This window comes from Rhizobium sp. BK316, from assembly GCF_014193695.1.
Lineage (GTDB): Bacteria > Pseudomonadota > Alphaproteobacteria > Rhizobiales > Rhizobiaceae > Rhizobium.
The window spans coordinates 1-57,671 of the sequence record NZ_JACHZR010000002.1 but is presented as its reverse complement, the minus strand read 5'-3'; the positions used below and the strand labels follow the sequence as shown (position 1 = coordinate 57,671).

At 60.4% G+C, this 57,671-nt stretch carries 51 protein-coding genes and 1 tRNA gene (1 of these 52 running past the window's edge); 26 read left to right on the top strand and 26 right to left on the bottom strand.

The annotated features are described in order from the left end of the window. Positions 1–324, top strand: the end of a protein-coding gene (locus FHT87_RS08780) for a lytic murein transglycosylase (protein ID WP_183801163.1). The gene continues 948 nt to the left of window position 1, outside the view; 324 of the gene's 1,272 nt are visible here — the last part of the coding sequence; its start codon lies off the left edge, out of view; its stop codon occupies positions 322–324. Positions 325–346: 22 nt separating this feature from the next. Here the strand turns inward: FHT87_RS08780 and FHT87_RS08775 are convergent, their stop codons facing one another. After that, entirely contained in the window at positions 347–1,978 is a 1,632-nt protein-coding gene (locus tag FHT87_RS08775) for an MFS transporter (RefSeq protein ID WP_183727460.1), read from the bottom strand. 244 nt (positions 1,979–2,222) lie between these two features. Here FHT87_RS08775 and rimP point away from each other — a divergent pair, with 244 nt between their 5' ends. The 10 genes from rimP to FHT87_RS08725 all read left to right on the top strand — a co-directional run bounded on the left by rimP (position 2,223) and on the right by FHT87_RS08725 (position 14,463). Further along, positions 2,223–2,828, top strand: a complete 606-nt coding sequence (gene rimP / locus FHT87_RS08770; protein WP_183727458.1) for a ribosome maturation factor RimP — start codon at positions 2,223–2,225, stop codon at positions 2,826–2,828. Positions 2,829–2,888: 60 nt separating this feature from the next. Beyond that, entirely contained in the window at positions 2,889–4,496 is a 1,608-nt protein-coding gene (gene nusA / locus FHT87_RS08765) for a transcription termination factor NusA (protein WP_183727456.1), read from the top strand. Further along, positions 4,496–5,182 (top strand): RNA-binding protein, encoded by a 687-nt coding sequence (locus FHT87_RS08760; RefSeq protein WP_183727454.1) that lies wholly within the window; start codon positions 4,496–4,498, stop codon positions 5,180–5,182. The genes nusA and FHT87_RS08760 overlap by 1 nt, the downstream gene beginning before the upstream one ends. A gap of 102 nt (positions 5,183–5,284) precedes the next feature. Next, a complete protein-coding gene (infB, locus tag FHT87_RS08755; RefSeq protein ID WP_183727452.1) occupies positions 5,285–8,050 on the top strand; it encodes a translation initiation factor IF-2 in 2,766 nt (921 codons plus the stop codon). Positions 8,051–8,125: 75 nt separating this feature from the next. Next, complete coding sequence (gene rbfA, locus FHT87_RS08750; protein WP_183727450.1) at positions 8,126–8,527, top strand: 30S ribosome-binding factor RbfA; 402 nt, start codon at positions 8,126–8,128, stop codon at positions 8,525–8,527. 12 nt (positions 8,528–8,539) lie between these two features. After that, positions 8,540–9,472: a tRNA pseudouridine(55) synthase TruB gene (gene truB / locus FHT87_RS08745; RefSeq protein WP_183801160.1), complete on the top strand. Its 933-nt coding sequence runs from the start codon at positions 8,540–8,542 to the stop codon at positions 9,470–9,472. Positions 9,473–9,558: 86 nt separating this feature from the next. After that, positions 9,559–10,410: an alpha/beta hydrolase gene (locus FHT87_RS08740; protein ID WP_183801158.1), complete on the top strand. Its 852-nt coding sequence runs from the start codon at positions 9,559–9,561 to the stop codon at positions 10,408–10,410. Positions 10,411–10,560: 150 nt separating this feature from the next. Beyond that, positions 10,561–10,830, top strand: a complete 270-nt coding sequence (rpsO, locus tag FHT87_RS08735; RefSeq protein WP_113428004.1) for a 30S ribosomal protein S15 — start codon at positions 10,561–10,563, stop codon at positions 10,828–10,830. 332 nt (positions 10,831–11,162) lie between these two features. After that, a complete protein-coding gene (gene pnp, locus FHT87_RS08730; RefSeq protein WP_183727443.1) occupies positions 11,163–13,313 on the top strand; it encodes a polyribonucleotide nucleotidyltransferase in 2,151 nt (716 codons plus the stop codon). Between the two features lie 133 nt (positions 13,314–13,446). Then, positions 13,447–14,463 (top strand): class I SAM-dependent methyltransferase, encoded by a 1,017-nt coding sequence (locus FHT87_RS08725; protein ID WP_183801156.1) that lies wholly within the window; start codon positions 13,447–13,449, stop codon positions 14,461–14,463. Between the two features lie 48 nt (positions 14,464–14,511). Here the strand turns inward: FHT87_RS08725 and fabI are convergent, their stop codons facing one another. From fabI to fabA, 3 genes are read right to left on the bottom strand one after another with little or no spacing between them, the layout of a single operon-like run. Next, positions 14,512–15,318 (bottom strand): enoyl-ACP reductase FabI, encoded by an 807-nt coding sequence (gene fabI, locus FHT87_RS08720; RefSeq protein WP_183727439.1) that lies wholly within the window; start codon positions 15,316–15,318, stop codon positions 14,512–14,514. A gap of 5 nt (positions 15,319–15,323) precedes the next feature. Next, a complete protein-coding gene (gene fabB / locus FHT87_RS08715) occupies positions 15,324–16,556 on the bottom strand; it encodes a beta-ketoacyl-ACP synthase I (RefSeq protein WP_183801153.1) in 1,233 nt (410 codons plus the stop codon). A gap of 46 nt (positions 16,557–16,602) precedes the next feature. Then, a complete protein-coding gene (fabA, locus tag FHT87_RS08710; protein WP_007814145.1) occupies positions 16,603–17,118 on the bottom strand; it encodes a 3-hydroxyacyl-[acyl-carrier-protein] dehydratase FabA in 516 nt (171 codons plus the stop codon). Positions 17,119–17,421: 303 nt separating this feature from the next. Between fabA and irrA the strand changes: the two genes are divergently transcribed. Further along, positions 17,422–17,841, top strand: a complete 420-nt coding sequence (gene irrA / locus FHT87_RS08705) for an iron response transcriptional regulator IrrA (RefSeq protein ID WP_183727435.1) — start codon at positions 17,422–17,424, stop codon at positions 17,839–17,841. A 2-nt stretch (positions 17,842–17,843) separates the two neighbouring features. On the opposite strand, the gene FHT87_RS08700 is transcribed toward irrA, so the two are convergent. Continuing rightward, complete coding sequence (locus FHT87_RS08700; protein WP_183727433.1) at positions 17,844–18,479, bottom strand: trimeric intracellular cation channel family protein; 636 nt, start codon at positions 18,477–18,479, stop codon at positions 17,844–17,846. A 73-nt stretch (positions 18,480–18,552) separates the two neighbouring features. Here FHT87_RS08700 and FHT87_RS08695 point away from each other — a divergent pair, with 73 nt between their 5' ends. Continuing rightward, positions 18,553–19,062, top strand: coding sequence for a hypothetical protein (locus tag FHT87_RS08695; protein WP_183727431.1), 510 nt, complete (start codon positions 18,553–18,555; stop codon positions 19,060–19,062). Positions 19,063–19,209: 147 nt separating this feature from the next. Here FHT87_RS08695 and FHT87_RS08690 read toward each other — a convergent pair whose 3' ends face one another. The 3 genes from FHT87_RS08690 to FHT87_RS08680 form a co-directional block, all read right to left on the bottom strand. Further along, entirely contained in the window at positions 19,210–19,932 is a 723-nt protein-coding gene (locus FHT87_RS08690; protein ID WP_183727429.1) for a YoaK family protein, read from the bottom strand. Positions 19,933–20,083: 151 nt separating this feature from the next. Then, positions 20,084–20,159 (bottom strand) — tRNA-Ala (locus tag FHT87_RS08685). Between the two features lie 149 nt (positions 20,160–20,308). Continuing rightward, a complete protein-coding gene (locus FHT87_RS08680; RefSeq protein ID WP_183727427.1) occupies positions 20,309–20,689 on the bottom strand; it encodes a TIGR02300 family protein in 381 nt (126 codons plus the stop codon). 275 nt (positions 20,690–20,964) lie between these two features. On the opposite strand from FHT87_RS08680, the gene aroA reads away from it, so the two are divergent. The 4 genes from aroA (at position 20,965) to rpsA (ending at position 25,490) form a co-directional block, all read left to right on the top strand. Beyond that, positions 20,965–22,317, top strand: coding sequence for a 3-phosphoshikimate 1-carboxyvinyltransferase (gene aroA / locus FHT87_RS08675; protein WP_183801150.1), 1,353 nt, complete (start codon positions 20,965–20,967; stop codon positions 22,315–22,317). Position 22,318: 1 nt separating this feature from the next. Continuing rightward, the gene (locus tag FHT87_RS08670) at positions 22,319–22,960 is read left to right on the top strand and encodes an FMN-binding negative transcriptional regulator (RefSeq protein WP_183727423.1); all 642 of its coding nucleotides are present in this window, start codon (positions 22,319–22,321) and stop codon (positions 22,958–22,960) included. Positions 22,961–22,964: 4 nt separating this feature from the next. Then, positions 22,965–23,609, top strand: coding sequence for a (d)CMP kinase (cmk, locus tag FHT87_RS08665; protein WP_183727421.1), 645 nt, complete (start codon positions 22,965–22,967; stop codon positions 23,607–23,609). Positions 23,610–23,786: 177 nt separating this feature from the next. Continuing rightward, positions 23,787–25,490: a 30S ribosomal protein S1 gene (gene rpsA, locus FHT87_RS08660; protein WP_183727419.1), complete on the top strand. Its 1,704-nt coding sequence runs from the start codon at positions 23,787–23,789 to the stop codon at positions 25,488–25,490. A gap of 375 nt (positions 25,491–25,865) precedes the next feature. Here the strand turns inward: rpsA and FHT87_RS08655 are convergent, their stop codons facing one another. The 3 genes from FHT87_RS08655 to FHT87_RS08645 form a co-directional block, all read right to left on the bottom strand. Further along, entirely contained in the window at positions 25,866–27,389 is a 1,524-nt protein-coding gene (locus FHT87_RS08655; protein ID WP_183801147.1) for a hypothetical protein, read from the bottom strand. Positions 27,390–27,615: 226 nt separating this feature from the next. Continuing rightward, the gene (locus FHT87_RS08650) at positions 27,616–28,242 is read right to left on the bottom strand and encodes a ribonuclease D (RefSeq protein WP_183727415.1); all 627 of its coding nucleotides are present in this window, start codon (positions 28,240–28,242) and stop codon (positions 27,616–27,618) included. Between the two features lie 104 nt (positions 28,243–28,346). Next, positions 28,347–28,556: a SlyX family protein gene (locus FHT87_RS08645; protein WP_112542868.1), complete on the bottom strand. Its 210-nt coding sequence runs from the start codon at positions 28,554–28,556 to the stop codon at positions 28,347–28,349. Positions 28,557–28,725: 169 nt separating this feature from the next. Here FHT87_RS08645 and uxaC point away from each other — a divergent pair, with 169 nt between their 5' ends. Beyond that, positions 28,726–30,141 (top strand): glucuronate isomerase, encoded by a 1,416-nt coding sequence (gene uxaC, locus FHT87_RS08640; protein ID WP_183727413.1) that lies wholly within the window; start codon positions 28,726–28,728, stop codon positions 30,139–30,141. Continuing rightward, the gene (locus tag FHT87_RS08635; protein WP_183727411.1) at positions 30,138–31,595 is read left to right on the top strand and encodes a mannitol dehydrogenase family protein; all 1,458 of its coding nucleotides are present in this window, start codon (positions 30,138–30,140) and stop codon (positions 31,593–31,595) included. Before uxaC ends, FHT87_RS08635 begins: the two co-directional genes overlap by 4 nt. A 127-nt stretch (positions 31,596–31,722) precedes the next feature. Here the strand turns inward: FHT87_RS08635 and FHT87_RS08630 are convergent, their stop codons facing one another. The 7 genes from FHT87_RS08630 to FHT87_RS08600 all read right to left on the bottom strand — a co-directional run bounded on the left by FHT87_RS08630 (position 31,723) and on the right by FHT87_RS08600 (position 40,455). Beyond that, the gene (locus FHT87_RS08630) at positions 31,723–34,173 is read right to left on the bottom strand and encodes an FAD-dependent oxidoreductase (RefSeq protein WP_183727409.1); all 2,451 of its coding nucleotides are present in this window, start codon (positions 34,171–34,173) and stop codon (positions 31,723–31,725) included. Continuing rightward, positions 34,174–35,049 carry a choline kinase family protein gene (locus FHT87_RS08625; protein ID WP_183727407.1) on the bottom strand — a complete coding sequence of 292 codons (876 nt, stop codon included), beginning with the start codon at positions 35,047–35,049 and terminating at the stop codon, positions 34,174–34,176. A gap of 70 nt (positions 35,050–35,119) precedes the next feature. Then, entirely contained in the window at positions 35,120–36,196 is a 1,077-nt protein-coding gene (ugpC, locus tag FHT87_RS08620) for a sn-glycerol-3-phosphate ABC transporter ATP-binding protein UgpC (protein WP_183727405.1), read from the bottom strand. A 16-nt stretch (positions 36,197–36,212) separates the two neighbouring features. Beyond that, positions 36,213–37,286, bottom strand: a complete 1,074-nt coding sequence (locus FHT87_RS08615) for a Gfo/Idh/MocA family oxidoreductase (protein ID WP_183801143.1) — start codon at positions 37,284–37,286, stop codon at positions 36,213–36,215. Positions 37,287–37,322: 36 nt separating this feature from the next. Then, on the bottom strand, positions 37,323–38,201 hold the full coding sequence (locus tag FHT87_RS08610) for a carbohydrate ABC transporter permease (protein WP_183802630.1): 879 nt from the start codon (positions 38,199–38,201) through the stop codon (positions 37,323–37,325). 1 nt (position 38,202) lies between these two features. Beyond that, positions 38,203–39,162, bottom strand: a complete 960-nt coding sequence (locus FHT87_RS08605) for a sugar ABC transporter permease (protein WP_183727402.1) — start codon at positions 39,160–39,162, stop codon at positions 38,203–38,205. 6 nt (positions 39,163–39,168) lie between these two features. Continuing rightward, complete coding sequence (locus tag FHT87_RS08600) at positions 39,169–40,455, bottom strand: ABC transporter substrate-binding protein (RefSeq protein ID WP_183801140.1); 1,287 nt, start codon at positions 40,453–40,455, stop codon at positions 39,169–39,171. Between the two features lie 206 nt (positions 40,456–40,661). On the opposite strand from FHT87_RS08600, the gene FHT87_RS08595 reads away from it, so the two are divergent. The 5 genes from FHT87_RS08595 (at position 40,662) to FHT87_RS08575 (ending at position 45,966) form a co-directional block, all read left to right on the top strand. Continuing rightward, a complete protein-coding gene (locus FHT87_RS08595; RefSeq protein WP_183801137.1) occupies positions 40,662–41,336 on the top strand; it encodes a TetR/AcrR family transcriptional regulator in 675 nt (224 codons plus the stop codon). 133 nt (positions 41,337–41,469) lie between these two features. Then, the gene (locus FHT87_RS08590) at positions 41,470–42,618 is read left to right on the top strand and encodes a Gfo/Idh/MocA family oxidoreductase (protein WP_183727396.1); all 1,149 of its coding nucleotides are present in this window, start codon (positions 41,470–41,472) and stop codon (positions 42,616–42,618) included. A 3-nt stretch (positions 42,619–42,621) separates the two neighbouring features. Beyond that, positions 42,622–43,785 (top strand): dihydrodipicolinate synthase family protein, encoded by a 1,164-nt coding sequence (locus FHT87_RS08585; protein WP_183727394.1) that lies wholly within the window; start codon positions 42,622–42,624, stop codon positions 43,783–43,785. A 29-nt stretch (positions 43,786–43,814) separates the two neighbouring features. Beyond that, positions 43,815–44,645 (top strand): sugar phosphate isomerase/epimerase family protein, encoded by an 831-nt coding sequence (locus tag FHT87_RS08580; RefSeq protein WP_183727392.1) that lies wholly within the window; start codon positions 43,815–43,817, stop codon positions 44,643–44,645. A 46-nt stretch (positions 44,646–44,691) separates the two neighbouring features. Beyond that, positions 44,692–45,966, top strand: coding sequence for a Gfo/Idh/MocA family oxidoreductase (locus FHT87_RS08575; protein ID WP_183727391.1), 1,275 nt, complete (start codon positions 44,692–44,694; stop codon positions 45,964–45,966). A 6-nt stretch (positions 45,967–45,972) separates the two neighbouring features. Here FHT87_RS08575 and FHT87_RS08570 read toward each other — a convergent pair whose 3' ends face one another. From FHT87_RS08570 to FHT87_RS08560, 3 genes are read right to left on the bottom strand one after another with little or no spacing between them, the layout of a single operon-like run. Then, complete coding sequence (locus tag FHT87_RS08570; RefSeq protein WP_183727389.1) at positions 45,973–46,983, bottom strand: hydroxyacid dehydrogenase; 1,011 nt, start codon at positions 46,981–46,983, stop codon at positions 45,973–45,975. After that, positions 46,980–48,836: a DUF2264 domain-containing protein gene (locus tag FHT87_RS08565; protein ID WP_183727387.1), complete on the bottom strand. Its 1,857-nt coding sequence runs from the start codon at positions 48,834–48,836 to the stop codon at positions 46,980–46,982. The genes FHT87_RS08570 and FHT87_RS08565 overlap by 4 nt, the downstream gene beginning before the upstream one ends. Before the next feature lie 9 nt (positions 48,837–48,845). Beyond that, on the bottom strand, positions 48,846–49,889 hold the full coding sequence (locus FHT87_RS08560; protein WP_183727386.1) for a LacI family DNA-binding transcriptional regulator: 1,044 nt from the start codon (positions 49,887–49,889) through the stop codon (positions 48,846–48,848). Positions 49,890–50,034: 145 nt separating this feature from the next. Between FHT87_RS08560 and FHT87_RS08555 the strand changes: the two genes are divergently transcribed. After that, on the top strand, positions 50,035–51,321 hold the full coding sequence (locus FHT87_RS08555; protein WP_183727384.1) for an ABC transporter substrate-binding protein: 1,287 nt from the start codon (positions 50,035–50,037) through the stop codon (positions 51,319–51,321). A 65-nt stretch (positions 51,322–51,386) separates the two neighbouring features. On the opposite strand, the gene FHT87_RS08550 is transcribed toward FHT87_RS08555, so the two are convergent. Genes FHT87_RS08550 through FHT87_RS08530 form a run of 5 tightly spaced genes read right to left on the bottom strand, consistent with a single transcriptional unit; the run spans position 51,387 to position 56,774 of the window. Continuing rightward, the gene (locus tag FHT87_RS08550; protein WP_183801134.1) at positions 51,387–52,346 is read right to left on the bottom strand and encodes a glycosyl hydrolase; all 960 of its coding nucleotides are present in this window, start codon (positions 52,344–52,346) and stop codon (positions 51,387–51,389) included. 20 nt (positions 52,347–52,366) lie between these two features. After that, positions 52,367–52,876 (bottom strand): DUF995 domain-containing protein, encoded by a 510-nt coding sequence (locus FHT87_RS08545; protein WP_183801131.1) that lies wholly within the window; start codon positions 52,874–52,876, stop codon positions 52,367–52,369. Between the two features lie 10 nt (positions 52,877–52,886). Further along, positions 52,887–54,770 (bottom strand): glycosyltransferase family 2 protein, encoded by a 1,884-nt coding sequence (locus FHT87_RS08540; protein ID WP_183801128.1) that lies wholly within the window; start codon positions 54,768–54,770, stop codon positions 52,887–52,889. Next, positions 54,767–55,750 (bottom strand): UDP-glucose 4-epimerase GalE, encoded by a 984-nt coding sequence (gene galE / locus FHT87_RS08535; protein ID WP_183801125.1) that lies wholly within the window; start codon positions 55,748–55,750, stop codon positions 54,767–54,769. Before galE ends, FHT87_RS08540 begins: the two co-directional genes overlap by 4 nt. 1 nt (position 55,751) lies before the next feature. Next, on the bottom strand, positions 55,752–56,774 hold the full coding sequence (locus FHT87_RS08530; RefSeq protein ID WP_183801122.1) for a UDP-glucuronic acid decarboxylase family protein: 1,023 nt from the start codon (positions 56,772–56,774) through the stop codon (positions 55,752–55,754). Positions 56,775–57,239: 465 nt separating this feature from the next. Here FHT87_RS08530 and FHT87_RS08525 point away from each other — a divergent pair, with 465 nt between their 5' ends. Further along, positions 57,240–57,470, top strand: coding sequence for a hypothetical protein (locus FHT87_RS08525; RefSeq protein ID WP_246699598.1), 231 nt, complete (start codon positions 57,240–57,242; stop codon positions 57,468–57,470). The last annotated feature ends 201 nt before the right edge of the window (positions 57,471–57,671 follow it).

Below are 57,671 nucleotides of genomic sequence, written 5' to 3'. Positions count from 1 at the left end.
CCGGAATTCATCGTCACGCCAAACTTTTACATCATCAAGGAATATAACAACTCCGACCTCTATGCCCTCTATATCGGCAACCTTGCCGACCGCATCGCCTTCGGTTCCGGAGCCTTCCAGGGACAATGGGGCGATGTCGGCAAGATGCTGCGCTCGGATGTCGCCACGATGCAGAAGGCGCTGGAACGGCAGGGTTACGATGTCGGCGGTTCGGACGGATTGCCGGGCTACAAGACGCGACGCTCAATCGGCCAATGGCAGGAAAAGAACGGCATGAAGCCCACATGCTTTCCCGAGGCATCGATGAAAGGCAAGCTGAGGTGACAGCTGACGTGCATGCCTGACCTCAATGATGCAGATCGATCGGCGCCTTGTGAAAGACGTCATCGACCGGCGGTATGGCCTGTCGCTCGATCATGCGATGAACATGCGGCAGACCGTCGCCGCGGTGCAAGGCGCGAAGCCGGTCGGTATTTTCGGCATCGGCCTGTGTGCGGCGCTGATTGTGCCTGATATATTCGACCCAGGTCGGCGTGTGATAGGTTTCCGTCCAGAGGCCGGGATTTTCAAGATCGCGCATCAGCGCCCAGTTGCGGGCGCCGTCGCGGATACGGATGCGGCGGCGCTCTTCCATCAGCGTCATGAATTCGGCCAAGTCCTCATCGGCAATCTGGTAATATACTTGGATGACGATCGGGCCGCTGCGTGGCGTGATATCGAGGCCGAGAGCCGGCTCGATAAAGCGGTTCAGCGGATCGAGATTGAGCGAGGCGAAAGCCGGCATGGAAAAGCGTAGGCCGATCAGGACTCCAAACAGCAGGACCGCAGCCGACATCAGCAGGGCGTTCGAAAGACCATACCGGTCGGCGGCAATACCCCAGAGCCAGCTTCCGCCGGCAATGCCGCCGAAGGTGACGGTCTGGTAAAGCGACAAAGCGCGGCCGACCACCCAGCGCGGCGTCGAAAGCTGGACGATGATGTTGAAGAGCGAAAGTGCCGAAACCCAGCAGGCACCGGCTACGAGCAGCCCGGCCGAGGTGAGCACGGCACTTGGGCTGAGAGCTGCGATCACAGCGCTGAATGCAAAGCCTGAAAAGGCCAAGCGGATGATCGTCTCGCTGGAGAACATCTCGCGCAGCCTGGTGCTCAGGATGGCACCGCCGATCGCGCCAATGCCGAAGGCGCCGAGCATGAAACCATAGGTCAGCGGCCCGCCAGAGACGAGATCGAGCGCGACGACAGGCAGCAGCGCTTGGATAGAACTCGCGCCGATACCGAATACCAGTCCTCTCAGGAGGATCTTTTCGAGGTTGGGCGACATGGAGACATAGCGCATGCCGGCAAAAATGGCGCTGCCGAGTGTTTCGCGCGGCAGTGTCGAAGCAGGCGTGCTCGGCCGCCAGCGGAACAGCACGTAGAGGAGCGCAACGTAGCTCAAAGCGTTCACTGCAAAGGCCGCGGCCGCACCGGCGGCCGCCACGATGGCGCCGCCGATCGCCGGACCGACGCTGCGGGTTATATTGAAACCCATACTGTTCAGCGTGACCGCGTCCGGCAAATCGGCACGCGGCACCATGTCGCCAACCGAGGCCTGCCAGGAGGGATTGTTGAGCGCCGTACCGCAGCCGATGAGAAACGTGAAGAAGAGAAGCAATCCGGGTGTAACCCAGCCGAGGATAGCGCAGGCGGTCAACAGGATCGAGACCACGAGCATCGCGGATTGCGCCGTCAGCATGATCCGGCGCCGATCATAATTGTCGGCGAGAGCACCCGAGATCAACGAGAAGAGCATGATCGGCAGTGCCGTCGAGGTCTGGACCAGCGCAACCATATCCTCCGACGAAGTGATGACCGTCATCATCCAGGCGGCACCGACGGCCTGGATCAGGCCGCCGAAATTCGAGGCGAGGCTTGCAAACCAGATGGTGCGGTAGGTCTCATGCCGCAAAGGCGCAAATGTCGATGATGTATAGGCCACGTTCCCCCGCTTTTATCGTTATGCCTCAACAGCAATATATGCAGAAGACAAATGCTCGCCATAGGTTAGCTCGCACTTGCGAGAGCGGAAGAGGCGGAATCGCCTCCGACCTTGCAATTTCTAAAAAACGGGACTATATGGCACTCAAATTCTTGATCGTACGATGAAGAGTGGGCCGCAAGGACCCGCTCTTTTTTATTAGCGCGATCACCCCGAATGCCAGAAATCGCAGGGAGCGCACCGCTTGTCGGATCTGACAAACGCAGACAATCAACATGAGCCACGGCTGATCACCGAGACCGGGCTTGACCAGCGTCTTGCCGACATTATCGAACCAGTCCTCGTCGACATCGGTTTCCGCCTCATTCGCGTCCGCATGCTCAACCAGAATGGCATGACGATGCAGGTCATGGCCGAAAAGAACGATGGCACGATGACCGTCGAGGACTGCGAACAGGTCTCCATGGCGATTTCTCCGGTCCTCGATGTGGAAGATCCGATCGATAAAGAGTATCATCTCGAAGTGTCTTCGCCGGGCATCGACCGCCCTCTGGTGCGGAAGTCTGATTTCGTCCGCTGGCAAGGTCACCTCGTAAAGTGCGAAACGTCGATCATGATCGGCAATCGCAAACGCTTCCGCGGCAAGATCGTCGAAGCGGACGCCGATGGGTTCACGATCGAACGCGATCAGGTTGCCTACGGCGAAGAGCAGAAGGTCACCATCCCCTTCACGGCGCTCAGCGATGCCAAACTCATTCTGACCGACGATCTGATCCGCGATGCACTGCGCGCCGACAAGCTGGCAAAGGCACAGGCTGCGAACCAGAACGAAGCGGGCGACGAAGAATAACCGATCAACGTAAGCTCCAGGGACGGGAACCCGGGTAGTCAAGGACGGAGAAACAGAACAATGGCAGTCAGTGCAAACCGGCTCGAACTTCTGCAGATCGCAGATGCAGTGGCGCGCGAAAAGGTCATCGACCGCGAGATCGTGCTTGCCGCGATGGCCGATGCCATCCAGAAGGCGGCACGTTCCCGTTACGGTACCGAATCCAATATCCGCGCCGACATCAACCCGAAGACCGGCGAAATCCGTCTGCAGCGTCTGCTCGAAGTCGTCGAGAAGGCCGAGGACTACTCTACGCAGATCCCGCTGGAGCTCGCCCGCGACCGCAACCCGGACGCCGCCATCGGCGACTTCATCGCCGATCCGCTGCCGCCGATGGATTTCGGCCGTATCGCCGCACAGTCGGCCAAGCAGGTGATCGTGCAGAAGGTGCGCGAAGCCGAGCGTGACCGCCAGTTCGACGAATTCAAGGACCGCGTCGGCGAAATCGTCAACGGCACGGTTAAGCGCGTCGAATACGGCAACGTCATCGTCGACCTCGGTCGCGGCGAAGGCATCATCCGCCGTGACGAAATGATCCCGCGCGAGAATGTCCGCTATGGCGATCGCGTTCGTGCATACGTATATGATGTCCGCCGCGAGCAGCGCGGTCCGCAGATTTTCCTGTCGCGTACGCATCCGCAGTTCATGGTGAAGCTCTTCACCATGGAAGTGCCGGAAATTTACGACGGCATCATCCAGGTGAAGTCGGTTGCCCGCGATCCGGGTTCTCGCGCCAAGATCGCAGTGATCTCGAACGACTCGTCCATCGATCCGGTCGGCGCCTGCGTCGGTATGCGCGGTTCGCGCGTCCAGGCCGTCGTTGGAGAACTCCAGGGCGAGAAGATCGACATCATTCCCTGGTCGCAGGATCCGGCGACCTTTGTCGTCAACGCCCTGCAGCCGGCTGAAGTCGCCAAGGTCGTTCTCGATGAGGATGCAGAGCGCATCGAAGTGGTCGTTCCGGACGAGCAGCTTTCGCTCGCCATCGGCCGCCGCGGTCAGAATGTTCGCCTCGCCTCGCAGCTGACCGGCTGGGACATCGACATCATGACGGAAGCCGAAGAGTCCGAGCGCCGTCAGAAGGAATTCAACGAGCGCACCAATCTTTTCATGGACGCGCTCGACGTCGACGAGATGGTCGGCCAGGTCCTTGCTTCGGAAGGCTTCGCCGCCGTCGAAGAACTGGCCTATGTCGATCTGGACGAAATTTCCTCGATCGACGGTTTCGACGAAGACACCGCGCAGGAAATCCAGACCCGTGCCCGCGAGTTCCTGGAGAAGCTCGAAGCCGAGATGGACGAAAAGCGCAAGGCCCTCGGCGTTTCCGACGAGCTGCGCCAGATCGACGGCATAACCGCCCAGATGATGGTCGCGCTCGGCGAGGACGGCATCAAGACGATCGAAGACTTCGCAGGCTGCGCAGCCGACGACCTCGTGGGCTGGACCGAACGCAAGAATGGCGAGACGAAGAAGTTCGAGGGTCTATTCTCGAAGTTCGACATTTCGCGTGTCGAAGCCGAACAGATGGTCGTGCAGGCCCGCCTGCTCGCCGGCTGGATCACCGAGGAAGACCTTGCAAAGGACGCGGAGGCTGTTGAAGCCGATGCTGCTGCCGAGCAGGACGCATAATGACACCGACGCCGGACACATCTCCTGAGGACGATGATCTCGAAGGTTACGACGTGAACGGCCGCATGTGCATCGCAACACGCGAAAGCGGATCGCCGGACGAGCTGATCCGCTTCGTGGCCGCCCCTGACGGGACGGTGGTGCCCGACCTGAAGCGCGAGCTGCCGGGACGCGGTTGCTGGGTGAAGATCGACCGGTCGCTGGTCGAGAGAGCGGTGGCGAAGAAGCTCTTCGCCCGCGCGCTCAAGGCCGATGTGAAGGCCGCCGAGGACCTCGGCGAGCGTGTTGAGCGGCTGTTTTTGCAGCAGCTCCTGCAGATGATGAACATGGCGCGCAAGGCGGGCCAGCTCGTCACCGGCTCAGCCAAGGTGGATGCCGCAATCCGCAGCGGGGCTGCGCTTGCGGTGTTCCATTCGACGGATGCGGCCGCCGATGGCGTGAGAAAAATCGACCAGGCCCGCAAGGCCTGGCACCTCGGAATGGAAACCGAGGAAGAAATACCTTCTTTCCGTCTCTTCTCGGAGAGCGAAATGGAAGGGGTGATGGGCCAGAATGCTTTTATCCATGCCGCAGTGCTTGCAGGGCAGGCAGGTGAGGGTGTAGTGAAGCGCGCAAAGATGCTCGAACAGTACCGTAACGGCGGTCAGTCCCGGGCACCGGGCGGCGCTGGCCAGCAAAAACAATGATGCGGTCACCGGCGGAAGCCGGCCCCAATATCATTGACCGATTGTATGTGATTGACAGGGTGTGATGGTCTCATCGTTCCCTGTCCGAAGGAACGGGAACGAATGACCGACAGCAACGACGACAAGACACTCAGCGTAACGGGGAAGAAAACCCTCACCTTGAAACCATCAGGGATGAGCCAGGGTACCGTTCGCCAGGATATGGGTCGCGGTCGCACCAAGGCGGTCGTCGTCGAGACCCGCAAACGGCGCCCGATGCGCCCTGAAGACGAAAAGCCGATGACGCCTGCTCCCGCAGCTCCGGTGCGCGCGCCCGAACCGGCGCCGGCGCCCTTGCAGGCTCGCCCGCCGCAGCCGGCTCCGGCCCCGCGTATTCAACAACCCGGCGGCCAGAACAACCAGCGCCCGCAGCAGACCAACCAGCGTCCGCAGCAAGCCTACCAGACGCCGCGCCAGCAGGATCGTCCGCGCCCCGTGGTGCTGAACCATCTTTCGCCTGAGGAAATGGACGCCCGCCGCCGCGCGCTTGCCGAAGCGCAGGTCCGTGACGCACAGGACGCCATCCGTCGCGCCGAGGAAGAAGAGCGCCGTGCCGTCGAAGAGGCAGCACGTCAGGCTGCCGAAGCGGAAGAGGCCAAGCTGCGCGCTGCCGAAGAGGCAGCACGCCAGGCCGAGGCCGCAGCAACAGCCGTGGCCGAAGCACCGGTACCTGCCGCTCCTGCAGCGGAAGCGCGAGTTGAAACTCCGCGTCCGCAGCAACCCGCATCCGCACCGGCCGCTCGCCGTCCGGAAACCGCTCCGTCGCCCTCAACCGCCCGGCCTGCGCCAGGTGCACCGGCAGGCGTTCGTGGTCGCCGGAGTGACGGCGAAGACGAGGAACGCGGTGCTTCGCGCGGCGGTCCGGTCCGCGGCCGCCCGGTTCGTCCGGAGCCCGCAAAGCCCGTGACAACCCGCCCGAAGAGTGAGGAAGACCGCCGCCGCGGCAAGCTGACCGTGACGACTGCAGACGTCGACGACGACGGCAACGCACGCGGGCGTTCGCTTTCGGCCATGCGCCGCCGGCAGGAAAAATTCCGCCGCAGCCAGATGCAGGAAACGCGCGAGAAGATCTCCCGCGAAGTCGTTCTGCCCGAAACCATCACCATCCAGGAACTGTCGCAGCGCATGTCGGAACGTGCCGTTGACGTCATCAAGTACCTGATGAAGGAAGGCCAGATGATGAAGCCGGGCGACGTCATCGACGCCGACCTCGCTGAACTCATCGCCGGTGAATTCGGCCATACGGTCAGGCGTGTATCCGAATCCGACGTCGAACTCGGCATCTTCAACGTGTCCGACGAACAGGACGAACTGGTTTCGCGTCCGCCTGTCGTCACCATCATGGGCCACGTCGACCACGGCAAGACCTCGCTGCTCGACGCTATCCGCCATGCCAACGTGGTCGCCGGCGAAGCCGGTGGCATCACGCAGCATATCGGCGCCTATCAGGTGGAGCAGAACGGCCAGAAGATCACGTTCATCGACACTCCCGGCCACGCCGCCTTTACGGCGATGCGTGCCCGCGGGGCGCAGGCCACCGACATCGCGATCCTGGTGGTCGCGGCTGACGACAGCGTGATGCCGCAGACGATCGAATCGATCAACCACGCCAAGGCGGCCGGTGTTCCGATCATCGTGGCGATCAACAAGGTCGACAAGCACGAGGCCGATCCGCAGAAGGTTCGTAACCAACTTCTGCAGCACGAAGTCTTCGTGGAATCCATGGGTGGTGAAGTGCTCGACGTCGAAGTTTCGGCCAAGACCGGCAAGAACCTCGACAAGCTGCTCGAGGCAATCCTGCTGCAGGCCGAAATTCTCGACCTCAAGGCCAATCCGAACCGGACGGCTGAAGGCACGGTTATCGAAGCCCAGCTCGACCGCGGTCGCGGTGCGGTTGCGACGGTGCTTGTCCAGAAGGGCACGCTGCGTCCGGGCCAGATCATCGTTGCCGGCGACGTCTGGGGCCGCGTACGCGCCCTGGTGACCGACAAGGGCGACCATGTGAAGGAAGCCGGTCCGGCGACCCCGGTCGAAGTTCTCGGTCTTTCCGGCACGCCACAGGCAGGCGACAAGTTTGCCGTCGTCGAGAACGAAAGCCGCGCCCGCGAAATCTCGGAATATCGTCAGCGTCTTGCCCGCGACAAGGCGGCTGCCCGCCTGTCGGGACAGCGCGGTTCGCTGGAACAGATGATGACGCAGCTCCAGGCCACGGGCGTCAAGGAGTTCCCGCTGGTGATCAAGGGCGACGTGCAGGGCTCAATCGAAGCCATTGCCGGCGCGCTGGAAAAGCTCGGCACCGACGAGGTTCGTGCCCGCATCGTTCATTCGGGCGCAGGCGGCATCACCGAGTCCGACATCTCGCTTGCAGAAGCATCGAACGCTGCCATCATCGGCTTCAACGTTCGTGCAAATACGCAGGCACGCCAGTTCGCCGAGCGCGAGGGTATCGAGATCCGCTACTACAACATCATCTACGACCTCGTGGATGACGTGAAGGCAGCGATGTCGGGTCTTCTTTCGCCGGAGCGCCGCGAGACCTTCATCGGCAATGCCGAGATCCTGGAAGTGTTCAACATTACCAAGGTCGGCAAGGTCGCAGGTTGCCGCGTCGTCGAAGGCAAGGTCGAGCGTGGCGCGGGCGTCCGCCTCATCCGCGACAACGTCGTCGTGCACGAAGGCAAGCTCAAGACACTCAAGCGCTTCAAGGACGAAGTCGCCGAAGTGCCGATGGGTCAGGAGTGCGGCATGGCCTTCGAGAACTACGAAGATATGCGTGTCGGCGACGTCATCGAGTGCTTCCGCGTCGAGCACATCACGCGCACGCTCTGATCGGGCCACGATTGAAATCTTGGGCGGGCGCCGGATGATCCAGTCCGGCGCCCGATCCTTTTGGGATAAAGAACAATGGCAACAAGACCCACAACCTCGGCACCATCGCAGCGCATGCTGCGCGTCGGCGAGCAGGTTCGCGCAGCGATCACTCAGGTGCTGCAGCGTGGCGAAGTCCGCAACGACATCATCGAAGCGACCGTAATTTCGATCTCCGAAGTGCGCATGTCGCCCGACCTCAAGATCGCGACAGCCTATGTGACGCCGCTCGGCGTTTCCGACCACACGATCGTCATCGACGCGCTGAACCGCAACGCGAAGTTCATCCGTGGCCGGCTCGGCCCGCAGCTCCGGCAGATGAAATACATGCCGGAAGTTCGCTTCCGCGACGATACCAGCTTCGACAACTACAAGAAGATCGATGACCTGCTGCGCTCGCCCGAGGTGAGCCGCGATCTCGACAATGACGACGAATAACAGAAGACGCCGATGTCCAAACCACGCAAACCCAAGGGCCGCCCGATTTCCGGCTGGCTGATCCTCGACAAGCCGATGGATTTCGGCTCGACGGAAGCCGTTTCCAAGATCAAGTGGCTCTTCAAGGCGCAGAAATGCGGCCATGCCGGCACGCTCGACCCGCTTGCTTCGGGCATGCTGCCGATCGCGCTCGGCGATGCTACAAAGACCGTTCCCTACGTGATGGACGGCCGCAAGATCTACGAATTCACTGTCAGTTGGGGCGAGGAGCGGGCGACCGACGACCTCGAGGGCGAGGTTACGCAGAGCTCCGACAAGCGCCCGAGCGAGCAGCAGATCCGCGATATCCTGCCTGCCTATATCGGCACGATCAGCCAGGTTCCGCCGCAGTTTTCCGCCATCAAGATCGCAGGGGAACGCGCCTACGATCTGGCGCGCGACGGCGAGGCGGTCGAGATACCTTCGCGCGAAGTCGAGGTTCATCGTCTGACGCTTCTTGCCTGCCCGGATGCCGATACGGCGCATTTCGAGGTGGAATGCGGCAAGGGTACCTATGTGCGGGCGCTTGCCCGCGATTTCGGCCGCGAACTCGGCTGCTACGGTCATATTTCCGGCCTGCGCCGTACCTTCGTAGCACCTTTCGCCGAAGAGACGATGGTGCCGCTTGCAAAACTCACCGCGCTTGAAGAGATCGAGGACATGGATGAGCGCCTTGCCGCGCTCGACGCCCTGCTGATCGACACCTGCGAAGCGCTATCGGCCCTGCCGCACCTTGTTATCAGCGACGACCAGGCGCACCGTCTAAAGATGGGCAATCCGATCCTGGTGCGTGGCCGCGATGCACCGGTTGCCGAAAGCGAAGCCTATGCGACGGCACGCGGCAGGCTGATCGCGATCGGCGAGATCGGACAGGGCGAATTCCGGCCGAAGCGCGTTTTCGGCTGACCACCGAAAAACAGCGGCAATTGTCAGAAGGCAGAGATGCGATATGTTTCCCGACGGGCCACGACGGCCCGTCAAAGGGGAAGAATATGCGCAGAATTGCATTGGGAATACTGACGTTCTTTTCGCTGTTCCTCACGGTTACGATCGCTCAATCTGCCGAGCGCTGGGCCGAACTTCCGGCCTTTCCTCCCATGCCGGCGCCGAAAGCGAGCGGCATGGCCGATGTCAACGACATCAAAATGTATTACGCCGAATATGGCGAGGGCGACCCGATCCTCTTCATCCATGGCGGGCTTGGAAATGCCGATGTTTGGGGCCATCAGGTCGCCGATTTCGCTAGAGATCACCTCGTCATCGTTGCCGACAGCCGCGGGCACGGGCGTTCCACGCGCAGTCAGCAGCCCTTCGGCTATGACCTGATGACATCGGATTATGCAGCACTTCTCGACTATCTGAAAATCGGCAAGGTGACGCTGGTCGGCTGGTCGGACGGCGGCATCATCGGCATCGACATGGCGATGAAACATCCTGAAAAGCTGACGCGCGTCATCGCCCAGGCGGCAAACGTGACCACCGACGGCGTGAAGTCCGACGTCATGAGCAACAAGACCTTCAACGACTACATCAATGTCGCCGGCGAATATTACAGGAAGCTGTCGCCGACGCCGAACGAATACGACGCTTTCGTCACCCAGATCTCGCAGATGTGGGCGACACAGCCCGCCTGGACGACAGCCGACCTTGGAAAGATCACAGTGCCGGTCACGCTCGCGATCGGCGATCATGACGAGGCCGTAAAGCTCGACCACACGGAATTGATGGCGAAGGAAATTCCGGGCGCAAAGCTCATCATCCTGAAGGACGCCAGCCATTTCGCCATGCTGCAGGATCCCGAGGGATACGATGCAATGATCCGGGATGCCATGGCGGGCCGCTGAAACCGCTGCGGGAGACCCCTCTTTCCATCGCTGCTTATTTGGTTTATAGGCAGCGCCAGCATTGGGCTATCCCAATTGCATTCGCGGCCAAGGCTGGACGACATCCCGGCTTTTGGCGACTTAAACTCCTCTCAACGAAAGGATTGTCCGATGTCGATCACTGCTGAGCGCAAGGCTGCGCTGATCAAGGAATATGCGACCGCCGAAGGCGATACCGGTTCTCCGGAAGTACAGGTTGCGATCCTCACCGAGCGCATCAACAACCTGACCGAACACTTCAAGGACCACAAGAAGGATAACCATTCCCGCCGTGGTCTGCTGACGCTCGTTTCCAGCCGCCGCTCGCTTCTTGACTACCTCAAGAAGAAGGACGAAGGCCGCTACACCAAGCTGATTACCGGCCTGGGTATCCGCCGCTAATGATTTTCCGGCGGGCGAAGCTCTTTGCCCGCCGGATGCTTTTTCGGGAGTGCGTCTCCCGGTGACATTTTCCAGGCGCGCGCTATCTGCGTGATGGAAATACGGCAGACCCGGATGGGCCGGTTCTGCCAGACCAACCGTTGACCTGTCATGGGGCAGGATTGCCGGATGCTTTCGGCCAGAGTTTCGCAAGAGCTTTGGCCCGGTTTCCCAAAGGAAATCGTCCGCCCGAAGCTTCCCGTTGTCTTGCCCGTGATACGTCACACTGATTGCGGACGACCCTGCGCTGCTCCTGATGGAGAAGGCGCACTGGCCGCATTGAAGGACAAGACATGTTCGATACACATAAAGTAGAAATCGAGTGGGCAGGCCGCCCGCTCAAGCTCGAGACCGGCAAGATCGCCCGTCAGGCTGACGGTGCCGTACTCGCCACTTATGGCGAAACCGTTGTTCTCGCCACCGTCGTTTCCGCCAAGGCTCCGAAGCCCGGCCAGGACTTCTTCCCGTTGACGGTCAATTATCAGGAAAAGACCTATGCGGCCGGCAAGATCCCCGGCGGCTACTTCAAGCGCGAAGGACGCCCGAGCGAAAACGAAACCCTCGTTTCCCGCCTCATCGACCGTCCGATCCGCCCGCTCTTCCCGGAGGGCTACAAGAACGACACGCAGGTCGTCGTCACCGTCATCCAGCACGACCTCGAGAACAACCCGGACATCCTGTCCATGGTCGCGACCTCCGCTGCTCTGACGCTGTCAGGCGTTCCCTTCATGGGTCCGGTCGGCGGCGCACGCGTCGGCTACATCAATGGCGAATACGTTCTCAACCCGCATCTCGACGAGATGGATGAATCGAGCCTCGACCTCGTCGTTGCCGGTACCTACGATGCCGTCCTGATGGTCGAATCCGAAGCCAAGGAACTTCCGGAAGACGTCATGCTCGGCGCCGTCATGTTCGGCCACAAGGGCTTCCAGCCGGTTCTCGACGCAATCATCAAGCTCGCGGAAGTTGCCGCCAAGGAGCCGCGTGACTTCCAGCCGGAAGACTACTCCGCTCTCGAATCCGAAATGCTCGGCCTTGCCGAAGGTGAACTTCGCGAAGCCTACAAGATCACCCAGAAGGCCGACCGCTACGCAGCCGTCGACGCCGTGAAGGCCAAGGTGAAGGCGCACTTCCTCCCCGAAGAAGGCGAAGCCCGCTACACGGCCGAAGAAGTCGGCGCGATCTTCAAGCACCTGCAGGCCAAGATCGTCCGCTGGAACATTCTCGACACCAAGAGCCGCATCGACGGTCGCGACCTCGAAACCGTTCGTCCGATTGTTTCGGAAGTCGGTCTTCTGCCGCGCACGCATGGTTCGGCGCTCTTCACGCGCGGTGAAACGCAGGCGATCGTGGTTGCCACCCTCGGCACCGGCGAAGACGAGCAGTATGTCGATTCCCTGACGGGCATGTACAAAGAGCGCTTCCTGCTCCATTACAACTTCCCTCCCTACTCGGTTGGCGAAACCGGCCGTATGGGTTCCCCGGGTCGCCGTGAAATCGGCCATGGCAAGCTCGCATGGCGCGCCATCCGTCCGATGCTGCCGTCGGCCGAACAGTTCCCCTACACGCTGCGCGTCGTCTCCGAGATTACCGAGTCGAACGGCTCGTCCTCGATGGCTACTGTCTGCGGCACCTCGCTGGCGCTGATGGATGCAGGTGTACCGCTCGCCAAGCCGGTCGCCGGTATCGCCATGGGTCTGATCCTGGAAGGCGATCGCTTCGCCGTCCTCTCCGACATTCTCGGTGACGAAGATCACCTCGGCGACATGGACTTCAAGGTTGCAGGTACTGCCGATGGCATCACCTCGCTGCAGATGGACATCAAGATCGCCGGTATCACCGAAGAGATCATGAAGGTCGCCCTTGGCCAGGCCCAGGGTGGTCGCGCCCACATTCTCGGCGAAATGGCGAAGGCCATCACCGAAAGCCGTGGCCAGCTCGGCGAGTTCGCTCCGCGCATCGAAGTCATGAACATTCCGGTCGACAAGATCCGCGAAGTCATCGGCTCCGGCGGCAAGGTCATCCGCGAAATCGTCGAAAAGACCGGCGCGAAGATCAACATCGAGGACGACGGCACCGTCAAGATCGCCTCCTCCTCGGGCAAGGAAATCGAAGCGGCCCGCAAGTGGATCCACTCGATCGTCGCCGAGCCGGAAATCGGCCAGATCTACGAAGGCACTGTTGTCAAGACCGCTGACTTCGGCGCCTTCGTCAACTTCTTCGGCGCTCGCGACGGTCTCGTGCACATCTCGCAGCTTGCTTCCGAGCGCGTCGCCAAGACCCAGGATGTCGTCAAGGAAGGCGACAAGGTCTGGGTCAAGCTGCTCGGCTTCGACGAGCGCGGCAAGGTTCGCCTGTCCATGAAGGTTGTCGACCAGGCCACCGGCCAGGAAATCCCGGCTGCCGAAAAGGGCGACAAGAAGAAGGAAGAAGCGGCCGAATAAGCCGCGTCTCCTCCTCTGATATCCGGGCGCGGGACTATTTCCGCGCCCTTTTTGTATTCGACCTTTGCGCAATTGCGGACGGAGAACCGCTGCGCATTTTTCCTGGAATTGCTCCAGATGACGGGACCAGACCATGAGCCGCGAAACGCTTAAAACCCTCTTCCATCCCTTTGTCAGCGAAACGGTAGCATCGCCCGGCGAAGGCGAGCGCGTGCTTTTCCTTGGCGCAGAGGCAGGCTTTGCGCTGCCCGAGGGCTTTGCCGCATCCCTGGATGCCGTACAGGGCTTCAAGCCGCTCTACAGGCAGCTTCTGGCGCAGCGCATCGAGGCCAAGCCGGAGATCGAAGGTGAGGATTATGATGCGGCGCTGGTGCTCTGCACCAAACACAAGGGCGAGAACGAGGCGAATATCGCCACTGCTCTTTCCCGCGTGAAGGCCGGCGGCCTGATCCTTGTCGCCGGCGGCAAGGAAGATGGCATCCAGCCGCTGCGCAAGCGTGTGGAGAGCTTCGGCCTCGATACCGAACACATGCCGAAATATCATGGCGTCGCCTTCTGGTTCGGGCGGCCGGCCGATGTCAGCGAGATCGTCTCGAAGTTCGGAAAATCGCCGGTACGCGTCGAAGGCCGCTTCATCGCCTCGCCCGGCATGTTCTCGCATGATCGGCTCGATGCCGGTTCACAGCTTCTCGCCTCGCGCCTGCCGACCGATTTTACCGGCGATGCGGCCGATTTCGGCGCCGGCTGGGGCTATCTTTCCGTCGAGCTGGCACAGAAATCTCCGAACCTTGCCCGCCTCGACCTCTACGAAGCCAACTACGAGGCCCTGGAGGCCGCCAAGGCCAATCTGGCGGAGAACTGCCCGGACGCGCCTGTGCGCTTCTTCTGGCACGATCTGGCGGGCGAGCAGGTGCGGGACAAATACGATCTCGTCATCATGAACCCGCCCTTCCATGAGGGTCACGCGGCTGAGCCTTCGCTTGGCCAGGCAATGATCAAGACGGCGGCCTCTTCGCTGCGCGGCGGCGGGCGCCTGATGCTGGTCGCCAATCGCGGCTTGCCCTATGAACCGGTGCTTGCGGACCATTTCAAGGATAGCGGCGAGACCTGCCGTAACGCCCGCTTCAAGGTCTTGTGGGCACGGAAATGAAAAAGGCGGCCACGTGGCCGCCTTCTTCATTTGAAGCCTATCCAAGCCTTACTCGACGTCTGCCTTGCGCAGCGTCTCCAGCGTCGGCATGGAGGTGATGTTGTAACCGGCATCGACGAAGTGAATTTCGCCGGTCACGCCCGTCGAGAGATCCGAAAGCAGATACAGCGCGGAGCTGCCGACCTGATCGATGGTGACGGTCTTGCGCAGCGGGGCATTGCGCTGGTTCCACGACAGGATGGCGCGCGCATCCGAAATGCCGGCGCCGGCGAGCGTTCGGATCGGGCCTGCGGAAATGGCATTGACGCGGATGCCGCGCGGACCGTAATCGGCCGCCAGATAGCGCACGGAGGCTTCCAGAGCGGCCTTGGCGACGCCCATGACATTGTAGTTCGGGATGACGCGCGTGGAGCCGTTATAGGTCAGCGTCAGCATCGTGCCCCCATCTTCCATCAGCGGTGCACAGCGCTTGGCGATCTCCGTGAAGGAGAAACAGGAAATGACCATGGTGCGGCTGAAATTTTCGCGCGTGGTATCGGCGTAGAGACCCTTCAGCTCGTTCTTGTCGGAAAAGCCGATGGCGTGGACGATGAAATCGAGCTTGCCCCAGCGCTCCTTGATCGTGTCGATGACCGTATCGACCGAAGCGATATCTTCAACATCGCAGGGCAGCAGAAAATCAGAACCGAGTTCGGCTGCAAGCGGCTTGACGCGCTTTCCAAGGGCATCGCCCTGGAAGGTAAAAGCGAGTTCTGCGCCCTGTGCAGCGAGCGCCTTTGAAATCCCCCAGGCGATCGAATGGTTGTTTGCGACGCCCATGATGAGGCCGCGCTTACCCTGCATGATTCCGGTCATTGTTATTATCCGTTGTAGCGCTGGAATACGAGCGTGGCGTTGGTGCCGCCGAAGCCGAAAGAGTTGGAGAGAGCAATATCAATTTTGGCATTGTCGATGCGCTTGCGGACGATCGGCACGCCTTCAAATTCCGGGTCGAGTTCAGTGATGTGCGCGCTTTCGCCGATGAAACCTTCCTGCATCATCAGCAGCGAATAGATCGATTCCTGCACACCGGCAGCACCGAGCGAGTGGCCCGTCAGCGACTTGGTGGACTGGATATGCGGAATCTTGTCGCCAAAGACCTCGCGGATGGCGCCGATTTCCTTGCTGTCGCCGACCGGCGTCGAGGTGCCGTGCGTATTGATATAATCGACGTCGCCCTTCACGGTCGCCAGCGCCTGACGCATGCAGCGGATAGCACCTTCGCCCGAAGGAGCGACCATGTCATAGCCGTCCGAGGTCGCACCGTAGCCGATGATCTCGGCATAAATCTTGGCGCCACGTGCCTTGGCGTGTTCCAGCTCCTCGAGGACGAGGACGCCCGCACCGCCCGCGATAACGAAGCCGTCACGGCTGACGTCATAGGCGCGCGAGGCCGTGTCCGGCGTATCGTTGTACTTGGAAGACATGGCGCCCATCGCGTCGAAGAGGTTCGACATCGTCCAGTCGAGGTCTTCGTGGCCGCCTGCAAACATCATGTCCTGCTTGCCCCACTGGATCGTTTCCACGGCATTGCCAATGCAGTGCGCGGAGGTCGAGCAGGCAGACGAGATCGAATAGTTGACACCATGGATCTTGAACCAGGTGGCAAGCGTTGCGGAAGCGGTGGATGACATGGCCTTCGGTACGGCGAAGGGACCGATGCGCTTCGGGCTGTTGTTCTTGACGGTGATCTCGGCCGCCTCGATGAGCGTGCGCGTAGACGGACCGCCGGAGCCCATGATGATGCCGACGCGCTCGTTTTCGCTGTATTCCTTGTCTTCCAGACCGGAATCGGCGATCGCCTGCTTCATGGCGACGTGGTTCCAGGCGCCGCCCTGAGACAGGAAGCGCATGGCACGGCGATCGACCAGTTCGGCGAGCTTGTCGGCGCCGAGCTTGGGACTGCCCCAAACCTGGCACTTGAAGCCGTGTTCGGCGAAATCGCTGGAGAAGGAAATACCCGACTTTGCCTGCCGCAAGGATTCGGTGACTTCGGCCGCGTCGTTTCCGATCGAAGACACGACACCCAGACCCGTGACAACTACCCGTCTCATCTGATCAAACCCTTGTTGTTTTCGTGAGCCGCTCGAAATGTGGTTTTCAGGCCGTCTTGTCTTTCGAGAGACCGACGCGAAGATCGGTCGCCTGATAAATGGTTTCGCCATCCGCCTTCAGCCAGCCATCGGCAGTGCCGAGCACCAGACGGCCACGCATGACGCGCTTGAAGTCGATACCGTATTCAATCAGCTTCGTGTGCGGGCGGACCATGCCCTTGAACTTTACTTCGCCGGTCGAGAGCGCCATGCCGCGGCCCTGTTCACCGAGCCAACCCAGGTAGAAGCCGGTCAACTGCCACATGCCGTCAAGGCCGAGGCAGCCCGGCATGATCGGATTGCCTTCGAAATGGCAGGGGAAATACCAGTCGTCAGGGCGAACATCGTATTCGGCCCGCAGATAGCCCTTGTCGAAGGCGCCGCCCGTTTCAGAGATATCCGTGATCCGATGAACCATCAGCATGGGCGGCAAAGGCAGCTGCGCATTGCCAGGCCCGAACAACTCACCATGTGCGCAGGCGATAAGTTCTTCGTACGAGTAGCTGGACTGTCTGGTCGTCATAAATCTCTGTTTCCCCCCGCGTTCTTGGCGATGGATGTGTGTCTTTAGTCCAAGTTCACCAGAAAATGAAGCGCAAGCATGGCGGCTTCATTTCTTGGTTCCGGACCGGGCCTGAGCCAGTATTTGGTGGTCGCATACAGGAAGGCCAAGGCCGCGACCAGACCTAATTGCGTGAAAAGCCTGTTTTTGCGGCCTTTCGAAGGCTCTTGTCCCCATTGAACTATTGAAAGGCTTTTGCGCAAAAGTTATATCGCTTTGAACAAACATGATTGCTTTTCGCCAGAATAACCGGAGTTGGTGTCAATGACGGGTGAAGCCCCGATCGCCATTGAGGTAAGGCTGCGCAGCGCAGGCCTGCGTCCCACCCGCCAGCGCGTTGCGCTTGGCGATCTCCTGTTCGCCAAGGGAGACCGGCATTTGACCGTCGAGGAACTGCACGAGGAGGCTGTTGCTGCCGGCGTACCGGTTTCGCTGGCGACGGTTTACAATACGCTGCACCAGTTCACCGAAGCCGGCATGATCCGTGTCCTCGCCGTCGAGAGCGCCAAGACCTATTTCGACACCAATGTCTCCGACCACCATCACTTTTTCGTCGAAGGCGAAAACGAGGTGCTCGATATTCCGATCAGCAATCTGACCATCGACAATCTGCCGCCGCCGCCCGAAGGCATGGAAATTGCTCATGTCGACGTGGTGATCCGCCTGCGGCAGAAGCAGATCTGATATCACATTACATCATCGGGATGCCGGCCGGGTCGGTGCTTGTAGGTCGGGAATGTCCAGCCGAACCACAGGGCTCCGCCACGCACTGCAAAGGCCGCCAAGACACCGCAGGCCGACGCGATATATATCTCAGCGCCTAGCGCATTGACGCTGGTAAAGACACCGGATCCCACCAGAGCCGCCGTCACGTAGATTTCCGGGCGCAGCAGCACGGATGGTTCGTTTGCCAGGAGATCGCGCAGGATGCCGCCGAAAGTCGCCGTCAGGGCGCCGGTGACAATGGCGATCGTCGGCGAGCCGGTGGCGGCCAGCCCTTTGGCGGCGCCGAGCACACAATAGGCGGCAAGGCCGACCGCATCGAGCCAGATCAGCAGGCGATAGCGCGATTCCAGGAGATGGGCGGTAAAGAAGACGACGACACCGGCAATGCAGCAGATGACGATATAGAACGGGTTCAACACCCAGAAGACCGGCACGCGGCCGAGAATGATATCGCGCACCGTGCCGCCGCCCGTCCCCGTTACGATCGCGAAAAACAGGAAGCCTATCAGGTCGAGCTGCTTGCGCGAGGCGGCCAGCGCGCCGGTTGCGGCAAAGAGGGCAATGCCGGCGTAATCGAGATAGACGAGCAATGACATCGAAGCCTCCAAACCGGCGAACGAGGCACACTGAATCATCGCGGCAAGGGCGGCGCAAGGCGGCGCATAGAGAATGGAAGGCCAGAGAGCCTTTATCCAAAAGAGGAAAGCCGTGAAGCTGCTGCTCGTACTCCTGAACGTCGTTTTGCTACTGGTCATGCCGGTTGCGGCCTTCGCCCAGCAATCGCTGATCTCCGATCCAGAGATCTACGAGAAGAAGCATTTCCAGGAACAATGCACGGAAGCATCCTTCGGTGACGGCTTCCTCATCCGCCAGGATATCAACAATGACGGGCTGATGGACGCGGTCGTCAACGAGGGCGAACTTACCTGCGACGGCCAGAAGGGTCCGCAGTGCAATGAAGACGGCTGCACCTATAATTTCTATCTGCAGGTGGCCGAAGGCGGCTACTTCATGATCGCGACCGCACAGATCTTCGGCTACGACTTCGTGCAGCGCTTCGGCAATATGGTACTCGCCATGAAAATGAGCCCGCGCTTCTGCGACCGCACCGGCGGTGACCCCTGTGTCGTCACCACCCGCGTGCGCGGCACGAAATTCGTCACCATCTCCAAGAAATAGGTTTCAGTTCGGAAAGAGTGCCGAGGTGCGGCCGGCAAGGTACGGCCAAAGATCCAGACGAGCTTCGAAAATACGAACAGATTCAACTCCTCACCAGATAGCGTCTGGCCTTCCTACCCGATTCGAAAACGACCGCAATGATGGCCGTTACCTAGTGTGCACAGGATGTGGTTGGGGAGCTGCAATCTTTTGATTGAACCGCCGCTGCAGCGGACGGGGAATAAACAGGGCGACAATCGCCAGCGCCATCGCGAAGATGGAGACCAGCCACAGCGCCTGCGCGCCCACAAGACGGGTCATGAGGGCACCGCTGATGGCGCCGAGCACCATGCCGCCCCACGGCACGATCTGGATCGTCCAGTCGAGGCGTCGGTCGCCGATGATCCAGCGGCCTATGCCGCGGCCGAAGCGCGACAGTGCGCCGGTCACATAGGTCAGGCCGATCGGCAGTCCTTCTATATGCTCGACCGCCGCATTCACCATGCCCATTGTGAGAACGATCATATAGAAACGTGTCATCAACAGATCCTGCGGCGTCATCATCGAGGCCAGCGCCAGCATGAGGCTGACGCAGCAGAGCACGACGAAGATGCGCCGTTCGGCCCGGTGGGCGACGACGATGCCGGCGGCATTGCCAAGCACGAAGACGATGATGGCAGACAGCAGCACGGCGGCGTGCCTGACATCGCCACTGCTCAGCGCAAGAGCCGCCCGCGTCGTATTGCCGGTCATGAAGGATACGAAGTCGCCGGTCAGAAGCAGGCCGGTCGCATCCGTCATTCCTGCAAGGAAGGAAATCGAGCCAACCAGCGCAAGTCCGGTCGCGGTCCTACGGGTTCTGATGATGCGGCGGCGTCTTGCTCGTGTCATAGGTTCGGGTCCGGGAAATGTCGAATCGGTTGACTTCGACGGCCAATATAAAAACCCGCTTTCAGCCGCTGGCAAAGCGGCAACTGAGCAATCACCGAAAAATGTCAGTTATATTGACCTGACGTGTTTATTGAACCGCATTTGGAGGGTTTGGTGGAGCTAAGCGGGATCGAACCGCTGACCTCTTGCATGCCATGCAAGCGCTCTCCCAGCTGAGCTATAGCCCCATCAGGGTGGTCCGGCCTGCGCCGGTCCTGGGATGGTCCGGAGGGCGTTCCCTCTGGAGTGGCGGCTTATTACTTGCGGTTTTCGCAGATGGCAAGCCCAAAAGATCCGGCCCGGAAAATTTTTGTCATCCGGGCCGGTATTCGTTCGATCAGACGTCTTCTTCGTCGCCGGTGACGCCGATGATGTCGCTCATGTCGTCATCTTCGTCATCTTCGTCGGCTTCGAGGAAGGTATCGTCGTCATCGCCTTCGATTTCGACATCGTCGTCACCCATATCGGGGATATCGTCGCCGGAAGCGCCGTCTTCGGCATCTTCGAGCGAAACCAGTTCGACTTCGGTGTTTTCGGTATCGACTTCGGCAACCTCGTCCTCATCCTGAACTTCAGCGATTGCCGAGGTTTCTTCGAAGAAGGACAGGGGGTAGGATTTACCGGTGTAAGGGGAGACGATCGGGTCCCGGTTCAAGTCGTAGAACTTCTTGCCGGTTTCCGGATCGGTGCGCTTGGTTCCAAGTTCCGCTTTCGCCACTATAAGCCTCGTGAGAATGGCCGAATGCGAGATTCGGCAAATGCCGTCAAACCGGCGTTCTATTCGGAATTTATAAGCCGGTCCCCTTAATCGCTACGGCTTCCCGTGTCAAAGCTAAACTTCATGGGGCACTTCAGGCTTTTGCCCGGCATTCCGGATGACCGCTCGGCAAGTTTGTGCTAACCAGCCGCGATTGCCGCAAAGCCCGCCGGAAAAATATGCCGGTTCCGAGGTGTGAGCGGCCCGAAAATATTGCCTTTGCAAGGGATTAACCCATGTCGCAGGGTTCCGCATCGAAGCCGGCCATCGCCCGCAGATCCTCCGGGCTTTCCGGAACCGTTCGCATTCCCGGCGACAAATCGATCTCGCATCGCGCACTCATGCTCGGCGGGCTGGCATCGGGGGAAACGCGCATTGCCGGGCTCCTCGAAGGCGAGGATGTACTAAATACCGGGAAGGCGATGCAGGCCATGGGTGCCGTGATCCGCAAGGAAGGCGGCGTTTGGATCATCAACGGAACAGGCAACGGCGCATTGCTTGCGCCGGAGGTTCCGCTCGATTTCGGCAATTCCGGCACCGGCGCACGCCTGATCATGGGCCTTGCCGGCGTCTATGATTTCGACACCGTCCTTACCGGCGACGCCTCGCTCTCCCGGCGGCCGATGGGCCGCGTGCTCGATCCGTTGCGCCGCATGGGCGTGCAGGTGAAGACCGTGGAGGGCGACCGCCTGCCGGTCATGCTGCGCGGGCCGGAAACGCCAGCTCCGATCCGCTACACCCTGCCCGTCGCCTCGGCGCAGGTGAAATCGGCGGTGCTGCTGGCAGGCCTCAATATACCGGGTGTGACGACGGTTATCGAGCCGGCCATCACGCGTGACCATACGGAAAAGATGCTGGCAGGCTTCGGCGCGGAACTGTCGGTCGAGGCCGACAAGGGCGGCACGCGGACGGTCCGGCTGCAAGGCCGCGGCAGGCTGACCGGCCAGATCATCGACGTGCCCGGCGACCCCTCCTCCGCTGCTTTCCCGCTCGTGGCGGCTTTGCTGGTGCCGGGCTCGGACATCATCATTCCCAATGTGCTGATGAACCCGACGAGAACCGGGCTGGTCCTGACGCTGCGGGAGATGGGCGCCGATATCGAGATCCTCAACCCGCGCCTTGCAGGCGGCGAGGATGTGGCGGATCTGCGCGTGCGCCACTCCGAACTGACGGGCGTCAGCGTGCCGGCAGAACGTGTACCATCGATGATCGATGAATATCCGGTTCTTGCCGTCGCCGCCGCCTTCGCCAAGGGCCGGACTGTCATGAGCGGCCTGCAGGAGCTGCGGGTCAAGGAGTCAGACCGGCTCTCGACCGTCGCTGACGGGCTGAAGCTCAACGGCGTCGAATGCGAGGAAGGCAAGGACTGGCTTTCCGTTACCGGCCGGCCGGACGGAAAGGGGCTCGGCAATGCCGCAGTCAAGTGGGTCGCGACGCATCTCGACCATCGTATCGCCATGAGCTTCCTTGTCATGGGGCTGGCTTCGGAGCATCCTGTCGGCATCGATGACAGCAGCATGATTGCAACCAGCTTTCCGCAGTTCATGGATCTGATGAAAAGTCTCGGGGCAGGGATCGAGCAGGCCTGACATGTACCAGCCGCCACATTTCCGCGAAGACGATCTCAATGTGCAGCATGCGCTGATGCGCGCGCACCCGCTTGGCCTGCTGATTACGGCAGGCGCCTCCGGATTGATCGCTAACTCCGTGCCGTTCCATCTCGATGCCGGCGCATCGGAAAAAGGCACGCTCCGACTGCATCTGGCGCGGGCGAACGGGCAGTGGCGCGATATCGCCGCTGGTGCGCCGGTGCTTGCCGTCTTCCAAGGCGCTAATTCCTATGTCACGCCTTCCTGGTACAAGACCAAGGCCGAGACCGGCAAAGAGGTGCCGACCTGGAATTATGCGATCGTGCAGGCGCGCGGGCCGGCCCGGGTAATCGAGGATGCCGGCTGGCTGCTTTCGCAGATCAACGCAATCACTGGCGAACATGAGGGCCTGCGTGAGAAACCCTGGTCGATCGGTGACGCGCCAGAGGGCTTCATCCGTGCGCAGCTCAAGGGCATCATCGGCGTGGAAATCGAGATCGCCGAGATCGAGGGCAAATGGAAGGTGAGCCAGAACCGGCCGGTCGCCGACCGTGAGGGTGTTGCCAAGGGCCTCACCGAGATGGCAGAGCAGGCCGAAATGCAGGAACTGGTACGCCGCTACGGCGGCCTCGGCACGGAATGACTTCATGAGCGGCAGCTTCATCATCGCCATCGACGGCCCAGCCGCGGCAGGCAAAGGCACCCTTTCGCGAGGGATCGCCGAACAATACGGGTTCCACCACCTCGATACCGGCCTCACCTATCGGGCGGCCGCCAAGGCGCTCATCGATGCCGGCCTGCCGCTCGACGACGAGACGATCGCTGAAAAGATGGCGCGCGAGGTTGAACTGGCCGGGCTCGATCGCGATATATTGTCGAGACATGAGATCGGAGAAGCCGCCTCGAAGATTGCCGTGATGCCGGCAGTTCGCCGGGCGCTGGTCGAGGCGCAGCGGCGGTTTTCCGAGAAAGCGCCGGGGGCGGTTCTCGACGGGCGCGATATCGGTACCGTCGTTTGCCCCGACGCACCAGTGAAACTCTATGTGACGGCATCGCCGGAAGTCCGTGCGAAGCGCCGTTACGATGAGATCATCGGCAAGGGCGGATCAGCGGATTTCGACGCGATCTTCGAGGACGTGAAACGGCGCGACGATCGTGACATGAACAGGGCGGACAGCCCGATGAAACCGGCAGTCGATGCGCACTTGCTTGACACGTCGGAAATGAGTATAGAGGCCGCGTTTCAAGCTGCCAGGTCGATCATCGACGCTGCCTTGAGCCGAAATGCCTAAAAATAAGCGGCTTTCCGTGCTTCAAGCGCGGGACGCAATGCGAGAAAAGCCTGAAATTCCGTCCAAGCGCCGGATTGCCTTCGTGAAAGAAGGCGGACTGGGTTCAGGCCCGTTCAACACGAACCAACCGGCGCATACGTGAGCCTTGACGCTATCGAAGGCCACGCAGGAGATTTTATGTCAGTAGCTACTCCCTCTCGCGAGGATTTCGCGGCCCTTCTCGAAGAGTCCTTTGCCAAGAACGATCTGGCCGAAGGCTATGTTACCAAGGGTATCGTCACGGGCATCGAAAAGGATGTCGCCGTTGTTGACGTCGGCCTGAAGGTCGAAGGCCGCATCGCGCTCAAGGAATTCGGCGCACGTGCCAAGGACGGTTCGCTGAAGGTCGGCGACGAAGTCGAAGTTTACGTCGAGCGCATCGAAAACGCGCTGGGCGAAGCAGTTCTGTCGCGCGAGAAGGCTCGCCGCGAAGAAAGCTGGATCAAGCTCGAAGCCAAGTTCGAAGCCGGCGAGCGTGTCGAAGGCGTTATCTTCAACCAGGTCAAGGGCGGCTTCACGGTCGACCTCGACGGTGCGATCGCCTTCCTGCCGCGCTCTCAGGTCGATATCCGCCCGATCCGCGACGTCACCCCGCTGATGCACAACCCGCAGCCCTTCGAAATCCTCAAGATGGACAAGCGCCGCGGTAACATCGTGGTTTCGCGCCGTACGGTTCTGGAGGAATCCCGTGCCGAGCAGCGTTCTGAAATCGTTCAGAACCTCGAAGAAGGCCAGGTTGTTGACGGCGTCGTCAAGAACATCACCGATTACGGTGCGTTCGTTGACCTCGGCGGCATCGACGGCCTGCTGCACGTCACCGACATGGCATGGCGCCGTGTGAACCATCCGTCGGAAATCCTGAACATCGGCCAGCAGGTCAAGGTTCAGATCATCCGCATCAACCAGGAAACCCACCGTATCTCGCTCGGCATGAAGCAGCTCGAGTCCGATCCGTGGGATGGCATCCAGGCCAAGTATCCGGAAGGCAAGAAGATTTCCGGTACCGTCACGAACATCACCGACTACGGTGCGTTCGTCGAGCTGGAGCCGGGCATCGAAGGCCTGATCCACATCTCGGAAATGTCCTGGACCAAGAAGAACGTTCACCCCGGCAAGATCCTGTCCACGAGCCAGGAAGTCGAAGTCGTCGTTCTCGAAGTCGATCCGTCCAAGCGCCGTATCTCGCTCGGCCTCAAGCAGACGCTGGAAAACCCGTGGGCAGCATTCGCCCGCAGCCATCCGGCCGGCACTGAAGTCGAAGGCGAAGTCAAGAACAAGACCGAATTCGGCCTGTTCATCGGCCTCGATGGCGATGTCGACGGCATGGTCCACCTCTCCGACCTCGACTGGAACCGTCCGGGCGAACAGGTCATTGAAGAGTACAACAAGGGCGACGTCGTCAAGGCTGTCGTTCTCGACGTCGACGTCGAAAAGGAACGCATCTCGCTCGGCATCAAGCAGCTCGGCAAGGACGCAGTCGGCGAAGCCGCTGCTTCCGGCGACCTGCGCAAGAATGCAGTCGTTTCCTGCGAAGTCATCGCTGTTAACGACGGCGGCGTCGAAGTGAAGCTCGTCAACCACGAAGACATCACTTCGTTCATCCGTCGCGCCGACCTCGCCCGCGACCGCGACGAGCAGCGCCCTGAGCGCTTCTCGGTCGGCCAGGTCTTCGACGCCCGCGTCACCAACTTCTCCAAGAAGGACCGCAAGATCATGCTGTCCATCAAGGCTCTGGAAATCGCGGAAGAGAAGGAAGCCGTTGCTCAGTTCGGTTCGTCCGACTCGGGTGCCTCGCTCGGCGACATCCTCGGCGCGGCTCTCAAGAACCGCGGCGGCGAATAGTCCTTCGCTGGTCCATTAGACCGAAGAACCCGCCGGAGCGATCCGGCGGGTTCTTTCGTTTTGGGAGATTGTTAGAGCCTTTCCTGGTCAGATTGAAGCATTCTGCCGGAGCAGGTTTGTGTCAGGGCAAAGGCTGATGGAGAAGGGCATACCCAAGGTACGTCCGAGCCGATCGCCTTTGATCCTGGCGCAAAGATGCCCGGCCCTAGCTGGTTTGCAAGCAAACCACCGAGGTTGACTGAAACGGGCCGGCTGATCGACCGGCCATCCGACTCCGTTTGAGCCAACAGAATGCTTCAATCTGACCAGGAAAGGCTCTAAAGTTCTTTGTACCCACGCAATTCCGCTATGCGCACCCGCAGAAAGTGCTTCGGATTATTCCCAGCCCACCATGCGCTGATAGAGGGCATAGACCGGATCGGCGAAGGTTGCCGGCGTGGTAGAGGGATCGGGATCGAACATTTTCGGCTGCCGCCGCTCTTCACGCGGGGCATCCCCTTCGCCGGCCTGCTGCTCTTCGTCCTGACCGGATTGCGCCTGCTGCTGTTGCTGCTGATCCTGAGAGCCGCCATTTTCATGTTGGCGATGAGGCGGCTCATTGGCCTTGGTTGCCTTATATTCGTCGCGAGCGAACTGGTACGGCGTCTGGGCATAAGGCAGACCGTCCGGCATACGTGCCGCAAGCGGAACGTATGAGGGTGTCTCGACCACCGGGAGAGGAACCGGCTGCGGCTGAGCGGCAATGTCCCTGGCAGGACGAGCCGTCTGGGCGGCTGTCACGATCTCCGCCTGGGACGGGCGAGAAGCCTGGGTTGCCTGAGCAGATGCAGGCTCGACCACATCTTCCGGGGTGGTGCGAACCAGGCTCTCCGTCGCCTCGCTGATGACGGCCTCGTCCAGCATAGCATCGATTTCGACGGCGGCTTCGACGGGCGTATCCGTCAACAGGACAGTTGCCTCCTGCTCGCGGATGATCGTTGCGATCATTTGCGAAACCTGTTCGGTCATGGAGCTGGCGATGCCGGTCCAGCTGCGCGGGATAACCGGATCGGCCTTGGCGGAGATCGTCTGCTGCTCGAGAGCGGGGCCAGCCTGTTCCGGCTCGACCACTTCCCGCTCTGCCGATGCGACCTGGACTTCTTCTGTCTCTCTCGGCGTGGCTGCCTGCGATGAAGCTTCATGCGCCGCTGTGGCGGGCTGATTGCTGATCTGCTGGTCCTCGACGGTTTGATCGGCCGTCACGACAATAGCAGTTTCGGCCGGAACGATTTCTTCGGCAGCGGGCATCGCTGCACTTTCAACGGGTTTTGCTGCGAACTGACGTGCCGCAGACAGGTTTTCTCCCTGAAACTTGATTTCCGGCCGCAGCTCGGTGCGGGGCAGCGGCGCAGCATCGTTCTGGCGATAAGAGCGGACCACGGCGCGCGCTGCGAGATCCCTGTCTTTGTAATTGACAATCTCGAGATAGGCGATGACACGGGTGGCCTCCGGACCGGTTGGATCCTTGAGGGCAGCGGCGATTATTCTCAGCGGCAGGCTATGTCCGTCATCGGAAAGCTGGCGCTCGACCGCCTCAATCTCGGCGTCGGGCATGCGACGGATGGCATCAGCGACACGGATGGCAAAGGCCTGATCGGATTCGCCTTTGCCTCGCTGCAACGATATGGTGCGGCCCGTGGCATTGATGATGTCGAGAAGTGCTTCAATCATGCGCTGGCGCGCGGCGATGAGCAGGATATTGAGCTTGCCGGCAATCGCGGCGTTGAGGTGGGCAGCTTCAACTGCGTTCACCGGGGTGGGGGCGAGCACCGAACGGCCGAGGCCGCCGGCAACGATTGCCGCCGTCTGACCCTGAGAAGAAAGGCTTGCATTGGACGCTGAACGAATGGGAGACAACACAGGCACGCTCCTTTCGCAAAGTGGCTATGAAAGCAGGTTCTACAAAGAGACCGCGCTCATCCGGCCTCTTGCATCCCAGCAGATCCTCCTGTCCGCATCGGCGCTTTTTGCGCCGTCGAATGCATAAAAATTAATGATAATGTTACTGAAAATCTCTTAACGAATGACTAACGGCCGCAGACGTCCAGTCTACGGCCGTGCAGGCATATCCGATGAAAAGCCAATATCAGCTATGGGCGAAGATATCGGCCTCTTCCCAGCCGAGAAGATCGAGCTTGGCGCGCGTCGGCAGGAATTCGAAGCAGGCCGTCGCATGCTCCAGACGGCCGTCGCGGATCAGGCGTTCGTTGAGCTTGTCACGCAGCGCATGCAGATAGAGCACGTCGGAGGCAGCATATTCGAGCTGCGCCTGCGAGAGCGTTTCGGCGGCCCAGTCGGAGGATTGCTGCGTCTTGGAGATATCGATGTCGAGCATCTCCTTCAGATTATCCTTCAGGCCATGGCGATCCGTGTAGGTACGGATGAGGCGGGAGGCGATCTTCGTGCAGAAAACCGGTGTCGTGGTGACGCCGAATGTATGGAAGAGCACGGCGATATCGAAGCGGCCGTAGTGAAAGATCTTCTGGCGCGACGGATCGGCAAGCAGCGCGGTCAGGTTCGGCGCTTCCTTCTGACCGGCCGCGATGCGGATCACATCGGCCGAGCCGTCGCCCGGCGAAAGCTGTACGACACAGAGGCGGTCCCGGCGCGGCACGAGGCCCAGCGTTTCGGTATCGATCGCGATCGCGCCGGTGTAACGGGCGGCATCCGCCGCGGAAATATCGCCCTGATGATAACGGATGGTGGCCGCCATGGGATGTCTCTCGTTCAGCTTCGTCTTTTCGGGCTATATCGCAAAGGCCGAAAACGCGAAACCGCTTTCCTGCTGCAGACGGCCTTCAGGCGAGGCATAACCGCTCAATAGTGCGGCGGCTTGGTGATCGCCGGCGCTTCCAGCGATTGTTCCTCAAGGCTCAGGAACCGCTCGGTCAATCGATCGAGCTTGGCGCGCGTCTGCTCCATAACCTTCCATTGTTCGGCAAGCTGATCGGAAAGCTCATCGATCGTCTTTGCCTGATGGGCCAGCATTTCTTCCAGCTTCGTGATGCGGGCTGCCTCGTCGGACATCGGTTTTCTCCGGAGAAATCAGGTGGCATTCCAAAGCCCAAATAGGCCGAAGCGTCAATGGTTTCGAGGCCTCACGAAAACGATTCCGAAATGAACCGTTTGGTTACTAAAAACCCTTGCCGCATCCCGTCTTGTGGGGTAGGCCCTTATCCATCAGGGAGGATAACTGATGGATGTAGGCAACGGCTTTCTTCATCCGGACCGGCTCTTTCCCGCCGATCCGGCAACGCGGACAATAGCACGCGATCTCTACGAGACAGTACGTGCCCTTCCGATCGTCAGCCCTCACGGGCATACCGAACCGTCCTGGTTCGCAGACGACAAGGCCTTCGAAGACGCCGCTTCGCTACTCGTCATTCCCGACCACTATCTTTTCCGCATGCTGCACAGCACCGGCACCAAACTCGACGAGCTCGGTGTGCCACGGCTTGACGGCAAGCCGGTGGCGAGCGGCCGGGATATCTGGCGGGCTTTCGCTGCCAAATACCATCTTTTCCGCGGAACGCCGTCGAGCCTTTGGGTCGATCATGCCATGTCGGCCGTGCTCGGCTGCACCGAGCCGCTGACGACTGAGAATGCCGATGCGCTCTACGATCATATCAATGCGCAGCTGAAACTTCCGGAGTTCAGGCCGCGGGCGCTGCACCAGCGCTTCGGCATCGAGACGATCGCCACGACCGAAGGCGCGCTCGATCCGCTGCCGCACCATCAGAAGATGGCGGCCGACGGCTGGATCGGCAAAGTGCGCACCACCTACCGGCCGGACAGCGTCACCGATCCCGACGCCATCGGCTTCCGCGACAATCTCATCAAGTTCGGCGAGATCACTGGCTGCGACATCACCACGTGGGACGGGCTGATCGAGGCGCACCGCAAGCGGCGTGCCTATTTCCGCCAGTTCGGCGCGACGGCGACCGACCATGGCGTGCCGACGGCCTTTACCGCCGATCTGCCGCTTGCCGAAAAGCAGGCTCTGCTCGACAAGGCGCTGAAGGGACCCCTTTCGGCTGTAGATGCAGAGCTTTTCCGCGGCCAGATGATGACGGAAATGGCCGGCCTCTCCGCCGAAGACGGCATGGTGATGCAGATCCATGCCGGCTCGCGCCGCAACACCGACCGCGGGCTTTTCGAAACCCGCGGACCGAATATGGGCGCCGATATTCCGACGCGCACCGACTGGGTCGGCGGCCTCAATGCCCTGCTGTCGAAATACGGCCATGCGCCTGGCCTGCGCATCCTGCTCTTCACGCTCGACGAGACGACCTATGCCCGCGAGCTTGCGCCGATGGCCGGCCATTGGGCCTGCCTGATGATCGGGCCGCCCTGGTGGTTTCACGACAGCCCGCTTGGCATCCGCCGCTATCTCGACCAGATGGTGGAGACAGCCGGTTTCGCCAATCTCGCCGGCTTCAACGACGATACGCGCGCGCTCCTGTCGATCCCCGCCCGCCACGATGTCTGGCGCCGCGAGATTTGCCGCTTCCTGGCCCAGCTTGCGGCCGAGCATCGGATTTCCAAAAAGGAAGCCGAGATCGTGGCGCGCGAACTCTCCTATGACAATGCGAAGAAGGCCTACAAGCTGTGAGCGACAGATTACAGACCATAACCGGCCTTGCGCCGACAGCGAAGCTTCCTGCCTATGACCGGAATGCACTGAAGGCCGGCATCCTGCATCTTGGCCCCGGCGCCTTCTTCCGTGCGCATTTCGCGCCCTTCACGGATGGCGCGCTCGCAGCTGCAGGTGGCGACTGGGGCATTGAGGTGGCAAGCCTGCGCACGCCTGATGTTGCGGACAATCTGAGCGCTCAGAACGGGCTCTATACGGTGCTCATCCGCGACACGTCGGGGACAACGGCACAGGTCATCGGCTCGATCCTTGGGGCGCATGTGGCGCCACGCGATCCGGCCGGCCTGCTGGCACGGCTTGAAGACCCTGATATCCGCATCGTCAGCATGACCGTGACCGAAAAAGCTTACGGTTTCGATCCGGCAACCGGCGGGCTCGACCTCAAGCATCCCGATATCGTCGCCGACCTTGCCAACCGGCATGCGCCGCGCGGTGTCATCGGCTATCTGGTCGAAGGCCTTGCGCGGCGGCGCCAGAAGGGTATTGCACCCTTTACGCCGCTCAGCTGCGATAACCTGCCGAGCAACGGCGCAGTACTGAAGCGTCTCGTACTGGAATTCACCTCTCGCATCGATACCGACCTGCATGACTGGATTGAAGCGAACGTGCCCTTCCCGTCCACGATGGTCGACCGTATCACGCCGGCAAGCACCGATGCGACCTATGCCGATGCCAAGCGGCTGACGGGCCGCACCGATATGGCGGCGATCGAGACGGAGCCTTTTACCCAATGGGTGATCGAAGATCATTTCGCCAATGGGCGGCCGGCCTGGGAAAAGGTGCATGGTGCGCTGATGGTCGAGGAAGTCTCGGCCTATGAAAAGATGAAGCTGCGGATGCTGAATGGTGCGCATTCTCTGCTCGCCTATCTTGGCTATATAGCAGGCTATGAATTTATCCGCGACGTGATGGACGATGCCGGACTTGCCGCGCTGGCCCGCCGGCATATGAATGCGGCGGCGGCAACGCTCGACCCGGTTCCCGGTATCGATCTCGACGCCTATGCGGACGAGTTGATAGCGCGCTTTGCAAACAAGGCGATCGCCCACCGAACCTATCAGATCGCCATGGACGGCACACAGAAACTGCCGCAGCGCCTGCTGGAGCCGGCAACCGAAGCGCTCGCAAAGGGTGGCAAGGCGGAGACCTACGCGATCGCTGTCGCCGCCTGGATGCGTTACGCAATGGGCGTCGACCGCAACGGCGAACGCTACGAATTGCGCGACCCACGGGCGGGAGAGATTGCAGCACTGATCGCGGATGTGCCGCGCAATGGCGGGGCGATTTCAGCAGCGCTGTTCAGGCTTCCGGGGCTGTTTCCAAAGGCGCTGAGCGGGAATATCGCCTGGACTGAGGACGTGGCCAACAAGCTGGAAATCCTTATCCAGGATGACAGGCTGCCGCTGTTTTGATGCCTTCCTCATGATCCCCGTGCTTGTCGCGGGGTTCAGCAGGCCCAAGTCCCTGGGCCTGCAATTCCGGACGTAAAACCGCCGCACAGTTTCGTTGGACTTGATCCGTCCTTCGCTGCCGCGAGGCTCAGGCTTTCACCCGCTTCATCTCGGGATCGTAAAGCGGCTTGAGACTGACCTTGCAGGGCACACGCTCACGGGCAACATCGAGCTCATAGGTGCCGGAGAGAACGAAATCCTCCGTCACGCCGTCTGGGTTACGAACATAGCCATAGCCAATCGGCTTGCCGATGGTGTAGCCGAAGCCGCCGCTGGAGAGCCAGCCGACGCGCTTGCAGTCACGATAGATGGTCTCGCGACCGAGCAGCACAATATCGGGATCGTCAGGTACGAAGCAGGCGAGCATCTTCTTCACACCGCTTTCGAGCTGACGCTCGATCGCCTCGCGGCCCTTGAAGGGCGTGTTCTTTCGCGTCTTCACCGCCCAGCCGAGGCCGGCTTCAACAGGCGTGTGATCAGGGCCGATATCGGAACCCCAGGCGCGATAGCCCTTTTCCAGGCGGCAGCTTTCGATGGCGCGGTAACCGGCATTGATGAGGCCGAACTGGCCGTCCGCCGCCATCAGTGCGTCATAGACGGTCGTTGCGTATTCGATCGGCACGTGCAGCTCATAACCGAGCTCACCGACATAGGTGATGCGTAGCGCCCGGACAGGGCAGCCGGCGATACCGATCGTCTTGACGCGACCAAAGGGGAAAGCGGCATTGGAAACATCGCTGGTCGTGACCTTTTCGAGAATGGCACGAGCATTCGGTCCCATCAGTGAGAGCACAGTGTAAGCCGAGGTGACGTCGACGAGTTCGGCGTGGAGGCCATCGGGAATGCTACGCGAGATCCAGTCGAAATCGTGCGTGGCAAAACCGGTCCCGGTGACGATGTAATATTCGTTTTCGGCGATGCGTGCGCAGGTGACGTCGCATTCGATGCCACCCTTTTCGTTCAGCATCTGCGTGTAGATCAGCGATCCCTCGGGCTTTGCGACGTCATTGGCGGCAATCCATGACAAGGCAGTCTCGGCATCCCTACCCTTCAGCACGAATTTGGCAAAGGAGGTCTGGTCGAAGATGACGGCTGCCTCGCGCACCGCCTTGTGCTCGCGGCCGACGGCATCGAACCAGTTCTGGCGGCCGTAGGTATAGATGTCCCTCGGCTCTTCATTGGAGAAGAGATCGGCAAACCAGTTCGGCCGCTCCCAGCCGAGCTTTTCGCCGAAGCAGGCGCCCTGCGCCTTCAGCCGTTCATAGAGCGGCGACTTGCGGCAAGGGCGGCCGCTCGAGTATTCCTCGAAGGGGAAAGCCAGCGTGTAGTGTTTGCCGTAGGCCTCCAGCGTTCTCGTGCGAACCCAGTCCGTATCGAAATGCGGGCGGCCGAAGCGGCGGATATCGACCGGCCAGAGATCGTAGGGCGGCTCGCCCTTCGTCACCCATTCGGCAAGCGCCATGCCGGCGCCACCGGCAGACGCAATGCCGAAGGCGTTGAAGCCGGCGCCGACGAAGAAATTCTTCAGCTCAGGCGCTTCACCGAGAATGAAGTTGCCATCAGGGGTAAAGCTCTCCGGTCCGTTCAGAAGCTGTTTGATGCCGGCATTCTGTAGCGCCGGGACACGGCCGAGCGCCTGTTCCATGATCTGCTCGAAATGATCGAAATTGCTGTCGAGCAGCGTATAGTGGAAGCCCTCGGGAATGCCGTCCAGAGCCCAGCCGATGGGGTTCGGCTCGTAGCCGCCCATGACCATGCCGCCGACCTCCTCCTTGTAATAAGTGAGGCGATCGGGATCGCGTAGGGTCGGAAGATTGGAGGGCACACCGAAGGATTCAGTGATGATGTACTGATGTTCGACGGAGACGAGCGGCACGTTGACACCAAAGCGGGCAGCGAAGCTGCGGGTCCACTGTCCCGCGCAGACCACCACGCGCTCGCATTCGATACGGCCCTGCGCCGTGACGACGGCGCGAATCCTGCCCTTGTCGATTTCGAGATCGAGAACTTCCGTATCCTCGAAGATCGAGACGCCGGCCATACGGGCGCCTTTTGCCAGCGCTTGAGTGATATCAGAGGGATTGGCTTGGCCATCCGTCGGAAGGAAAGCAGCACCGACGAGATCGTCTGTGGTCATCAGAGGCCAGAGATCGAAGGCTTCCTGCGGGTTGAGCAGATGCATTTCAAGGCCGAAGGATTGAGCGGTGGTCGCCTGACGCTTGACCTCGGTCCAGCGCTCCTCATTGCAGGCAAGGCGCAAACCGCCATTCATCTTCCAGCCGGTGCCGAGACCGGTTTCGGCTTCGAGCTTCTTGTAGAGATCGACGGAATATCCCAGAAGCTGGGTGATGTTGGCGCTGGTGCGCAATTGGCCGACGAGGCCAGCGGCATGGAATGTGGTGCCCGACGTCAATTTCTTGCGCTCCAGGAGCACCGTATCTGTCCAGCCGAATTTCGCCAGATGATAGGCGGTCGAGCAGCCGATGATGCCGCCGCCGATGACCACGACCTTTGCCGTCTTCGGTAATTCCTTCGTCATTCAATGATCCTGTTCAAATGCCCGATAGGCGCGCTCGAAGCGGGCCAGGTTTTCGGCCGTGTAGGCGGCGTAGTTGAAATCGATGGTCGAATGGATCTCGGAAATCATGCTCCATAGGGTCTCGCGCAGCAACGAGGCGCATTTCATGGCCCGGTAGCGGCCGCTGAGATCATCCGTCAGAGGCTGGTCGAAATAGGTCTCCAGCATGAGGCGCTCCGCCTCCTCTGAAAACTCGTTGTTGGAGGCGAGGCCGCCAAGATCGAAGAGCGGCGTATTGAAGCCCGCATAATCCCAGTCGATCAGCCAGAGCCGCTGGCCGTCGTCGAGGAAATTGGCAGCGAGCAGATCGTTGTGGCCGAAGGCGATTTCGAAGGGACCGGCCGCTGCTTCGAGACGCTCGGCTTTCTCCAGGAGATCGTCCAGCAACGGTGTGTGCGGGCTGTTTGCGGCCTTCAGGTTTGCGATGTAGTCGCGGATTACATGGAAAACCCAGAAGATCATCGCCTGACCGCGGAAATGACGGGCCATATCGTGATGGCAGCGGCGGATCAGCGGAATGAGACGGACAAGCGTTTCCGGCTTTCTGACATCGCCAGGCGAAAGCGGCGCGGCGTCGATAAAATCCAGAACCAGCACGCCCGGTACGTGATGGATCACGGCAGGCGAAATCCCGGCGGCGTGGGCAGCGCGGCTTGCCGCGAGCTCATTCTGCCTGTTGATGTGATGAACCGGAATATCATCACCGAGGCGAACGACCCGCCTAAGCGCGCCATCCTTCACGAGATAATTGCGGTTGGTAATGCCGCCGGTGATCGGGGCTATGTCGATCGGGCCTTGCCAGATGCCAAGCGCATGAATCCTCTCTTCAGGCGTCACGCGTATCCCCCTCGTAGCCCTCAGGGAAATGATGGGCTTGAGAGGGATCGGCTGTCAAGTTGCGGCCTATTTAGATTGTCTTGCCAGCGGCATCAAAAACATGACAGCGGGCCGGATCGAAGGAGGCTTTCACGTTGGTGCCGCGCTCGACCTTCTGCTGACCATCAAGTGCGATGGTCAGCGTCTGGTTATCCGGCGTCGTGGTGTAAAGCATCGTGGCGCCGCCGAGGTTCTCGACGAGATCGACATTGACGGTCGAAAGCCCAGTGCCGCCTTCCGCCAGAGAGAGATGTTCGGGACGAATACCGAAAGTAACGTCCTGGCCCGCCTGACCAGCAAGCCGGCGGCCGAGCTGAACGGAATTGCCGCAGACATTGAGCGTCGAGCCGGTGTCGGTGACGCTCTCGATCTTGGCATTGAGGAAGTTCATCTTCGGGCTGCCGATAAAGCCGGCGACGAAGCGGTTGGCGGGATTGTTGTAGAGATCGAGCGGAGCACCGACCTGCTCGATGCGGCCCGAATTCAGCACGACGATCTTGTCGGCCATAGTCATGGCCTCCACCTGGTCGTGGGTCACGTAGATCATCGTGTTGCCGAGGCTGCGATGCAGGCGGGAAATCTCGACACGCATCTGCACGCGCAGTTCGGCATCGAGGTTGGACAGCGGCTCGTCGAAGAGGAAGATGCGCGGCTCGCGCACGATGGCGCGGCCGATCGCGACGCGCTGGCGCTGACCACCCGATAGTGCCTTCGGCTTGCGCTCGAGCAGCTTCTCGATCTGCAGGATCTGCGCGGCGCGACGCACTTTCGGTTCGATTTCCGCCCGTTTATAACCTGCGGTTTCGAGACCGAAGGCGAGGTTCTTGTAGACCGACATATGTGGATAGAGCGCGTAGGACTGGAAGACCATGGCGATGCCGCGCTTGGCCGGCGTCACCTCGTTCATGCGCTCATTGTCGAGCAGCAGCGCGCCGCCGGAGATTTCCTCAAGGCCGGCAATCATGCGCAGCAGCGTGGATTTACCGCAGCCAGACGGGCCGACGAAGACGGCGAATTCACCGGGATCGATCGTTAGGTCGATGCCGTGGATGACGTCGAGTTGGCCATAGCGCTTCTCGACCTTCTGAAGAACGACACTCGTTGCCATGTTCCGAAATCCCCTCTTATTTGGTTTTTGCACGCCAGTCGGCGTATTTCGGGCTGTCAGGACCGATCGGCAGAGCGACATCGGCGCCGCTATCGGAGGATTGATAGATGGCGGTCACCAGTTCCAGCGCGCGCCGTGCATCTGCGCTCGTCACCGGAAGCGATCCTTTGCCCATCAGATGATCGTGGAAGCGCAGCATCTGGGTGTTGAAGCGCAGCGGCACGGGCTGCCAGTCGGCGATAACGGTATCGATCTTCGCCTGGACTTCATCATCGGCTGCGATGATCTGCCAGGGATCCTGGCCGGGCGCATAGGCCTCATGATTGCTTTCGAAGGTGATGTTTTCGAAATGAAGCCTCAGCCGGCTGATTTCGTTCTGCGAACCGAGCGTGCAGGACAGCGAGACGAAGGCGCCGTTCTGCATCTGCAGGCTGACGGAGGCGCAGTCTTCGACCTCGATCTCGTTGACGCGGGTCGCCACGCGGCCGAAAACGCGGACGGCAGGACCGGCGAGATAAAAGAGCATGTCATGCAGATGGAGCGCGTGAGTGACGAGCACGCCGCCGAGTTCGGTTGCCCATTTGCCGCGCCAGGGAACGGCATAATATTCCGGCTTGCGGCGCCAGAAGGTTTCGACCGAACCCATGTAGAACCTACCGGCAAGACCGGCATCGATGATGCGCTTGGCCTTTTCGACGCCGTCGCCATACCGATACTGGAAGATCGGCATCAACGTGCCCTTGGCGGTCTCTTCGGCCGCGATGATTTCGTCCGCACCGGCAAGCGAGCCGGTCAGCGGCTTCTCGCAGACCACATGCTTGCCCGCAGCAAGTGCTGCGATCACCTGTTCCTTATGGATGCCGGGCGGCGTGCAGATATCGATGATGTCGATGCTGTCATCGGCAAGCAGCTCATCGAAGGAGGTCGTGCGCCGTTCGATGCCGAATTCGTCGCCGATCGTCTTCAGGCGCTCCTCGTTCAGGTCGCAAATCGCTGTGACCTTGAATTTGTCCGGATGCGGCAGATAACCCTCGACGATGTGGGAGCGGCCGATACCGCAGCCGATGATCGCGACTGTCTTGATGCTCATGTCATTCTTTCCTGTCTGGCTTTCCTGCCCGATCCATCAACGCTTCATGCCGGTCGTGGCGATGCCCTCGATCAGCAGGCGCTGGAAGAACAGGAAGAAGAAGAACACGGGCACGAGCGTGAGCGTCGACATGGCGAACAATCCGCCCCAGTCCGATGCGCTGGTGGAGTCCACGAAAGTGCGCAGGCCGAGCTGGATCGTGTAGGTGTTCATGTCGTTGAGGTAGATCAGCGGACCGAAGAAATCGTCCCAGGTCCAGATGAAGGAGAAGATCGCCGCTGTCGCCAGAACCGGCAGCGACAGCGGCAGCATGATCTTCCAATAGATGCGCCAGGCGCTGCAGCCGTCCATCATTGCGGCTTCATCGAGTTCGCGCGGTATGCCGCGGAAGAACTGCACCATCAAGAAGATGAAGAAGGCGTCGCTTGCCAGGAACTTCGGCACAACCAGCGGCAGGATGGTGTTGACCCAGCCGAGATCGAGGAAGAGCACATATTGCGGGATCAGCGTCACGTGATAGGGGATCATCAGCGTGCCGAGCATGATCGCGAACCAGAAGTTCCGGCCGGCAAAACGCAGCCGCGCGAAGGCAAAGGCGGTCAGCGAACAGGCGATGACATTGCCGGCCACGACAAGCAGCGAGATGACGAGCGAATTCCAGAAGAAACGGCCGAAGGTAATGTCGAGGCCGGTCCAGCCGCGCACATAGGACGAAAAATCGACCGACGACGGGATGAGCGAGGTCGAAGAGAAGATCTCGTTTTCCGGCCTGACCGAAGCGGACACCATCCACAAGAGCGGATAGAGCATCAGGAGCGAGGCGGCAATCAGCAGCGCGTGGATGATGATCGAAGCCGGCAGGCTGCGTTTGGTGATGTCCGATGGCGGCCGTGCCGCGGTGACGGAAGCGGTCATCTCAGTCATCGTAGTGCACCCAGTAGCGCGAGGTCAGGAAGGAGAAGGCCGTGAAGATCGCGATGATCACCACGAGGATCCAGGCGAGCGCCGAGGCATAGCCCATGCGGAAATTGCCGAAGGCTTCCTGATAGAGATAGAGCGTGTAGAAGAGCGTCGAGTTGATCGGGCCGCCCGTGCCGCCGGAGATGATGAAGGCCGGCGTAAAGGCCTTGAAGGCGTCGATCGTCTGAACGACGGCGTTGAAGAAAATCACCGGCGTCAGCAGCGGCAGGGTGATCTTGTAGAACTGGCGGAATTTCGACGCACCGTCGAGGCTTGCAGCCTCATACATATCCTGCGGGATCTGACGCAGGCCCGCCAGGAAAATGATCATCGGCGAACCGAACTGCCAGACGGAGAGCGCGACCAGCGTATAGATCGAATAGCTCGGATGCGAAATCCAGCTCGGGCCGACAATGCCGAAATGCGAGAGTGCGGCGTTGACGAGGCCATCGCTGGCGAAAAGCTGGCGCCACAGCACGGCGATCGCCACGCTGCCGCCGAGAAGCGACGGAAGGTAGAAGATCGCGCGGTAGATCGGCAGGCCGCGCAGGCCGCGGTTCAAGGCAAGTGCGACGAGCAGCGCGAAGGTTAGCTTGAAGGGAACCGATAGCACGACATAGGTCAGCGTGACGGACATGGCTGAAGCAAATTTCGGATCGGCTGTGGCGATGCGCACGTAATTTGCCGCTCCTACCCAACCCGGCGCCCTCAGCATGTCGAAGTCGGTGAAGGACAGGTAGAGCGAAATCAGGGCCGGGCCGAGTGTCAGGCCGAAGAAGCCTACCAGCCAGGGAAGCAGAAAGAGATAGCCGGGAGCATTGGCATTCCACAGGCGCCGGAAGCGTCCGTCAGCCCGTACTCCCTGATATCTTTCTACGGTTACCGTCCCTGCGGACGTGCGCATCGCATTTGTCATATAAGATCAACCCCGCGCGAGAATTCGCGTGATTTCATCCACGAGCTGCTTGCCGGCATCGGCAGGCTTGAGCTGGCCGAAAGCGACCTGTTCAGAGATGGTGCGCAGCACGACCTGGCCTTCGCCAGCGCCGGTCGGCGGCGGGGGCGGAAGCGGGCCGGCGAGATCGCCAAGGCCGCTGACATATTCGAGCGGGACTTTGCCGGTTTCGTCGAGCGTGCCGGCAACGACCTCACGCATCGCCTTCGATTCCGGAATGCCGCGTTCGACGTCGAGGATCTTGGCAGCATCGGGATTCTTGACGAAGAAGTTGACGTAATCGACAGCCTGATCGATTACCTTCGACTGGGCGGAGACCGAGAAGAACATCGAAGGCTTGCGGTAGTGGCCGCCCTTCGAGTCCGGCTTGATCCTCATGTAGTTGCTGAGCATCAGCTTGTCCTTGACCATCGCCTGATAGCCAACGAACTGGTTGGAGTGGGCGTAATCGCAGGCAGCCTTGCCGACGGTGAGCGGGCTGGTATCGATCGTATCCTTGTAGAGCGCCTGAATGTCGGGCGTTACGCAGGCGCCGGCTTCACGGAATTTGGCCCACATGTCGAACCATTCCGAAGCGTCCTCGGCAGTGAAAGCGATCTTCGAATCCGCCGTATACAGTGCCTTGCCGCGCTGGCGCAGATAGTTTTCGAAGAGCGGCTCGCCGCCGCTGCCATCGGCAAAGCCGAAATAGCCCTTGCGCTTGCCGGCTTTGGTGATTTCGGTGCCGATCTTGCCGAATTCTTCCCAGGTCGTCTTGTTCGTCGGCACGTCGATGCCGGCTTCCTTGAAGGCGACTGTGTTGATGACGGTCGCTGCCGAGTTTGCGCCGAGGCTGACACCATAGAAATGGCCGTCGACCTTGCCGCCTTCGATCTGCGCCGGATCGAAATCATCGAGCTGCAGCTTCGAGGGGATATAGGATTCCAGCGGAGCGAGAGCGCCACGCCGGGCATATTCGACGATGTAGCGATAATCCATCTGGATGACGTCGGGGGCATTGCGACCGGCCACCTGTGTGGCAAGGCGCGGCCAGTAATCGGCCCATCCGAGGAATTCGCCGGTGATCGCAACACCGCTGTTTTTCGCCTTGAAAAGATCGGAGACCTTGTTGGTGCGGTCAGCGCGCGGCTGGGAGCCCCACCAGATGAGGCGCAGGCGGTTTTCCTGCGCGAAAGCGCTGTTTCCGAGCGCCGAAAGCGAAAGGAGCGTTGCTCCGCCCGCCATGAAATTACGTCTGTTTACACGAAAAGTCATATTGGTTTTCCTCCTCCCAACAGGAAGCGCCTCCACACGCTTCCGAATTAGCCATCTTGCAACAAATAACTAATTGGTTACAAGTTATGTTCAAAGCCTCCAGGCTGTCAAGCGGTGTTGCTGGCCCGGTTGCTCTGACCAAATCGGCTTTTTACATTCTTCCGCTTAAGCCTTATGAGCGCAACATGGGAAGTAGGGGAAATCGCATGAACGACACTGGGGAGAGCGCAAAAAAGAAGACTAAGCGCCCGTCCGCTGAGCGAACCGCCCAACGCGATCCGGAGCGCACCCGCGCGGCCATTCTTGAGGCCGCCACACGAGAATTTGCCGAAAACGGCATGGGCGGCGCGCGAGTGGATTCCATCGCAGAGCGCGCCGGTACCAACAAACGCATGCTCTACCACTATTTCGGCGACAAGGAGCAGCTCTATCTGCGCGTGCTGGAGGAGGCCTATGTCAGCATCCGCACTGCAGAGCGCGCACTGAACATCGGTACTCGCAGCCCTGAGGAAGGCATTGGGGAACTTGCCCTCTTCACCTGGCGCTACTTCCTGCAGCATCCGGAGTTCCTCAGCCTGCTCGGTACGGAAAACCTGCACCGCGCCCGCTGGCTGCGCCAGTCCGTGCGGCTCAAGGAATTGCATTCGCATCTGATCGGCGAGCTTTCGCAGGTGCTGGAAGAAGGCAAGAAAGCGGGTGTCTTCATCGAGACCGCCGACCCGCTGTATGTCTATCTGACAATTGCCTCACTCGGCTATTTCTACCTGTCCAACCAGTACACGCTTTCGACGATCTTCGGCCGCGATCTCATCACGCCTGCCAATCTCGAGGCCTGGGAACGACATATCGTTCACGTCACGCTCGCTTCGATAAAGCGCTGATTTTCAAAAAACCGAATTGGCTATTGACAGCAATATTCCTCTTCTGCCATCAAGTAACTGTTTAGTTACCAGCTCGGGAGGGCCGGGCCTGACTGCCCGCTCCCGACGCATAAAAGCTTCCAGGGAGGAAAAAGTGGCACGTTTGGGGATCATTTTGCACGGCGTTACCGGCCGTATGGGTTACAACCAGCACCTCGTTCGCTCGATCCTCGCCTTTCGCGATCAAGGCGGCATTACGCTGAAATCAGGCGAGAAACTGGAAATCGATCCGATCATCGTCGGCCGCAACGGCGGAAAGATGGAGGAGCTTGCCCGCAAGCATAACATCAAGCGCTGGTCGACCGATCTCGATGCTGCGCTCGCCAATCCCGATGACACCATCTTCTTCGATGCCGGAACGACGCTGATGCGCGCCGAGTTGCTTTCCAAGGCGCTCGACGCCGGCAAACACGTCTATTGCGAAAAGCCGATTTCCGACGATCTGCAGGTGGCGATCGACCTGGCCCGTAAGGCGCGTGCCTCCGGCCTCAAGCACGGCGTGGTGCAGGACAAGCTCTTCCTGCCCGGCCTGCGCAAGCTGGCGCTGCTGCGTGATTCCGGCTTCTTCGGCAAAATCCTCTCGGTGCGCGGCGAATTCGGCTACTGGGTCTTCGAAGGCGACTGGGGCGTTCCGGCCCAGCGTCCGTCCTGGAACTACCGCAAGGCCGATGGCGGCGGCATTATCCTCGATATGCTGTGCCACTGGCGCTATGTGCTCGATAATCTCTTCGGTGAGGTGAAGGCCGTTTCCTGCCTGGGTGCAACCCATATTCCGAGCCGCATCGACGAACAGGGCAAGCCATACAACTGCGACACCGATGATGCAGCCTATGCGACCTTCGAGTTGGAAGGCGGCGTGATCGCGCAGGTCAATTCCTCCTGGGCCGTGCGTGTTCGCCGCGACGACCTCGTGACCTTCCAAGTGGACGGCACGCATGGCTCGGCCGTTGCCGGGCTGACGAAATGCTGGAGCCAGCATCGCGTCAATACGCCGAAGCCGGTCTGGAACCCCGACCAGCCGCAGACCATCGACTTCTACAAGACCTGGGACGAAGTGCCGGATACGCAGGCCTTCGACAACGGCTTCAAGGCGCAGTGGGAAATGTTCATTCGCCACGTCGTCGAAGATGCTCCATGGCCCTACGGCCTGGAAGCTGGCGCCAAGGGCGTGCAGCTTGCAGAACTCGGCCTGAAATCGTGGGCAGAACGCCGCTGGCTCGATGTCCCGACGCTGGAGTTCTAAGCCGTGACGACGATCAATCTTCCCCTCGACGGCAAGATCGCTCCTTACACGCTGACCGGCACGCCGATCGAACTCAAGAAGCGGGAAGCCAGGAGCTTCCCGCGCATCGCCTTTGCCGCCGCCCATGTCGTCGCTGATCCGCTGGCCGACAACGATCCCTGGCTGACGCCGGCGATCGACTGGGAGCGTACGCTCGCTTTCCGCCATCGCCTCTGGGATCTCGGTCTCGGCGTTGCCGAAGCGATGGATACGGCGCAGCGCGGCATGGGTCTCGGCTGGCCGGAAGCACGCGAGCTGATCCGCCGCGCGCTTGCCGAAGCCGCAGGCCGCAAGGACGCGCTGATTGCCTGCGGCGCCGGCACCGACCATCTGACGCCTGGCCCCGATGTGACGATCGACACGATCATCAGCGCTTACGAGGAACAGATCGAGACGGTGGAAGCCGCCGGTGGTCGCATCATCCTCATGGCAAGCCGTGCCCTAGCCGCGGCAGCCAAGGGGCCGGACGATTATATCAAGGTCTATGACCGCATTCTTCGCCAGGTGAAGGAACCCGTCGTCATCCACTGGCTCGGCGAAATGTTCGACCCGGCGCTGGCAGGCTATTGGGGCAATGGCGACCACCTGAAGGCGATGGAAACCTGCCTGCAGGTGATTGAGGCCAATGCCGCCAAAGTCGATGGCATCAAAATATCGCTTCTTTCCAAGGAGAAGGAAGTGACGATGCGCCGGCAGCTGCCGAAGGGCGTGCGCATGTATACTGGCGATGACTTCAACTACGCCGAACTGATCGCCGGCGATGAGCAGGGCCATTCGGACGCACTGCTCGGCATTTTCGACGCCATCGCGCCCGCAGCGTCTGCAGCGCTCGATGCGCTCGGCCGCAAGAGCAACCACGAATTCTTCGACCTGCTCGAGCCGACTGTCCCGCTGTCCCGCCACATCTTCAAGGCGCCGACCCGCTTTTACAAGACCGGTGTCGTCTTCCTCGCCTATCTCAATGGCCTGCAGGACCATTTCACGATGATCGGCGGCCAGCAGAGCACGCGCTCGCTCACGCATCTGGCGGAGCTTTTCCGCCTTGCCGACAAGGCCCGGGTTCTCGCCGATCCGGAAGTCGCGACTGATCGGATGAAGCAGGTGCTTGCCGTCCACGGCGTTCACTGAGCGCCGGCATGGCAATGGAGGGGAATGACATGCAGGTCGAAGGACTTTCGATCAACCTTGCGACGATCCGCGAGCAATGCGGCTTTGCCGAAGCCGTCGATATCTGCCTGAAGCACAGCATCACCTCGATCGCGCCCTGGCGCGATCAGGTCGCCAAGGCCGGTCTCGATGAGGCAGTGCGCATCGTCAAGTCGAACGGTATCAAGCTGACCGGGCTCTGCCGCGGCGGCTTCTTTCCGGCGGCAAGCGAGGGCGAGTGGCAAAAGAACCTCGACGACAACAGGCGGGCCATTGACGAGGCGGCGGCGTTTTCGGCCGATTGCCTCGTGCTCGTCGTTGGTGGCCTGCCCGGCAGTTCGAAGGATATCGTTGCGGCCCGGAAGATGGTGTTCGACGGCATCGCCGCCGTGCTGCCGCACGCGCAGGCTGCAGGTGTGAAGCTGGCGATCGAGCCGCTGCATCCGATGTATGCCGCAGACCGTGCCTGCGTGAACACGCTTGGCCAGGCTCTCGATATGTGTGAGCAGCTCGGTGAAGATGTCGGCGTTGCCGTCGATGTCTATCACGTCTGGTGGGATCCCGATCTTGCCAACCAGATTGCCCGGGCTGGACGCATGAAACGCATCTTTGCCCACCACATCTGCGACTGGCTGGTGCCGACCAAGGACATGCTGCTCGACCGCGGCATGATGGGCGATGGCGTCATCGATCTCAAAGGCATAAGACGGATGGTGGAAGCCGCCGGCTTCTTCGGCGCGCAGGAGGTCGAAATCTTCTCGGCTGAGAACTGGTGGAAGCGTCCGGCCGACGAGGTCATCGCCACCTGCGTCGAGCGCTTCAGGAGCTGCTGCCAAGTCTAGTTTTAAAATCCAATCGTTTCATCACGTATGAAGGAGGAATCATTCGATGGAGAAACGCCGTTTTGCCCTAATCGGCACCGGTAACCGCGGCACCACGATGTGGGGCAAGGATCTGCTTTCCGGCTGGCGCGAGCATGTCGACCTGACTGCGATCGTCGAGAAGAATTCGCTGCGCGGCGAGCGCGCCCGCACCATGATCGGCAGCAACGCGCCGCTCTATGAAAACATCGATTCAATGCTGACAGAGCAGAAGCCGGATCTGGTGATCGTCTGCACGCCCGACCATACGCATGACGATATCATCGTCAGGGCGCTGGAATCCGGCATCGACGTGATCACCGAAAAACCGATGACCACGTCAGTGGAGAAGATTCGCCGGATTCTGGATGCCGAAAAGCGCACCGGCCGCCGGGTCGACGTTTCCTTCAACTATCGCTATGCGCCAACGGCAGCGAAGATCAAGGAACTCCTGAATTCCGGCGAGATTGGCCGTGTCACCTCGGTCGATTTCCATTGGTACCTCAACACCAAGCACGGCGCCGATTATTTCCGCCGGTGGCATGCCTATACGGAAAATTCCGGTAGTTTGTTCGTTCACAAGGCGACACATCATTTCGACCTTTTGAACTGGTACCTCGATAGCGATCCTGACGCCGTGACCTCCTTCGCCGACTTGCAGAATTACGGCCGCAAGGGACCCTTCCGCGGCCCGCGCTGCAAGCTCTGTCCGCACACACAGGACTGCGACTACTATCTCGATCTCGAAAGGGATCCCTTCCTCGATTCGCTCTATGAAGATCCCTCGAAGATCGATGGCTATTTCCGCGACGGCTGCGTTTTCCGCGAAGACATCGACATTCCCGATACGATGGCCGTTTCCATCCGCTATCGCAACAATGTCCATGTTTCCTATTCTCTGAACACGTTCCAGCCAATCGAGGGACATCACCTCGCGTTCAACGGCACCAAGGGTCGCATCGAGATCCGCCAGTATGAGGCGCAGCCCTGGGAAGAGCCGAGGGAAGACACGATCCTGTTGATCCGCAACTTCCCGCATGGCAAGGAAGCGGTCGAACGCATCACGGTGCCGCATTCCTCCGGCGGTCACTACGGCGGTGACGACCGGATGCGCAACATGATCTTCAAGCCCGATATGCAAGACAGGCTTGCACAGCGGGCCGGTACGCGCGCCGGCGCAATGTCCGTGCTCTGCGGTATCGCCGCGCTGACGAGTTCGCGCACCGGCAAGGTCGTCAGCATCTCCGACCTCATGCCGGAGCTCGCCGATGACGGTTCGCCGAACTCGCTGAAGGCGTCGTAAGGCGCCTCAGGCGGTGTTTTCCAGGCTTTCGAGGGTAAGACCGTACAACAGGGGTTCGCCCCTGATGAAACGTTCAGCCTCATCGACTGCCATTTCGCCGAGGCGGCCGCGCTCCAGGCCGACTGCGCCGGCAATATGCGGTGTCAGGAAAACATTGGGCAAATCGTAGAAAGCCGATTCCGGCCCCGGTATCTCGGGGTCGGTCACATCGATGATGGCATCGATGCGGCCGGTTTTCAGCGTAGCCAGCAAAGCATCCTCATCGATCAGAGCGCCGCGCGCCGTGTTGATCAACGTCGCGCCGTCCTTCATCAATGCCAGCCTTGCGGCATCGATCATGTGCCGAGTAGATGGCAGTGATGGCGCGTGAATGGAGACGATATCCGAGCCGCGCATCAGGTCGTCGAGTTCAACTTTCTGTACGCCCATCCTGCGCGCCTGATCCGCATCGACGGTCGGATCTGACAGCAGCACCTGATAGGCGAAGGGTCGTAGCAAGTCGATGACCCGGCGGCCGATACGTGAAGCACCGATGATGCCAACCGTGCGGTGATAATTGCCGATGGCCTCGCGCTGCATCGGATAGGTGCGGTCGCGATGCCGGTCAGCAACATAGAAGTCGCGGAACCGGAAGACATGTTTGCCGGCGAAGATGATCGCGGCCAGCGTGAATTCGGCGACCGGTACGGCATTGGCTTCGGCCGCATGGCTGACGGCGATACCGGCTTCAAAAATGCCGGTATCGATGATGCCTTTCACTGTCCCTGCCGCATGCACGACGAGCTTCAGTTTCGGAGCAAGCGCCAGAACCTCGCGGCCGACGTAAGGTGCCCCCCAACCGGTGATCAGGATTTCCGCTTCGGACAGCAGGCGTTTCGCCCGCTCATCATCAAAGCGCTCGAGCGGTTCGGCATCGAGCAGGCACCCGAAACCATCCAGCCGGTGAAGGACCGCCTCGGGCAGGATATGCTCGGTGCGGGAGGACTGCATGGCAAGGACGACAGCGGGACGGTTCATGGCATCTGTCCTGGCGCTTCGATGGCACTGACGGTGACGCCTTTTTCGCTGACCAGTTTTTCGAGCGCGGCAATATCAGGCGCCTTTGGGGGCGTCACCCATGCGCCAGAAACGGCCGCCAGATCGTTCAGCGCTAGCGCGGCGGTTATCAGGATCGTTTCCCCAGCAGGGATTTCACCACGCAGTTGCGGCACGAGCGTCTTGGAAACGATCATGTTGGTATTCGGCAGCGCCTTCTGGGCAAGGCCCTGTCGCTTGACCGACGAGCCGAGGTCAACGATGCCGGAAAAATCCGCCTCGCCGATCGCGTAGGCCGAGCCCTGCGCGGCAGAAAGCGTATCGGCATCGAGATCGCGCCTGGCAATTGCGAAGCCGCCTTCGGCCGTCTGCAGCGGGCGCGGCGTGGTGATACGGTGAACGCGGATATGCCAGGGCGCCGACGGCACCAGCCAGCTTTCAACCTTCACGTCCTTGAACGCAGACCATTTGGAATAAAGGACGTCGCCGGCGACCTTCGCCTGTTCGTTCGTTTCGCGGACGCGGTAGTGCAGGCCGTCGTCGCTGAAGGCGAGTGCGGAGTCGAAAGCGGCGAGTGCGAAGGCGCGTTCATCAGCCTCCACGCTGAAGCCGTAACGGGCCGAATAGGCGAACTTGGCGTATTTCTCCGTGCCGAACCGCATCTGCAGGTTTTCCTGGCCGGAAGACAGCGCCACGACATCATTGCCGGCACGCATCATCACCATACCCGGATGGCGCTGCGGAACCACTTCCGGCGCCTGATCGGGCACCTTTTCTTCCGCGGTCCAGAAGGGGTGATCTTCCGGAATAGCGAGCGGCAAGAAGGCCTTGAAGGCCCAATAGGGCGAGCCGGCGGAATTGTAGCTTTCCGACATCAACAGGTTCGGATAGCCGAAGCCGATGGTCAGCACGCCATCATGGCCGGCGATCGGCTTGTCCCGCCACCAGCGCAGATGTTCGAGGCAGAGATGCTTGACCTCGCCCCACGGCAGCGCCTCGAGATCGGCAAAGGCAAGCGCCGACCAGAAGCCGGCGCAGGCGAAACGATAGGTCAGGCTGCGACCGAAGGGAATGGTCGCACCGTCAGGTGCAAACCAGTGGCGGAAATCTTTCGCGAACAGCACGGCGCGCTCGCGGTAGCGCTTGGCATAGTCGTCATCGACCAGCTTGGAATAGATCAGGCCGTAGAAATGCATCGCGAAGGGAATGTAATGGTCGATGCGGCGGATATCGCCGTCGCGATACCACCCATCGCCGATGTAGAAACCTTCCAGTTCTTCAAGATACTGCTCCGTCAGGCTGCGGTCGAAATCGGCACCGAGGCGATCGAGGGCGATATCGACGAAGATGCGGAAGAACTTCCAGTTGTTGTCGGCATAGTCGAACTGCCGGACATGCTTGAAATAGGCGACGATATTGTCGCGCGCGCGCTTGTCGAGCGGTTCCCAGATCTTTTCAGGCACCAGGGCTAGAGCAAAGCCGAGGGCGGCCAATTCCACCATGCGCTGGTCACGGGCATTGACCGTGCCCCAATATTCGGGATGGGCGGGATCGCAGCCATTCGCCAAGCCTTCGGCAAAGCGGTGCCAATGGGCGAAATCATTCTTGCCGGCGCCGAGCGGCGCAAGCCCCCAGAGCGGACGGGCGAAGCCTTCGAGGTCGGCTGCAGCCCGGTCGAAATGGGCGCCGGCGCCATCGAGGCGGACGCGGGCATTGCCGTCGGAGAAGAAGGGCAGCAGCGGATCGAAGAGATCGTTGACGGCCCGGATCATGTCGGTACGTGTCTTCAGCGGGTTGCCTGCAAGCGGGTTGGCGCTGGCGGGATCATAGGTCATCGGCATCACTCACAGCTTGTCGGTATCGGGAACGGTGCCTCCGGCAACGGGAACGACCGCCTGGCAGATATGGCGGGCCGGCGCGGTCCTGTCGCGGTAGCGGGAAATCATCAGGGACACGGCCTCACGGCCGAGGGCGGCGCGATCTACGCGCATGGTCGAGAGCTGCGGATTGGTCATCGCAGCGCAGGGAAGATCATCGAAGCCGACGATTGCGAAATCCTCGGGAACACGAAGCCCTGCTTCGGTGACGGCTTCAAGGACGCCGACAGCGATGAAATCATTCATGCAGAAAGCGGCCGTATAACCTGGATCTTCCGCAAGTATCGCGACAGTGCGTTCATGCGCCTCGCGGCTGGCACTACCCTGGAAGGTCAGCGGCACGAGCCGACCTTCGGCACCGGGCACCGCGGCAATCGCCGCTTCAAAGCCACGCACGCGTTCGCGGATCGTGTGACGATGCGAGCCGGTCAGATGCAGAATGCGACGATGACCGGCTTTCGTGAGCCGGCTTGTCGCCTCGAAAGCACCGAAGAAATTGGAGGGCGACACACCGTCGAGGCGCAGGCGCGGATCGGTGCCGTTGACGAGAACGGTTGGTGTTCCGGTCGCTTCCAGCCAGGCCCGCAGTGTATCACTGGGATCGATGCCGACGAGGAAAAGCCCTTCGGCTTCTGCCGTCTGCATATATTCGCCGACCATGTCAGGAGTCGTGCGGTCCTCCCGCACGAGACGCACCTCGAAGGGCATGCCGGCATCGGCAGCACCTGCACGGAGACCCTCGACGATCGACTCGTAGAAAACGCTGAGGCCGCCGGTCGCCCCATCGCTTGCAATCAGAGCAAGTCCGCCGGGAATACTTTCCGAAGTGGCTTTCAGCGGATAACCGTGCTCGGCAGCGACCTTCAATATGTGCCGCCGCACGCTTTCGCTGATGCCGGGCTCATTGGCGAGCACCCGCGATACCGTGGAAACGGAAACCCCGGCCAGGCTGGCAATATCGGCCTGGCGCGGCCGCCTGGTCTTGCTCTCGGTCGTTCTGATCTCAATCATAGCGGCAAAGATTATGCAAATTATGCAAATTTGCAAGATAATCATAATTTCTTGCAAAGAGAAATTTTTTGCGTACTCTACCTGCCGGAACGCTCGGACAGACCATTGGAGGATGGCACCCGGGCACGGACATTAGGAGGAAATCATGCAGGTCAATCGCCGTTCATTCTTGATGGGAACCGCAGGTGCCGCGGCCGGCCTCGCCTTCGGCGCCGGCAGCTCGATTCCCGCATTCGCCGAGGACGCTTCGCTTCGTGCCATGTGGTGGGGCTCCAACGACCGTGCCAAACGTACGCTCGATGTCGCCAAGCTCTACCAGTCGAAAACACCCGGCGTCACCATTGTCGGTGAATCGCTTTCGGGCGACGGCTACTGGACGAAGCTGGCTACGCAGATGGCCGGCCGCGCGATCGCCGACGTCTTCCAGCTCGAGCCAGGTACGATCTCCGACTATTCCAAGCGCGGCGCCTGCCTGCCGCTCGATGAATTCGTTCCCTCGACGCTGAAGGTCGACAGCTTCGGCGCCGACATGCTGAAACTGACCACCGTCGACGGCAAGCTCTATGGTGTCGGCCTCGGGCTCAACTCCTTCGCGATGTTCTTCGATACCGTCGAATTTGAAAAGGCGGGCATCCCCCTGCCGACGCCCGATCTCACCTGGGATGAGTATGCCAAGCTCGCCGTGGAACTCGCCAAAGCCTCCGGCAAGGGCGGCGGCCCCTATGCGGCGCGCTACAACTATGTCTTCGACGCCTGGCTGCGCCAGCGCGGTAAGAGCGTTTTCGCCAAGGAAGGTGTCGGCCTCGGCTTTACGGTCGACGATGCCAAGGAATGGTTCGACTACTGGGAAAAGCTGCGCAAGGCGGGCGGCACCGTTGCTGCCGACGTTCAAACGCTTGACCAGAACACCATCGACACCAATTGCCTCGGCCTCGGCAAATCGGTCATCGGCATGGCCTATTCCAACCAGATGATCGGCTATCAGCTCATCATCAAGAACAAGCTCGGCATTACCATGCTGCCGCGCGAGAAGAAAGGCGGTCCGTCAGGCCATTATTATCGCCCGGCTCTGATCTGGAGCGTGGGCGCCACGACCAAGCAGGGCGAAGCCGCCGCAAAGTTCATCAGCTTCTTCGTCAACGATCCCGAAGCCGGCAAGATCCTCGGCGTGGAACGCGGGGTGCCGATGTCGCCGGCGGTTCGCGAAGCCATCCTGCCGCAGCTCAACCCCACGGAGCAGGAAACGGTCAAGTACGTGAACCTGCTCAAGGACCAGGTCGGCGAATATCCGCCGCCGGTGCCGATGGGCGCAACTCAATTCGACCAGCGTGTCCTTCGTCCGACCTGTGACGAGCTCGCCTTTGAGCGCATTTCGGTAGCCGACGCCGCCGCCAAGCTCGTCGAAGAGGGCAAGGCAACGATCAAGGGTTAATCCTAATCCATATGAACGAGCGAAGGCCCGCCATCGGCGGGCCTGGCTTTTTCGGTAACCCCAGCCTAGTTGCTTGCGTCTTCGATAACCCTCCAATCGGGCCGGCCGAGATCGAACGGCCAGGCATGTACATCGCGGTCATTGAAATAGACGACTTCCTGAAGCTCCGGAAAATCGCTTTGCTTCGTCGCCGCCGTATCCATCCACGGCTTGATGTAGTTGTCGCTGCCCTCATAGCCGAGTTCGGCGACCCAGACGGGCTTGCCATATTGAGCGACTAAGTCGTAGCCGGGCTTCAGTGCCTCGGTGAAGGTACGTGGGCCGTTATGTGCGATCTTGTCATAAGCCTCTAGGCCGAAGACAGAGAGGCCGACGAAATCGACATAGTTGTCGCCGGGGTAGTAGGCGTTGAGGCCAGGTTCTCCTTTCGGCGACCACATGAGCTTCGTGCCGGGCGCCTTCTGGCGAACAATGTCCATCATGCGGCTGTAGGCGGCTATATAATCCGGAGGATTCCAGCCCGACCATGAAAAGCGGCCGGTCTTGTCTTCCATTTCCTGCCCCCAGCGGACGATGACCGGGCTCTTCAACTGGGCGATCATCATGGCAATCGCGCGCATGTTCGCGTCGTAATCGCCGCGAAGCAGCTTCTGGCGAAGCTCCGTCGAGGTTAACCGCCAGTCCACATCCCACGACCAGGGCTCCACAGTGATCAGCAGGTTGCGGCCCCTCGCCAGCGCATAGGCATCCGCCACGCGCAGCGTTTCGAGATCGACATCCTCCCATGGAAGGAAGAGGTGCTCGGTCGTCACACTCTGCTGCGCGCCAAAATCACCATGCGGATCGTAGGCGCCGAACTTGATGCCATCGGCATGAATGGCGGGACGCTTGTCGGTGATCGTCTGCGCGCCCGCGTTCAAGACGGCGGCGGCGTTCTGCGCCGCGCTTCGATGCGGGAGATCGGCAACACCAACCAGCAGTATTGCTATCGTTGCAGTCGAAATTCTCTTGGCCAGGGTTTTCATGATTCTATCCTCCCCTCCGGTCACTTGCCGGTCGCGAGAACCTGTTTCAGCTCCCTGGCTTTCAGGCTCACCGTGTCTGCCGGAACCAGCTTCCGGAACTCATCGTCGGCTTTTGTGGAAGCGTGCCGGAACACGTACCAGTCCCCGTTCGGCTGACGCCGCTGATAGATCGTGCTACCGATCCTGCGGTGACCGAAGCAGGTACTGGCACGTGCCGCCCCCTCATTATTGGTCCAGGTCGCGCGCATACACATCTGGCCGAAATCGTCGACGACCCAGCGGCCTTCGGCGAAAGACTGCTTACCGCCATCGTTGACCCAGGCGACGAAACGCCTGCCCTCGCCAATAAAACGACCGCCGCCCGTATCCCAGGTCCAGGTCTTGTCGGCGTAGATTGCGTAAAGCTCGCCGGCATTGAGCGGCGTCGGCGTTGCCGCTTTTTTCTGTTCCATTGCGCGTGCATTCACCGGGAGGATAAGGCCGAGGCATAGAGCCAGCGCTCCTCCCGTCAATCGTGCTGCCATGCTCATTTTATTCTCCTCACGCATTTCTGCTCTCCCAAATACCCCTTCCCATATGGCCGGCTTCGGCAAAGCCGTGCCACTTGAGACGGAATTTCACGATCCTGGTCTTGCCGCCGCCGAGCCCTGCACCGGCCACGGTAAATTGCGATTGGGTGAAGGTGACGAAGGGCTGGCCGTGCGACAGCGCTTCCAAAGCGGTCAGCCCGTGATTGGCAAGCTGCGCGCCGCCGATCAGGCAGACGACGAGACCGCCGGCGACGGCTAGCCTGAGGCCCTGCGACTGCGGCAGGAGCGGCTGATCGTTCTCGATTGCGTGGCGTACGACGATCAGAATTGCGAGCGACACATAGATCACCAAATTGATCGCCGCGAATATCTGGAAGCCACGTGCCCCGCCGCCATCGGCCGCGAGAACCATGGCCGCGGCACATATGCCTGCCAACACGATGTAAGGTGCGATGACGCGCACCGGCAATTTGCGCTGCACCTGATCACCCTTCGGGGTGATGCGGAATTCCACGAAAGAGCCGGTCATATGATCGCGCACGGCTGCGAGGCTGCCGGCTAGCGACCAGGGCCAGCGAAGCAGGATGAAGGCTACCCCTTCCCAGCCGAAAAGCTTTGCGTCGCAAGGCCGGAAGGTGCCTGACGCACGCCAGAAGATGGCGAATGCCGTCAGCACGATCGAAAGCGGCAGCGAATGCAACAAGAATGCTGGATAAGTGACGTTGACGAAAACATGACCCGTGAGCAGAGCTGCGACCGGCAGCAGGAGCATCATGGCTATGAAGGCTGAAAACAGCGGATACCAGAGCTGGGAAAACAAGAACTGAAACTTCAGCTTCAGCGGCAGCCGGGAAACATACCTGCGGGAATATTGCAGGAGAATGGTGACCAGGCTGCGCGACCACTGGTACTCCTGAACCACCAGATCGACGAAGGTCGCCGGCCCGTCGCCATGGGCAATGGCATCGACCGCATGGACCCCGCGCCAGCCGCCGGCGTTCATCATCAGCGTGGTCGAATGATCTTCCGCAAGTTCGGGGCCGAGCCCACCGATCTCCCGCAGTGCGGCCGTGCGCACGGCATAATGGGAGCCGATGCAGAGCGGCGCCCAGCCATTATTATATCCTATCTGCAACGAGCCATGCAGGCTCGCTTCCGCATAGAGCCTACCGCGGGCAGCCCAGCTCTCGGACGCATTGGCATCGCAGATGCTGGGTGCCGAGACGTAGCCGACTTCGGGATCGCGGAAAGGCCGCAAAACTTCACGAAGATAGGTCGGCGTCGGTACATGATCGGCATCGAACTGAGCGACGAAGTCATAGCGCTCATAGCCGAAGTGATCATAGAAATAGGCGAGATTGCCTTCCTTGCAGCGCGTGCGGCGCGGCCAGACGGGGCGGAGATACTCGCTCACGCCCTTGCGTGTGGAGATCATGACCCCATGCTGCCCGCACCACCTCTTCGTCTCTTCGGATGGATCTTCATCGGCGAGCCAGACATCGAACTCGACGTCCTTCTGATCGAGCATGGCAAGAAGCGTCTTGCGCACGACGGTGAAAGGTTCCGACGGCGCCTTGGTGACGACCATCGCGACGCGGCCCTTCGGCAGGCTTGCAGATGATCTGACCTGTCTTGCATCCAGGAAGATCAGGATGAAGTAGGCCGGCAGCAGCGTGACCCATGCAAGAATGAGAGTGACGAGCAGGAATGTAGGCCACGATACGATATGGATGGGCTGAGCCCACCAAAGCCAGAAATAGCCGAGTGCCGTCAGCCAGCAGAGGATGCCAAGCCCATAAGCAGCACGATTCCAGCCGGAAAAGACAGGCTCGAACGTTTCGGCCTTGGCGGCAGAAGACCGATATACGCGGTCTATTTCGGCTCTGGTGCTCACGCGATCACCTCCAGTCCGAAAGTCGGGCCGGCCGTGCGGATGATCGTATCGATATCCGAAAGCGCCGGTGTGAAATCCAGCTCCAAGCGGGCCTTTTTCGTATCAGCAAAAAGAACCGGCGGATCGCCTGCACGGCGCGGCTGATAGCGCACCGGCACCTTGTGGCCGGTCTTTCGTTTGACGGCATCGAGGATCTCGCCGATCGACGTACCGCGGCCGGAGCCCAGATTGACGCTCAGCGAGTTGCCGCCGGCCAGGAGATGGCGAACGGCGGCGAGATGCGCCTCCGAGAGATCGCTGACATGGATGTAATCCCTGACGCAGGTGCCGTCTTCAGTCTCATAATCCGTGCCGAAAATGTCGAGGTTGCCGATCCGGCCGCCGGCAGCGAGAAGGGCGCGCGGGATCAAATGGGTTTCAGGATAGTGCCGTTCAGCAAGCTGGCCCTCCGGATCGGCGCCGGCGGCATTGAAGTAGCGAAGCGCGGCAAAGCGGATGCCGTAGGCTGCGGCATAATCCTCCAGCGCCATTTCGAAGATCAGCTTGGTCCTGCCATAGGGATTGACCGGGTGTTGCGGCGTTTTCTCGCCGACCGGCAGCATCTCCGGTATGCCGTAGGTCGCGCAGCTGCTGGAAAAAACGATCCTGTCGATATTGCGATCGAGGCAGGCGTCCAGCAGCGTCAGGCTGCCGATGACATTGTTGCGATAGTAGATGCTCGGCTTTTCGACGGATTCACCGACATAGGCGTTGGCACCGCAATGGATGACACAATCCGGCGAGTATTCCGCCATGACCTGTCGCAGCCTCGCACCATCGGCGATATCCGCCTGGATCAGCGGCCCCCACCGGACACTATCAATGTGTCCGGTCGAGAGATTGTCATAGGTGACCGGAACCATACCGGCGCGCGCAAGTGTCTTGCAGATGTGGCTGCCGATGAAGCCGGCGCCACCCGTAACCAGGATGTAGCGGGGCATCTCATACGGCCTCCACCACTTCCTTGCGGGTGAGCAGCGCATCGAAATAGGCTATCGTACGCTTCAGCCCGGTCTTCAGCTCCGTCGTCGGCCACCAGTTCAGATCTTCCCTGGCTCGGGAAATATCCGGCCGGCGCTGCTGCGGATCGTCCGCGACGGCCGGCAGGTAAACGAGGCGTGAGCGTGAATCGGTCAGATCGAGAATGATTTCGGCAAGATCCCGCACGGTGATCTCCGCTGGGTTGCCGAGATTGATCGGACCGACGCAGTTTTCGCCAGCATCGGCGAAACGCAGGAAACCGTCGATGAGATCATCGACATAGCAGAAGGAACGGGTCTGCCGACCATCACCGTAGATCGTTATGTCGGTGTTGGAGAGCGCCTGGACGATGAAGTTGGACACGACCCGTCCGTCATCGAGGCGCATGCGCGGACCATAAGTATTGAAGATCCGGCCAACCTTGATATCGACGCCATACTTGCGGTGATAATCGAAAAACAGGGTCTCGGCGGACCGCTTGCCCTCGTCGTAGCAGCCGCGCGGACCGATCGGGTTGACGTTGCCGAAATAGGTTTCGCGTTGCGGATTCTGATGCGGATCCCCGTAGACTTCCGACGTCGAGGACTGGACGACCGTTGCACCGCTGCGGCGGGCCGCATCCAGCGTATTGACGGCTCCAAGCACGTTCGTCAGCAAGGTGCCGACGGGATCGCGCTGATAATCCGGCGGCGAAGCTGGCGAAGCAAAGTTGAAGATGACGGACGCTTCCACATCATAGGGCTGCCGCACGTCATGTTCGAGAAGCCGGAAACGGGTGTTCTGCTGCAGATGCTCGATATTGACGCGGCGGCCGGTGTAAAAATTGTCGAGACAGATGACCTGATGACCACGCTCGAGAAGCCGTTCGCAAAGATGGGACCCCAGGAAACCAGCACCTCCATTGACCAGTACCGTCTTTGGCCGTGATGATGTCGATGCGGATGCAGGTTGCTGATAAGCTTCGGTGGGAATGAAACTACGCACTACAAACTCCTTCCCATGCGGTGTGGCCTTTCTAGACCCTTCTATATTTTTGGCTTCGTCTCTTCCGTCTCGATATCTTCTACATAAAGTAGTATCGATTGAATAACTACGCCGGTTATTCTTCAGAAGATTGCAGCCATGTTCAAAATGATAGGAGAATATCAACCAAGGTCAATTTAAAAACATGGGTACAATTCCAAATAGCTACTATAGAAAACCCTGACGTTCCTTTGATTAATCCTTTTTAAGGGACTATTCTGCGAAGTTTTTCATTCGGCTGCCCTAGCCTCAGCCACGGAGCTGATATAAAGGAGCCGCCATCTACTGGTTTGTAAGGGCGCGTCACTATTGCCCAAATAATGGGAATGCCTAATGACAGCTCATGACCAAGTGCATGGCACATCGCCATGCAGACTTAATTCGTTGGCTTTGGCAGCAACGATTATTCTGTCGGCTATCGGGCCTATGTCCTGTGCGGTCGTCGATGCGGCCACAGTCGGAAGTACGGAGAAGAATGTCGTAGTGGCGCGCGTTCCGCACGCCACGAAGGCCTTCGCCTATAGTGCCGAACCGAAGATTACCGCTCCGACAAGGGCCAAAGCCGCAGAATATCCCGGCTCTGCACCCTATATCTGCTCACCGAGCGGCTTCGGCCAGAAATCGCGTTGCTTCGCCCGCTCATCCCTGATGGATTGATGGCCTACAGCATCGGCCCGAAAATCGGAATCGATTTTCGGAAGCCTGATGCGTAGATTCAAAGAGTTAGAGCGTCCTTTGTGAGTCCGAATGGACGCACGGCGCTCTAGGTCGTGGTGACGATTTAACGGATTGAGATTCCCAAGAGGTGGCAAATCAGATTCAACACTGACTTTTGGAGGTCAGTGATGGATTGCGATG

What these genes read in the sequence shown, in the direction of transcription:
- FHT87_RS08560 (WP_183727386.1), bottom strand. Translation starts at nt 49,889, where the DNA reads ATGATTGAGATCAGAACGACCGAGAGCAAGACCAGGCGGCCGCGCCAG.
- FHT87_RS08580 (WP_183727392.1), top strand. Translation starts at nt 43,815, where the DNA reads ATGCAGGTCGAAGGACTTTCGATCAACCTTGCGACGATCCGCGAGCAA.
- FHT87_RS08645 (WP_112542868.1), bottom strand. Translation starts at nt 28,556, where the DNA reads ATGTCCGACGAGGCAGCCCGCATCACGAAGCTGGAAGAAATGCTGGCC.
- pnp (WP_183727443.1), top strand. Translation starts at nt 11,163, where the DNA reads ATGTTCGATACACATAAAGTAGAAATCGAGTGGGCAGGCCGCCCGCTC.
- FHT87_RS08610 (WP_183802630.1), bottom strand. Translation starts at nt 38,201, where the DNA reads ATGACCGCTTCCGTCACCGCGGCACGGCCGCCATCGGACATCACCAAA.
- FHT87_RS08760 (WP_183727454.1), top strand. Translation starts at nt 4,496, where the DNA reads ATGACACCGACGCCGGACACATCTCCTGAGGACGATGATCTCGAAGGT.
- FHT87_RS08740 (WP_183801158.1), top strand. Translation starts at nt 9,559, where the DNA reads ATGCGCAGAATTGCATTGGGAATACTGACGTTCTTTTCGCTGTTCCTC.
- truB (WP_183801160.1), top strand. Translation starts at nt 8,540, where the DNA reads ATGTCCAAACCACGCAAACCCAAGGGCCGCCCGATTTCCGGCTGGCTG.
- infB (WP_183727452.1), top strand. Translation starts at nt 5,285, where the DNA reads ATGACCGACAGCAACGACGACAAGACACTCAGCGTAACGGGGAAGAAA.
- aroA (WP_183801150.1), top strand. Translation starts at nt 20,965, where the DNA reads ATGTCGCAGGGTTCCGCATCGAAGCCGGCCATCGCCCGCAGATCCTCC.
- fabA (WP_007814145.1), bottom strand. Translation starts at nt 17,118, where the DNA reads ATGACGACCAGACAGTCCAGCTACTCGTACGAAGAACTTATCGCCTGC.
- FHT87_RS08695 (WP_183727431.1), top strand. Translation starts at nt 18,553, where the DNA reads ATGGAAGGCCAGAGAGCCTTTATCCAAAAGAGGAAAGCCGTGAAGCTG.
- fabB (WP_183801153.1), bottom strand. Translation starts at nt 16,556, where the DNA reads ATGAGACGGGTAGTTGTCACGGGTCTGGGTGTCGTGTCTTCGATCGGA.
- FHT87_RS08630 (WP_183727409.1), bottom strand. Translation starts at nt 34,173, where the DNA reads ATGACGAAGGAATTACCGAAGACGGCAAAGGTCGTGGTCATCGGCGGC.
- FHT87_RS08650 (WP_183727415.1), bottom strand. Translation starts at nt 28,242, where the DNA reads ATGGCGGCCACCATCCGTTATCATCAGGGCGATATTTCCGCGGCGGAT.
- nusA (WP_183727456.1), top strand. Translation starts at nt 2,889, where the DNA reads ATGGCAGTCAGTGCAAACCGGCTCGAACTTCTGCAGATCGCAGATGCA.
- FHT87_RS08565 (WP_183727387.1), bottom strand. Translation starts at nt 48,836, where the DNA reads ATGACCTATGATCCCGCCAGCGCCAACCCGCTTGCAGGCAACCCGCTG.
- FHT87_RS08690 (WP_183727429.1), bottom strand. Translation starts at nt 19,932, where the DNA reads ATGACACGAGCAAGACGCCGCCGCATCATCAGAACCCGTAGGACCGCG.
- FHT87_RS08700 (WP_183727433.1), bottom strand. Translation starts at nt 18,479, where the DNA reads ATGTCATTGCTCGTCTATCTCGATTACGCCGGCATTGCCCTCTTTGCC.
- FHT87_RS08615 (WP_183801143.1), bottom strand. Translation starts at nt 37,286, where the DNA reads ATGAGCATCAAGACAGTCGCGATCATCGGCTGCGGTATCGGCCGCTCC.
- FHT87_RS08550 (WP_183801134.1), bottom strand. Translation starts at nt 52,346, where the DNA reads ATGAAAACCCTGGCCAAGAGAATTTCGACTGCAACGATAGCAATACTG.
- FHT87_RS08600 (WP_183801140.1), bottom strand. Translation starts at nt 40,455, where the DNA reads ATGACTTTTCGTGTAAACAGACGTAATTTCATGGCGGGCGGAGCAACG.
- FHT87_RS08545 (WP_183801131.1), bottom strand. Translation starts at nt 52,876, where the DNA reads ATGAGCATGGCAGCACGATTGACGGGAGGAGCGCTGGCTCTATGCCTC.
- FHT87_RS08595 (WP_183801137.1), top strand. Translation starts at nt 40,662, where the DNA reads ATGAACGACACTGGGGAGAGCGCAAAAAAGAAGACTAAGCGCCCGTCC.
- FHT87_RS08725 (WP_183801156.1), top strand. Translation starts at nt 13,447, where the DNA reads ATGAGCCGCGAAACGCTTAAAACCCTCTTCCATCCCTTTGTCAGCGAA.
- rpsO (WP_113428004.1), top strand. Translation starts at nt 10,561, where the DNA reads ATGTCGATCACTGCTGAGCGCAAGGCTGCGCTGATCAAGGAATATGCG.
- FHT87_RS08575 (WP_183727391.1), top strand. Translation starts at nt 44,692, where the DNA reads ATGGAGAAACGCCGTTTTGCCCTAATCGGCACCGGTAACCGCGGCACC.
- rpsA (WP_183727419.1), top strand. Translation starts at nt 23,787, where the DNA reads ATGTCAGTAGCTACTCCCTCTCGCGAGGATTTCGCGGCCCTTCTCGAA.
- FHT87_RS08570 (WP_183727389.1), bottom strand. Translation starts at nt 46,983, where the DNA reads ATGAACCGTCCCGCTGTCGTCCTTGCCATGCAGTCCTCCCGCACCGAG.
- FHT87_RS08670 (WP_183727423.1), top strand. Translation starts at nt 22,319, where the DNA reads ATGTACCAGCCGCCACATTTCCGCGAAGACGATCTCAATGTGCAGCAT.
- cmk (WP_183727421.1), top strand. Translation starts at nt 22,965, where the DNA reads ATGAGCGGCAGCTTCATCATCGCCATCGACGGCCCAGCCGCGGCAGGC.
- ugpC (WP_183727405.1), bottom strand. Translation starts at nt 36,196, where the DNA reads ATGGCAACGAGTGTCGTTCTTCAGAAGGTCGAGAAGCGCTATGGCCAA.
- FHT87_RS08525 (WP_246699598.1), top strand. Translation starts at nt 57,240, where the DNA reads ATGTCCTGTGCGGTCGTCGATGCGGCCACAGTCGGAAGTACGGAGAAG.
- irrA (WP_183727435.1), top strand. Translation starts at nt 17,422, where the DNA reads ATGACGGGTGAAGCCCCGATCGCCATTGAGGTAAGGCTGCGCAGCGCA.
- galE (WP_183801125.1), bottom strand. Translation starts at nt 55,750, where the DNA reads ATGCCCCGCTACATCCTGGTTACGGGTGGCGCCGGCTTCATCGGCAGC.
- uxaC (WP_183727413.1), top strand. Translation starts at nt 28,726, where the DNA reads ATGGATGTAGGCAACGGCTTTCTTCATCCGGACCGGCTCTTTCCCGCC.
- rbfA (WP_183727450.1), top strand. Translation starts at nt 8,126, where the DNA reads ATGGCAACAAGACCCACAACCTCGGCACCATCGCAGCGCATGCTGCGC.
- FHT87_RS08555 (WP_183727384.1), top strand. Translation starts at nt 50,035, where the DNA reads ATGCAGGTCAATCGCCGTTCATTCTTGATGGGAACCGCAGGTGCCGCG.
- fabI (WP_183727439.1), bottom strand. Translation starts at nt 15,318, where the DNA reads ATGACCGGAATCATGCAGGGTAAGCGCGGCCTCATCATGGGCGTCGCA.
- FHT87_RS08605 (WP_183727402.1), bottom strand. Translation starts at nt 39,162, where the DNA reads ATGACAAATGCGATGCGCACGTCCGCAGGGACGGTAACCGTAGAAAGA.